At 64.0% G+C, this 54,443-nt stretch carries 51 protein-coding genes and 3 pseudogenes; 18 read left to right on the top strand and 36 right to left on the bottom strand.

Going from position 1 to position 54,443, the window contains the following annotated elements:
* Positions 1-277 precede the first annotated feature (277 nt).
* Positions 278-817: a hypothetical protein gene (locus ABLE43_RS18670; RefSeq protein WP_018250444.1), complete on the bottom strand. Its 540-nt coding sequence runs from the start codon at positions 815-817 to the stop codon at positions 278-280.
* 125 nt (positions 818-942) lie between these two features.
* On the opposite strand from ABLE43_RS18670, the gene ABLE43_RS18665 reads away from it, so the two are divergent.
* On the top strand, positions 943-1,236 hold the full coding sequence (locus ABLE43_RS18665) for a hypothetical protein (protein ID WP_097352038.1): 294 nt from the start codon (positions 943-945) through the stop codon (positions 1,234-1,236).
* Here ABLE43_RS18665 and ABLE43_RS18660 read toward each other — a convergent pair.
* From ABLE43_RS18660 to ABLE43_RS18585, 16 genes are all read right to left on the bottom strand, one after another.
* A complete protein-coding gene (locus ABLE43_RS18660) occupies positions 1,233-2,543 on the bottom strand; it encodes a hypothetical protein (protein WP_097352037.1) in 1,311 nt (436 codons plus the stop codon). The two genes, ABLE43_RS18665 and ABLE43_RS18660, sit on opposite strands and share 4 nt — an antisense overlap.
* Entirely contained in the window at positions 2,540-3,238 is a 699-nt protein-coding gene (locus ABLE43_RS18655) for a hypothetical protein (protein WP_018250447.1), read from the bottom strand. Before ABLE43_RS18655 ends, ABLE43_RS18660 begins: the two co-directional genes overlap by 4 nt.
* 52 nt (positions 3,239-3,290) lie before the next feature.
* Complete coding sequence (locus ABLE43_RS18650; RefSeq protein ID WP_018250448.1) at positions 3,291-3,794, bottom strand: hypothetical protein; 504 nt, start codon at positions 3,792-3,794, stop codon at positions 3,291-3,293.
* Between the two features lie 78 nt (positions 3,795-3,872).
* A complete protein-coding gene (locus ABLE43_RS18645) occupies positions 3,873-4,184 on the bottom strand; it encodes a hypothetical protein (RefSeq protein WP_018250449.1) in 312 nt (103 codons plus the stop codon).
* Positions 4,185-4,200: 16 nt separating this feature from the next.
* A complete protein-coding gene (locus ABLE43_RS18640) occupies positions 4,201-4,497 on the bottom strand; it encodes a hypothetical protein (RefSeq protein ID WP_018250450.1) in 297 nt (98 codons plus the stop codon).
* A gap of 13 nt (positions 4,498-4,510) precedes the next feature.
* Positions 4,511-5,152, bottom strand: a complete 642-nt coding sequence (locus tag ABLE43_RS18635; RefSeq protein WP_018250451.1) for a hypothetical protein — start codon at positions 5,150-5,152, stop codon at positions 4,511-4,513.
* 83 nt (positions 5,153-5,235) lie between these two features.
* A complete protein-coding gene (locus ABLE43_RS18630) occupies positions 5,236-5,535 on the bottom strand; it encodes a CCDC90 family protein (RefSeq protein WP_018250452.1) in 300 nt (99 codons plus the stop codon).
* Positions 5,536-5,594: 59 nt separating this feature from the next.
* The gene (locus ABLE43_RS18625; protein WP_018250453.1) at positions 5,595-6,074 is read right to left on the bottom strand and encodes a hypothetical protein; all 480 of its coding nucleotides are present in this window, start codon (positions 6,072-6,074) and stop codon (positions 5,595-5,597) included.
* A gap of 68 nt (positions 6,075-6,142) precedes the next feature.
* Entirely contained in the window at positions 6,143-6,787 is a 645-nt protein-coding gene (locus ABLE43_RS18620; protein WP_348979731.1) for a DUF7007 domain-containing protein, read from the bottom strand.
* Positions 6,788-6,893: 106 nt separating this feature from the next.
* Complete coding sequence (locus ABLE43_RS18615; protein ID WP_018250455.1) at positions 6,894-7,427, bottom strand: thermonuclease family protein; 534 nt, start codon at positions 7,425-7,427, stop codon at positions 6,894-6,896.
* The gene (locus tag ABLE43_RS18610) at positions 7,418-7,609 is read right to left on the bottom strand and encodes a hypothetical protein (protein WP_018250456.1); all 192 of its coding nucleotides are present in this window, start codon (positions 7,607-7,609) and stop codon (positions 7,418-7,420) included. Before ABLE43_RS18610 ends, ABLE43_RS18615 begins: the two co-directional genes overlap by 10 nt.
* Before the next feature lie 44 nt (positions 7,610-7,653).
* Entirely contained in the window at positions 7,654-8,265 is a 612-nt protein-coding gene (locus ABLE43_RS18605) for a DUF6927 domain-containing protein (RefSeq protein WP_020493463.1), read from the bottom strand.
* A 30-nt stretch (positions 8,266-8,295) separates the two neighbouring features.
* Complete coding sequence (locus ABLE43_RS18600; RefSeq protein WP_018250458.1) at positions 8,296-9,246, bottom strand: ArdC family protein; 951 nt, start codon at positions 9,244-9,246, stop codon at positions 8,296-8,298.
* A 141-nt stretch (positions 9,247-9,387) separates the two neighbouring features.
* Entirely contained in the window at positions 9,388-11,619 is a 2,232-nt protein-coding gene (locus ABLE43_RS18595; RefSeq protein WP_018250459.1) for a ParB/RepB/Spo0J family partition protein, read from the bottom strand.
* Positions 11,620-11,733: 114 nt separating this feature from the next.
* A complete protein-coding gene (locus ABLE43_RS18590) occupies positions 11,734-12,093 on the bottom strand; it encodes a hypothetical protein (protein WP_018250460.1) in 360 nt (119 codons plus the stop codon).
* 69 nt (positions 12,094-12,162) lie between these two features.
* On the bottom strand, positions 12,163-16,398 hold the full coding sequence (locus ABLE43_RS18585) for a strawberry notch family protein (protein WP_018250461.1): 4,236 nt from the start codon (positions 16,396-16,398) through the stop codon (positions 12,163-12,165).
* Between the two features lie 164 nt (positions 16,399-16,562).
* On the opposite strand from ABLE43_RS18585, the gene ABLE43_RS18580 reads away from it, so the two are divergent.
* From ABLE43_RS18580 to ABLE43_RS18570, 3 genes are all read left to right on the top strand, one after another.
* The gene (locus tag ABLE43_RS18580) at positions 16,563-16,745 is read left to right on the top strand and encodes a CsbD family protein (protein WP_018250462.1); all 183 of its coding nucleotides are present in this window, start codon (positions 16,563-16,565) and stop codon (positions 16,743-16,745) included.
* 475 nt (positions 16,746-17,220) lie between these two features.
* Positions 17,221-19,980, top strand: coding sequence for a PAS domain S-box protein (locus ABLE43_RS18575; RefSeq protein WP_018250463.1), 2,760 nt, complete (start codon positions 17,221-17,223; stop codon positions 19,978-19,980).
* Positions 19,980-20,351, top strand: coding sequence for a response regulator (locus tag ABLE43_RS18570; RefSeq protein WP_018250464.1), 372 nt, complete (start codon positions 19,980-19,982; stop codon positions 20,349-20,351). The genes ABLE43_RS18575 and ABLE43_RS18570 overlap by 1 nt, the downstream gene beginning before the upstream one ends.
* Positions 20,352-20,477: 126 nt before the next feature.
* Here the strand turns inward: ABLE43_RS18570 and ABLE43_RS18565 are convergent.
* The 4 genes and pseudogenes from ABLE43_RS18565 to ABLE43_RS18550 form a co-directional block, all read right to left on the bottom strand.
* Positions 20,478-21,143 (bottom strand): annotated as a pseudogene (locus ABLE43_RS18565) (IS3 family transposase); the annotation flags it as partial.
* Between the two features lie 204 nt (positions 21,144-21,347).
* Positions 21,348-22,376: an IS110 family RNA-guided transposase gene (locus ABLE43_RS18560; protein WP_020493465.1), complete on the bottom strand. Its 1,029-nt coding sequence runs from the start codon at positions 22,374-22,376 to the stop codon at positions 21,348-21,350.
* Between the two features lie 67 nt (positions 22,377-22,443).
* Positions 22,444-22,602 (bottom strand): annotated as a pseudogene (locus ABLE43_RS18555) (IS3 family transposase); the annotation flags it as partial.
* A gap of 120 nt (positions 22,603-22,722) precedes the next feature.
* Positions 22,723-22,848 (bottom strand): annotated as a pseudogene (locus ABLE43_RS18550) (hydroxyisourate hydrolase); the annotation flags it as partial.
* Between the two features lie 248 nt (positions 22,849-23,096).
* Between ABLE43_RS18550 and ABLE43_RS18545 the strand changes: the two are divergent.
* From ABLE43_RS18545 to ABLE43_RS18530, 4 genes are read left to right on the top strand one after another with little or no spacing between them, the layout of a single operon-like run.
* Positions 23,097-24,059, top strand: a complete 963-nt coding sequence (locus tag ABLE43_RS18545) for a glycosyltransferase family 2 protein (RefSeq protein WP_242417094.1) — start codon at positions 23,097-23,099, stop codon at positions 24,057-24,059.
* The gene (locus ABLE43_RS18540; RefSeq protein WP_010408761.1) at positions 24,056-25,042 is read left to right on the top strand and encodes an acyl-CoA dehydrogenase family protein; all 987 of its coding nucleotides are present in this window, start codon (positions 24,056-24,058) and stop codon (positions 25,040-25,042) included. The genes ABLE43_RS18545 and ABLE43_RS18540 overlap by 4 nt, the downstream gene beginning before the upstream one ends.
* Positions 25,039-25,692, top strand: coding sequence for a PIG-L deacetylase family protein (locus ABLE43_RS18535; protein ID WP_010408764.1), 654 nt, complete (start codon positions 25,039-25,041; stop codon positions 25,690-25,692). Before ABLE43_RS18540 ends, ABLE43_RS18535 begins: the two co-directional genes overlap by 4 nt.
* Entirely contained in the window at positions 25,689-26,285 is a 597-nt protein-coding gene (locus ABLE43_RS18530) for an SAM-dependent methyltransferase (RefSeq protein WP_010408767.1), read from the top strand. Before ABLE43_RS18535 ends, ABLE43_RS18530 begins: the two co-directional genes overlap by 4 nt.
* Positions 26,286-26,380: 95 nt before the next feature.
* Here ABLE43_RS18530 and ABLE43_RS18525 read toward each other — a convergent pair whose 3' ends face one another.
* Positions 26,381-28,549 (bottom strand): catalase, encoded by a 2,169-nt coding sequence (locus ABLE43_RS18525; protein ID WP_018250473.1) that lies wholly within the window; start codon positions 28,547-28,549, stop codon positions 26,381-26,383.
* A gap of 673 nt (positions 28,550-29,222) precedes the next feature.
* Between ABLE43_RS18525 and ABLE43_RS18520 the strand changes: the two genes are divergently transcribed.
* From ABLE43_RS18520 to ABLE43_RS18505, 4 genes are all read left to right on the top strand, one after another.
* The gene (locus ABLE43_RS18520; RefSeq protein WP_018250476.1) at positions 29,223-30,398 is read left to right on the top strand and encodes a zinc-dependent alcohol dehydrogenase; all 1,176 of its coding nucleotides are present in this window, start codon (positions 29,223-29,225) and stop codon (positions 30,396-30,398) included.
* 365 nt (positions 30,399-30,763) lie between these two features.
* Positions 30,764-31,438: a putative quinol monooxygenase gene (locus ABLE43_RS18515; protein ID WP_010408781.1), complete on the top strand. Its 675-nt coding sequence runs from the start codon at positions 30,764-30,766 to the stop codon at positions 31,436-31,438.
* Positions 31,438-31,584: a hypothetical protein gene (locus ABLE43_RS18510; RefSeq protein WP_018250478.1), complete on the top strand. Its 147-nt coding sequence runs from the start codon at positions 31,438-31,440 to the stop codon at positions 31,582-31,584. The genes ABLE43_RS18515 and ABLE43_RS18510 overlap by 1 nt, the downstream gene beginning before the upstream one ends.
* A 483-nt stretch (positions 31,585-32,067) precedes the next feature.
* The gene (locus ABLE43_RS18505) at positions 32,068-32,547 is read left to right on the top strand and encodes a hypothetical protein (protein WP_231376736.1); all 480 of its coding nucleotides are present in this window, start codon (positions 32,068-32,070) and stop codon (positions 32,545-32,547) included.
* 229 nt (positions 32,548-32,776) lie between these two features.
* Here ABLE43_RS18505 and ABLE43_RS18500 read toward each other — a convergent pair whose 3' ends face one another.
* The 12 genes from ABLE43_RS18500 to ABLE43_RS18445 all read right to left on the bottom strand — a co-directional run bounded on the left by ABLE43_RS18500 (position 32,777) and on the right by ABLE43_RS18445 (position 47,465).
* Complete coding sequence (locus ABLE43_RS18500) at positions 32,777-33,271, bottom strand: hypothetical protein (RefSeq protein WP_285161372.1); 495 nt, start codon at positions 33,269-33,271, stop codon at positions 32,777-32,779.
* 35 nt (positions 33,272-33,306) lie between these two features.
* Positions 33,307-33,888 carry a PRC-barrel domain-containing protein gene (locus ABLE43_RS18495; RefSeq protein ID WP_017980849.1) on the bottom strand — a complete coding sequence of 194 codons (582 nt, stop codon included), beginning with the start codon at positions 33,886-33,888 and terminating at the stop codon, positions 33,307-33,309.
* 52 nt (positions 33,889-33,940) lie between these two features.
* Positions 33,941-34,774: a family 1 encapsulin nanocompartment shell protein gene (locus ABLE43_RS18490; protein ID WP_348979730.1), complete on the bottom strand. Its 834-nt coding sequence runs from the start codon at positions 34,772-34,774 to the stop codon at positions 33,941-33,943.
* Positions 34,755-35,840 carry a Dyp-type peroxidase gene (locus ABLE43_RS18485; protein WP_026151879.1) on the bottom strand — a complete coding sequence of 362 codons (1,086 nt, stop codon included), beginning with the start codon at positions 35,838-35,840 and terminating at the stop codon, positions 34,755-34,757. The genes ABLE43_RS18490 and ABLE43_RS18485 overlap by 20 nt, the downstream gene beginning before the upstream one ends.
* A gap of 144 nt (positions 35,841-35,984) precedes the next feature.
* Positions 35,985-38,639: an excinuclease ABC subunit UvrA gene (locus ABLE43_RS18480; RefSeq protein ID WP_017980846.1), complete on the bottom strand. Its 2,655-nt coding sequence runs from the start codon at positions 38,637-38,639 to the stop codon at positions 35,985-35,987.
* A 22-nt stretch (positions 38,640-38,661) separates the two neighbouring features.
* Positions 38,662-40,638, bottom strand: a complete 1,977-nt coding sequence (gene uvrB, locus ABLE43_RS18475) for an excinuclease ABC subunit UvrB (protein WP_017980845.1) — start codon at positions 40,636-40,638, stop codon at positions 38,662-38,664.
* A 62-nt stretch (positions 40,639-40,700) separates the two neighbouring features.
* A complete protein-coding gene (locus tag ABLE43_RS18470) occupies positions 40,701-42,023 on the bottom strand; it encodes a DUF3422 family protein (RefSeq protein WP_021233328.1) in 1,323 nt (440 codons plus the stop codon).
* Positions 42,020-43,375: an NAD(P)/FAD-dependent oxidoreductase gene (locus tag ABLE43_RS18465; RefSeq protein ID WP_017980843.1), complete on the bottom strand. Its 1,356-nt coding sequence runs from the start codon at positions 43,373-43,375 to the stop codon at positions 42,020-42,022. Before ABLE43_RS18465 ends, ABLE43_RS18470 begins: the two co-directional genes overlap by 4 nt.
* On the bottom strand, positions 43,372-44,202 hold the full coding sequence (fghA, locus tag ABLE43_RS18460; RefSeq protein WP_017980842.1) for an S-formylglutathione hydrolase: 831 nt from the start codon (positions 44,200-44,202) through the stop codon (positions 43,372-43,374). Before fghA ends, ABLE43_RS18465 begins: the two co-directional genes overlap by 4 nt.
* Before the next feature lie 147 nt (positions 44,203-44,349).
* A complete protein-coding gene (locus ABLE43_RS18455; protein ID WP_017980841.1) occupies positions 44,350-44,748 on the bottom strand; it encodes a VOC family protein in 399 nt (132 codons plus the stop codon).
* Between the two features lie 51 nt (positions 44,749-44,799).
* The gene (locus ABLE43_RS18450) at positions 44,800-45,909 is read right to left on the bottom strand and encodes an S-(hydroxymethyl)glutathione dehydrogenase/class III alcohol dehydrogenase (RefSeq protein WP_017980840.1); all 1,110 of its coding nucleotides are present in this window, start codon (positions 45,907-45,909) and stop codon (positions 44,800-44,802) included.
* A 344-nt stretch (positions 45,910-46,253) separates the two neighbouring features.
* On the bottom strand, positions 46,254-47,465 hold the full coding sequence (locus ABLE43_RS18445; RefSeq protein WP_020486678.1) for a glutathione-independent formaldehyde dehydrogenase: 1,212 nt from the start codon (positions 47,463-47,465) through the stop codon (positions 46,254-46,256).
* A gap of 402 nt (positions 47,466-47,867) precedes the next feature.
* Between ABLE43_RS18445 and ABLE43_RS18440 the strand changes: the two genes are divergently transcribed.
* Positions 47,868-48,542, top strand: coding sequence for an SDR family NAD(P)-dependent oxidoreductase (locus tag ABLE43_RS18440; RefSeq protein WP_024310570.1), 675 nt, complete (start codon positions 47,868-47,870; stop codon positions 48,540-48,542).
* A gap of 44 nt (positions 48,543-48,586) precedes the next feature.
* Here the strand turns inward: ABLE43_RS18440 and ABLE43_RS18435 are convergent, their stop codons facing one another.
* Both ABLE43_RS18435 and ABLE43_RS18430 read right to left on the bottom strand, forming a co-directional pair.
* Positions 48,587-49,507, bottom strand: coding sequence for a LysR family transcriptional regulator (locus ABLE43_RS18435; RefSeq protein ID WP_017980837.1), 921 nt, complete (start codon positions 49,505-49,507; stop codon positions 48,587-48,589).
* 265 nt (positions 49,508-49,772) lie between these two features.
* Positions 49,773-50,090, bottom strand: coding sequence for a metal/formaldehyde-sensitive transcriptional repressor (locus tag ABLE43_RS18430; protein WP_018250480.1), 318 nt, complete (start codon positions 50,088-50,090; stop codon positions 49,773-49,775).
* Between the two features lie 297 nt (positions 50,091-50,387).
* Here ABLE43_RS18430 and ABLE43_RS18425 point away from each other — a divergent pair, with 297 nt between their 5' ends.
* The 5 genes from ABLE43_RS18425 to ABLE43_RS18405 all read left to right on the top strand — a co-directional run bounded on the left by ABLE43_RS18425 (position 50,388) and on the right by ABLE43_RS18405 (position 54,278).
* Complete coding sequence (locus ABLE43_RS18425; protein ID WP_169863546.1) at positions 50,388-51,800, top strand: cytochrome ubiquinol oxidase subunit I; 1,413 nt, start codon at positions 50,388-50,390, stop codon at positions 51,798-51,800.
* Entirely contained in the window at positions 51,797-52,807 is a 1,011-nt protein-coding gene (cydB, locus tag ABLE43_RS18420) for a cytochrome d ubiquinol oxidase subunit II (RefSeq protein ID WP_017980834.1), read from the top strand. The genes ABLE43_RS18425 and cydB overlap by 4 nt, the downstream gene beginning before the upstream one ends.
* A complete protein-coding gene (locus ABLE43_RS18415) occupies positions 52,807-52,923 on the top strand; it encodes a DUF2474 domain-containing protein (RefSeq protein ID WP_017980833.1) in 117 nt (38 codons plus the stop codon). Before cydB ends, ABLE43_RS18415 begins: the two co-directional genes overlap by 1 nt.
* A 67-nt stretch (positions 52,924-52,990) precedes the next feature.
* Positions 52,991-53,887 (top strand): bestrophin family protein, encoded by an 897-nt coding sequence (locus ABLE43_RS18410; protein ID WP_017980832.1) that lies wholly within the window; start codon positions 52,991-52,993, stop codon positions 53,885-53,887.
* Between the two features lie 127 nt (positions 53,888-54,014).
* Positions 54,015-54,278 carry a DksA/TraR family C4-type zinc finger protein gene (locus ABLE43_RS18405; protein ID WP_024310576.1) on the top strand — a complete coding sequence of 88 codons (264 nt, stop codon included), beginning with the start codon at positions 54,015-54,017 and terminating at the stop codon, positions 54,276-54,278.
* Positions 54,279-54,443 lie beyond the last annotated feature (165 nt).

The raw sequence follows: 54,443 nt of genomic DNA, 5'->3' as shown, positions 1-54,443 counted from the left end.
GTCCCGTTCTCCTTTCGAAGTTTCAGCCCGAGGGCACCGGTAAGCTCGGTGGGCAGATGCCATTGCCAACAAGCATCACGTCATCAGACGCACTCCTTTCTCGCGCCACAACGGCGCACACCAGCCCCCCTCTTCTGGACCTCCGTACTCGCGGTCGATTTCGTAGAAAGCGAGGATGCTGCGCATGGGACGGTGCTTTCGGGTTCGAGCGCACGGTCGATTCCATCCGCTCTCCCCTGCCCTCCCCCTCCGCTCCCCGTGCAGAAGGGGAGGCCGGTCATCGACGGCGCCGTGCGGCCTCGGCGGTCAGCGTGTCGACCAGATCACTGTGGTCGGCGAGTATGTTGTCATGGGGATCGGAGATGACGGTCGCTGCGCGGTCCAGCAGGTCGGCAAGGACACGGTCCTTGTTGGGAGCGCTCGTTCGGTTCGGACGCGACGGCTCGTCTCCCGCCTTGTCCATCAGGACGACGACGATCGAGGGCTTTTCGTCTTCGTCAAGCGGCCGGCTGTCGATGATGTGCCGTCCGCCGCGCGTGATCGCGAAGGCGTTGAAGGTGGGTGATACCCCGTTATCGGCGTTTGGGATGACGGTGCCGCGATCGTGGAACTGGATGTCGACGAAGCGCGCCGGGCCATCATAGCCCTTGCCCATGAACGAGAAGGTGATGCGGCGTCCCTCGCTCGTCTTCGCCGTGATCGTGAACGCGCCGTCGGGTATCTCGACGGGCTTGTGGGGCACGTCGTTGAACCCCGCGAAACCGATCGAGACGGCATCGTCGCGGGTCATGACGGGCAGGTCGGTGATGTCAGCCATGGGGATCCTTTCAGCTTGGGAAACACGAGCCAGCGGCGCGGCACTTGCGAGCCTCGTCCGGGCCTCGTTCGACCCGGACCGCGCAATCTGGTAGGAAGCCGGTCGACCAGAACGGGAGACCGAGCATGAAACTGGCAATTCTGAGCGTTATCGGCGCGATGGCGGCGACACCGGCCGCGGCGCAGGTATTTGACATGGGCGGGCTGACCGGCACGCTCTCGCAGGACGCGGTCACCCAATCCGAGGAACGGCGGGCGAACTCGAGGTCGGCGCATGCAAGGGAGATGCAGCGCAGCGCGAAATATGATGACGAACGCACGATCTGCACGCGCTCGTTGCCGATGGCACGCGCCGATCTGGGCGCCCGGAACCCCAGGGTCGCGCAGCTCGCCGCTGCCTGCCGGCGGGCCGGCTATTAAGCGGCCCGGCGCACCGCCTGCGCCATCAGCGGCGTCGCCGCGGCGAAGGTGCGCAACGTCGAGGCGATAGCCGGGCGAAGCTTTGCCTTGCTCGACACGGTGATCTCGGGTGCAAGCGGTGTCCCGTCGGGTGCGGCGTAGCCGGTCGCGGTCAGGTCGCCGGTCGTGACGCGGATCAGATGCCCCTTGTGCGGTGCGGGACCGACATGGCGCGCGGTGAACTCGCCAAGCCGCCCGGTCAGCCCGGTAATCGCCTTGCCCCAGCGGATATGCCCCGCTGCCATCGTTTCGTGGTCGCAGCGCCCGCGAGCCAGCCAGATGCGCAGGTGGCTGCGCTGCTGGAGCCGCGTGTTGCGGGTGCGTTCCATCGTGCGCGTCAGCGGCAGCGCGCCGGCGATTCCGTCGAGCAGGTCGAGGTCATGGCCCTGTAGCGTCACCAGCACGTCGTCATAGTCACGCTCGCCGACAAGCCCGGTGAGCTGCCGGTGCAGGTGTTCGCGATCGGCATGGATGTGCACGCCGCTATCGAGGCGATCCGCCGCGACGAACCCGCCCTCGGTAAGCACCACGATCGTCGCGGCCTCGGAGCCGGGATGGGCGTGGATCAGGTCGAGAAAGTCCCATGCCGGATCACCGCCGATATCGTTGGCCGACAGGACCACGAGACGGCGCGACCAGCGCGCGGGTCGCGGCTCGTCGCTCGGCTTGGGCCAGCTTCCTGGAAGCGGCCTGCCGGTCACCGTCGCGATCGGCGCGGGCGGCAGATTGTGGCGGCGCAGGTCGGCGGTGAAGGCGCGCCTCGCGGCATCGAACAGGTCGGTGCGGTCCCCGCCGCCATCGGTGAAGCCCCGGTCATAGGCGGCACGGCGTTCGCCGAGCGGTACGTCCGAGGGGATGCCGTCCGGGTAATGATGCGGCCAGCCCGCGTGTGCGGCATACCAGCCATCGGCATAGCGGCACGCACAATCCCAGACATAGCCATAGTCGTCGCGCCCCTGCAGGAGTGCGATGTCGCGATCGTCACCGCGTCCCTGCTCGACCTGGGCCTGCGTGAAGGCGAAGTTGGTCGCCTCGCGCTGTGCCCTGGTTTCGGCCGCGATCGCGTCGTTGACGACGCGCATCGCGGCGATCCTCTCGCGGCCGCGCGCCATGCGCGCTTCCACCGGCGCCTGTGCCGGCAGATCGGGGAAGTCGCGCCACGCGCGCGCGATGGCATCGGCATGGGCAGGCGTGCGGCCGCGTTCGAGCCAGCACGCAGGATCGGCCGGGTCGAACGGTGGTTCTACCGGCTGCGCTGCGGCGCTCATCCGTGGAAGGGCGCGGGCAGCGCCATCCATTGTGCCGCGTCGAACGCCGACAGATCGACCTCAGCCGCCTCGTCGCCCCGGCACACCGTGGCGCGGTCAAGCCCGACCAGACCGTCCGTCCGGTTCCAGAATGCGATCTCGCCCTCGGGACTGCGCACCGCGAGGACATGGCCGTCGATGCCGTCGTGGCGGTTTTCGGCACGCAGCAGCGCGTGCTCGAGAATCCCGGTCGTGCTGTGCCAGTCGATACCGTCAGCGGTGATGACGACGCACCCGCCTCCGAACTCGCCAGGATGAAGCCGGTCGCAGTCGCTCGACCACGCAAAGCCGCACGGCAGCGCGGAGGGACAGGCGATGCGGATCAGTTTGGCGACCGGCTCGACACCGAACTGGTCACCGGAGAACAGCGCCTGCACCAGGCCGTTCGCGTCGGGTTCGGACAGGTCGATCCGGCAGTCCAGGTAAGGGAAGCTCCAATCGTCGAACAGGTCGAGGAAGCTCTCGAACATGCTCGTTCCTTTCGGCGGGAACAGCGCATGGAAGGCGGTGCCGAGACTGTCGTAGCCGAGCGCGAGATCCTCGTCGGCGCCATTGGTGTCGAGGATGTCGACCGCGCGCTCGGCGAGCCGCAGCATGTTCGCCTCCCCGGCAGTGACGGTGAGCGCGAACGCGGCCTTGGTGTAGCTGTTGGCCATGGGGATTTCTCCATTTCGGATGGATCGGCGCCATGCGCCGTAAGTCTGCCGTTCAGGCGGATGCGGCGAGCCGTGCGCGGGCAGTCGCGGCCTCGGCGGGGAAGGCGGCGGCAAGGTTGGCATGAAGGACGGCGAAGTCGGCTACCGGGAAAGTGCCGTCGCAGGCAGGACGCGTCGTCATCAGCGCGCCGATGACGATGGCAGCGGTGTCGATATGATCGACGACCGGCACAGGTCCGGCGTAGCTGACCGGCGCGCGGAAACCCGCCTCGATCCAGGTGGCAAGCCCATCCTCAACGGCTTCGGCATAGGCTGACACCGCGGCGTCATCCTCATCGGTGATGCGCAACCCAAGCGTGCGGTAGCAGCCGAAGTCGTGGTGGTTGGCGATGGTCCTGAAGCGGCACCCTGCGGGCGGCGCGCCGTGGCGCGCGATCAGCGCGCAGCGATACGCCTCGATCTCGAGCGCATTCAGCGTGTCGAAGTCGGGCGACCGGCCGAGTTGCGCGCAATCTTCTTCGGCCGGACCGGCACCAAGGTCGATCGTGTAGGACATGGGGGGGGTTCTCCGTCGATCCAGTACCGGATCGACCATCCCTTCCCCCTCCCCTTCGCTACCCCGGGGCAGGCTGGATCAGCGGGTAATGAACCGCCTGGCAGCAAGCTGCGCTTCGCCATCCGATTGCCCGAGCGTCTTCAGCCGGTCGGTTTCGAGACGGATGGCAAGGTCGGATGGAAGGCTGGCCCAGCGCGACGCGATCGTCACCGCCTCGCGGGCGTTGGCAAGCTCGCCGATCGCGGTGCCGTGCCATGCCACGGTCTCTTCCTCGCCGGCGAGGTGGGGATGCGGACGCAGCACCTGTACGAAGAAGGTCTGCATCGGCCTGTCCCATCCGATGAAGACGGTGGACGCGCCATCGAGGCCGGGGAACTGGTGGCGGCTCATGGTGATAACCTCCTGGTCAGGCTGCAAGCGTGTTCCATTCAGGGTGCCACGGACGCGGCCTTGGCTCAAAGCGTAGGATGCCGGTGGCGAGGTGATGACCATCGGCCGCGCGTTTCTCCAGCCAGTCGCGGTAAAGGACGGCATCGGCAAGATCGCCGGCGAGCAGATCGTCGAGCATCGCGGACTGGCGGGCGATCTCGTCCGGGAGCGCGTGCCAGTCGAGCGCGTCGAGGAAGTCCTTGCGTCGCTCGAGGTAGCGGGTCAGCCGCGCGACCTCGGCACGCGCGGCGGCGATGGCGGGATCGATGTCCATGGGCGCTCTCCCGTCAGGCGGTCATCAGTGCCGGCAGCGCCACAGGCGCCGTCAGCTCGAGGTCGCGGCGGATGCGGCGCGCAAGCCGTTCGGGGTCGATGAGTTCGCGCATCGCGGCATAATGGTTGGGCGGACCCGCCGGATCGCGCGTCACGCCGGCACGGCGGTAGAGCAGTTCGCGACCTTCGCGCAGCCGCCCGATCGTCAGTTCGAGATGAAGATCGGACGTGCGCAGCACGATCTCACCCGCCATCGAGACCTCGCCGGGCAGCGAATGGATATCGAAGGCATCGGGCGCGACGTCGAGCGCGGCGGCAAGCCGGCGCAGCGCCTTTCGGCCATCGATATGGAAACGCTCCTTGGCGACCGCATCATAGGCAACGCCGCGGATCGCGAGCGACAGCAGCGGGGGGAAGCGTCGCAGTGCCGCCACGCGGTCGGCGCAGGTGCCGCGCAGCACGGTGTCGTCGGGGCGGGCGGCGCAGATGGCGGCGAGATGGCGGGCGAGCAGCACGATCGCGGGATCGCTGTTCGCATCGAGCCCGGCATGCCGGCAGTCCTCGATCGCCTTTTCGATCGCGTGGATCGTGGTCGGGATGGTGGTCAGCGCGCTGGGATCGAGCGCCTGCTGGTGGCGGAATGCGACGTCGAACATGGGGGGCGTCTCCGGGTCGGAAGCGCGACCATCGCGCTCGCCCTCCCGTCCCCTCTCCCCTCCGGTCGCCCTGCCGTTCGGCGTCAGCCGAAGGCGCGCATCAGGCTCATCATGCCGCCAAGTGCCGCGATCAGTACGACCTGGCTGCCGATGAGCCAACGGATCGTATCGTTCTTGGCCGACGCGATCTCGGTCCGCACCTTGGCCATCTCGGTATGCACCGTGGCGATCTCGGCCTTGAGATAATCCTTGGTGACCAGATCCTCGCGCGAGGTGACCATGGTGTCGCCAAGAATGGTCGCAATGGCGTCGGCGAGCGGCTTGGCCGCACCGGCGGTTTCGAGGTCGCGTGAAGCGCGGATGCTGTTGAACATGGTCGCCATCGTCGTCGATCTTTCTATCATATGGGTGAACGGTCGGGAATGCGCAAAGTCTCGCGTGCTCAGGCGGCCGGCACCCACTTTTCCATGTCGTCGCCCTGGCGCAGACAGACTTGGCAGGTGGTGGCATCATAGGTCGAGGCAAGCGACCAGGCCTGCGTCTCGCGGTCCCACACCGCGGCGGCATCCTTCACCAGGTCATCGCTGCCGCATTTGTCGCAGACCGGCGTCACGCATGGCGTACCGCGCGCGCGCAGCGGCTCGGCGCCGCAGATGCTCCAGTCACCATAAAGTGTACCGCCATGCGGCAGGCAGTCGCCGTCGAGCTGGATGGCGTGCTCACCATACCCGTCGTGGAAATGGATTTGGGCATCGGGAAAATGCTTTTCCATGACCTCGCGCGCGCCGCGCAGCTTCACGTCACTACCATAGGTGGTGTGGACGTAGCTGAGGGGGCCGATGGTGGGGCCTTCGCGGCCCCAGGTGTCGAGGTCCTGCTCGAGGGCATCGCGACCGTGGAAGAGGTGGAGATAGACGCTCATCGTCGGAATCCTTTCAGTCAGGGTAAAGCGCGACGGCACTGTCCGCTCGCGCGCAAGGCGACACGCGTTCAGGCGAGCGCGGCGACCTGCTTGGTGATGGGAGCCATGCTCTCGACCTGGACCGCGCCGAGGCTCTCGAAGGTTTCGACCTCGGTGCGCTCGGCATAGCGGGCCTTGTCGACCAGGCCGTAGCGTACCTCGCCGGTATAGTTGGCGAACCCCAGCGCATCGACGCCGGCAAGCTGGCGGAACACCACCCCGACCTTGCCCGTAGGCACCCAGTCGGCCCAATCGCCATAGGCGGCGGTCGAGACATAACCCCCGATGACGGCTTGATACGCGGCGCGCCGGCGCGAGACATTGCTGTCGCGCGGGGTCACCGCCTTGCCGGTGAAGGCACCATAGGCGTCAGGCAGCCAGTTACGCGCGATGTCGTGGGCGAGCGGCAGTTCGAGATCACGCAGCGGATCGCGGGTAGCGCGCCATTCAGGCTCGAAGGCGAGCATCACGCGGGTCCAGTCGACATCCTCCTCAGATGCGGCATCGTCACGCCGTAAAAGCGCGGGCATCGCCGATTGGCGCTCGTCGGAAAGCAGGAAACCGCCATGGCTGGCGGTGGTGACATGCCAGATGCCGGGAAGGCGCTGGTCGGCGGTCTGCAACGGTCCCCATGGGCTGTGGTCGGGACGTGGGGATGAAGCGAAGAGGGTCATGGCGGTCGGCTCCCTTGATCGGATACGCCCGTCTCCCCCCCCCTCCGCTCCCATGACCCGGTAATCGCGGTAATCGCGATGTTCGCCGTAATCGCGGTGTTCGCGGTTACCGCGAGGATCCGCGTGGCTCGCATGACAGGCGCTCGCCGCGCCGCCAGCGAGCCGGCTCGATGAAGCTGCCCTCGTGCGCGCCGATACGAGCCGCGACCGCGCGGTCATAGGCGGCGACGTAGCGGGCCGCGCGTGCGGGATCGGCCCTGAGATACCCGGTCACCGGCAGGGCAAGGCCCGCGGCGATCATCGTCTCGCCAAGGTCGCGGCCATCGACCGTAACCGTGCCGACCGGGCGACCGTAGCTGGCGCTCCCGGTCAGCCGGATCGTGGCCTCGCCCCCCTTGAGCATCCGGGCGGCACGGTCCTGCGCTGCCTTGCCGCATTGCCAGCAACCCGTGTTGCCTTGGCACCATTGCCGGCTCTCAAAGGCATCGGCGCCCGACAGGCGGATATCGATCGTGACGGTGTCGCCATCGAGCGCGCGGCCGCGTGCCGCGATGGTAGAGGCAGGCGATGCGGCATCGTTCGGGGCGGCTGCCGAACAGGCGGTGGCGAGCGCCAGCGCACCAAAGAGGGTCAGGCGCATCGGTCGAGCTTTCGCGGCTCAATGCCGGGATGGGCGACGTCGATGACCCGCCAGGGTTGCAACGGGTCGGACGTGGCGACGACGGCGACGTGCTCGCCGGCCTCGGTCAGGCGCACTGCGACGCGGACCGCGTTGGAACGGCAGCACAGCAGGCGGCGTAGCGGGGACAGGGCTTCGGACATGGCGGACCTCGTGATTTCGGTGCAGGTGTCGCATGACGGCGCGCTCACGCGAACAGCGTCTTGTGAACGCGGGTTTGCGGCAACGCCTGCCATGCCAGCGTGCGGACCCCTCGGATGTGGTAGAGGCCGAAGCCCTCGACCGGACGAAAGGCGATCCCGCGCCTGTGCTTCACCACGGTGAAGTCGGTGCCGTGATGGCCATCGGTAAAGGTAAGCGGTACGGCGAGGCGGATGCGCATGCCCTCGGTCAGCTTGCGGGCGCGCAGGCGCAGATTGGCAAGGCAGCGGCGTCGCCACTGGAGCGCGTTTTCATTATCGCTCGAAGTCAGCAGGCGCAGGATGCGTTCGGGGCAATCGTCCTCGCACGGCCCCATCGATTCCTCCATGTCCTTGTACCCGAAATGTTCTCCATCCTTGTTGCGCGGGTTCCAGCGTATCAGGCAGACGACCGCGAAGATCTCGCTACCCTTGCCGTCGGTCATGACCTGCGCCGCGGCGTAATAGGTGTTCATGCCGACGATCGCGCTGTCGAGGATGCGCAGCCCGGTGGCGGTGCCCTCGGGCTGTTCGCGCTCATAGGTGAATTGCGCGTCGAGATAGGCCTTGGGTGTCTCGTGTCCGCCCATCGCGTAGCGGCTCATGAACAACCATCCCATGACGGGTCTCCTTGTTGGGGGTGGAAAGGGTCAGGCCGCGATCGCGGCCGGTATTTCCGGTTCGCCTGCGGCGGGGGCTTTCTGCTCGCCTGCTGCGGGCGTCGAAAAGCCGCGCAGATAGGCGAACGCCTGTTCGGCCCTGGCAGCGGCGGTGAAGATCGCCGACGTGTCGGCGCGCATCACGGTCATCCAGTGCGAAACGTAGCTCGCGTGGCTGTCGTGGAGCGAGGTCGGCAGGCCGAGGTCGGCGCAGATCATGCTCGCGGTCAGTTCCGCGGTGAGTTCTTCCATCGCGTACGCACGGTCGCCGAAGCGTTTGCCGAAGGTGCGCGCGAGCCGCGCCGGAGCGCCCGACCAATGCGCCGTCTCATGGCCCCTGGTGGAGGCGTAGGCGTCGCCCGATGCAAAGCTGCCGGGATGCGGCAGCTGGATGCGGTCGGTGCCGGGGCAGTAATATGCTTCGTCCCCGCCGTGGCGTACCCTGGCCGGGATCGCGGTGAAGAAGGCATCGATCGCGTCCTGCCGCTGCGAGAGCAGGGCCGGCGTCGGGGGAACGTCACGCGGATAATACCAGGCCGGCAGGCCGTCGATCTCGTCTGCATTGTAGACGGCGTAGCTGCGCAGGAAGCGGATGAAGCGCGCCGCGCTCTCGCCGGTGAGCATGGGTTGGCCGGGCTTCCTGAATACCGAGGCGTAGATCGACATGGAGGGACAGGCGCCCGGACGGATGCACCCTCCCAATTCCCCGGCCTGGCGCGCGGTCATCCAGTAGCGGCTGCGATAGCCGCGCATGTCGGCAGTCGCCCACAACCAGAGCGTATTGATGCCCGAATACGGTGTGCCTTCGTGGCGCAGCGGCCGTCCGCCCTCGCCGGTCAGCGACCAGCTCCGCGCCCATGGCAAGATGCCGGCCTCGAGCCGGGCCAGGATCGTAGCGGTGACCTCGCCCGCGATGTCGCGGACGGACGGGATGCGGGACATGGGACAGGTCTCCGGTGGGTGCGGCAGGGCAGCGGTCCGGCTCGGGCCGAAATGACACCGCAAGGCGGGGGGCTGCGAAGGGCGCAGGTGTCGAAACAGCATCGCCGGCAGTTGCGCACTGCCGGCGATGCCGTGTGCCGGTCATTCGGCCGCGACGATCTCGATCTCGTCATTGGCGGCGTCGTTGATGTTCGCCGCGTCATCGTCGGGATCGTTGCCGATGAGGTCGGCGATATCGATGTCGTCCCCGATATCGTCACCGGCATCGTCATCGTCATCGATGCCGGGATCCTGCGACACGATCAGGTCGGCAAAGCCCGCATCGGCGTCGTCGTTGTTCCCGGTGTCAGCATCGTCGGCCTGGTCGAGGAAGCGCATCGCGTTCGGCACCCAGGCAAGCGCCGCAGCCTTCACCTCGGCCTCGACGATCGCTTCGCCGGCGAACAGCTTCTCGCAGCTTGCCGCGATCTCGGGCTTCTTCTGGCTGGCATGGCGAGCCGACAGCGCCGGTCCGCCAACCTCATCGAGCAGCGACAGGAGCACGCCCTTCGACACCCGGTCGAAGAAGTTCTCCGCCGTCGGCCGCCACCAGGTTGCCACATCGATGTCGAGGATCGTGGCAAGCCGGTTCTGCAGCGCGTTCTGCTTCGCCGTGTAGCCGTCCTTTGCCTCGAAGGATGCCGCCACGATCCACGCCAGCCACGCGGTCTTCGCCTCGTCGCCAAGTGCCCGGAACGCCTCGAACCGCCCGATCGTCGCTGCTCCGCTGCTCGACTTGTCGCAAGCCTCCGTCCACGACGCATCCAGCCCGTCATAGGCTTCAGCCAGATAGTCGCGCGCACGGGTCGCCGGCACGCTCTTTGCCAGCATCGGATCCTGCGGGTGGCTCGCCCGGATCGTGGTGCCGCTGTGCGAGAGCATGTTCACCCGCCCGTCGATCATCGCGAACAGCAGATAGTCGAGCGCCAGCGCGGGATTGGCGAGGATCGAGGCCGCCAGCACGTCGCGCCGCTGCACCGTGAGCTGGTCGTACAGTACCTGGCTGAGCGCCTTGCCACCGGGAGCCTCGGCCTCGGGCGCGACCGGCGCCGCGGCCGACCGCCCCGTCGTCACCGGACCCTCCTCGATGTGGAAACCCCGGGGTGCGCGTTCACCGCCATCCTCGCCGGCTTTGTCTTCATCGCCATCGGCGTCGGGCTCGATCGCGACGACCCGGATCGGGGTTTCGCTATAATAGGTCGTGTCGAGCGTGGTGGTGCCGTCGCGGCCGAGCAGCAGGAAGGTGCCGACCTTCTGCTTCAGTTCGTCGGGCAGGATCTGCGGGCGGTCGTGGATCTCCTGCGCCTCGTCCGAGAGCGTCTCATGCTCTTCCTCGAGCGCGGCATAGGTCGCCTCGTCCTCGTCACCCTCGACGCCCTGCATCGCGTCCTCGATTTCCTCGAGCCGCGTCGCGATCGTATCGAGCCGTTCGGCCTGCTCGAGCGTCAGCGGGAGCGTCGGGAGGTGGATGCGATGCAGGTCGCGCGCCGCTTCCCAGGTGCTGGTGCCGGCGATCGGGCGGACCCAGGCCAGCCCCTGTTCCTCGCCCAGGCGCAGCGCCTCGGCTTCCAGCTTCGCGGCCGCCAGTGTCTGCGCGATGCCGGGATCGACCCAGCGATCGCCGTCGTCGCTGAACAGATCGTTCTCGACCTTGCCCCCGGCCGCGACATAGGCAGCCTCGCCGACGTAGCGCGCAACAGGTTCGCTCGACTTCATCGTCTCGTTGGCGATAATCCGCCGGATCGAGTCCGCGCTCTGGTAGCTCTGGTTGCCATAGGCCTGCCACACCATCAGCTGGCGGTCCTGGCTCGCCGTCGAGGCATACGCCTTGGCGATATCGAGGCTGATCCGCCGTTCGGCGAGCGCGGTGAAGATCGGCTCGGCCAGATCGGCGAGGCGCAGCCGCCCTTCCACGAAGCGGCGCGTGATGCCGAAGCGCCTGGCCACGCCGTCGATATCCCCGCCCGTGCCCATGAAATGCTGAAACGCGCGGCATTCGTCGGCCGGGTTCATCGCCAGCTTCTGGAAGTTCTCGGCAAGCGAGGTTTCCGACAGCAAGGCATCGCTGCCCGACAACACCAGCACAGGCACGTCATAGGACGCGGCATCGATGTCGCCGCGTTGTGCCAGCAGTTCGAGCGCGCGCAGGCGCCGGCTGCCGGCGATGACCGCGAAGGTGCCGCGCGGCTTTTTCGCCGGCGTCACGATCAGGTTCTGGATGAGCCCGCGCGCCGCAATGTCAGCGGCCAGTTGCTCGATAAAATCCTCGCCCGCCTGGCGGACGTTGATCGGCGACAGCACCAGCTTCGCCAGCTTCACGCTCTGAATGGTCATGGAGGACACTCCTTCTCGCGCCCGGACCAAATCCCGGACACAAGAACTCCTCCCCCTTCCCTCCCTGATCCCGGGATTGACCCGGGAACCCGTGCATCAGGGCACCGGCTGTCGTCAGTCCTTTGCCAATGCGGCAGGCTTCTCCCCTCGACGATCGATCCACCATTTGGCATCCGTCATCATTGTCAGGCGCTCGATGCTGTCCGGCGATGCCGTGCGCAGCACGGCGAGCTTCTCGGCCCGGATGGTCGTCGCCCATGCCACTTGGCGTTGGCTGCCGATAAGATCGGGGAGACCAAGGTCGGCGACCCCTGCGAGGGCCGCCTCCGCCCTGGCGGCTGACACCTCCGTGTAGCATGCCTTGCATTTGCGGCGGGCAAGTTTGGTGGCCTCGCGTTCGGTGTCGAACGTCGATAGTCCATAGACCTGGTGTGTGGCGACGTGACCGCAGGCGTGTGTGATTTCCCGTTCCATGGCGGTGTCCTATCATAGCGGTCCAGGGCGAACACCCGCCTGCGCCCAGCACGACTCCGGCAGTGCCGCTCAAGCAACCTTGAGGATCCGGGCCAGCACGGTTTCGGCATCGTTGGCGGGCACGAACACGCGGGTCTTGTACGAGATGATCTCGGTGAAGCAGCCAAGCGACTTCAGCCAGGGAAGCTGGGTCGCCGGCGCATCCACGATCTCGACACGCGAATTGCCGTTCACGAGCGAGCGTTTGAGCGTCATCGCGAACGGGCGGGTCACCTCGACGCTGCGACCCGACAGCACCGAGCGCGCGATCGCATCGACCGGGAGGTCATCGGGGGTCACCAGTCCCAGCTTGGTATAGAGTTGTGCGACATGGGTGTCGAAGACGAGCCGGCCGAGCCAGCTATTGCCGGCATTATCGACGATGCGATTGACCGCCATATGGTCGGAGGGCAGCGCCGACCAGATCGGCAGCAGTAGCCCCGTTGCGAGCCGGATCGTCTCGATCTCAGGGGTAACCAGCGCCTCGGCGACTTCGATTTCCCAGAGCGTCGCGAACGTATCGTGGTCGATCACTTCCCATGCGGTTTCGCCAAGTTCGGCCTCGCGCAGATACTCGCGCCGGCACGGCCGCTGGAGTTCGAGCCGCGCGATCGGCAGCCCGTCATCGTCCATCCAGGCGCGTGCCTTGCTCATCAACGCGACGCGTTCGGACTTGGCGTTGCGCACGAAGCGGGCAGTGTCGTCCCAGCGGGCGAAGTCGAGAACGCGTTCGAGCGTGAGCGGGTTCTTCCTTCGCTCGGTTTCGATGGTGAGGAGGTGTGAGGTCGCGCCGCTGCGCGGATCGGTGCGCAGCACGACATCATCGATCAGCGCCGCGCGCTCGACCATGATCGTCTCGACGCCGACATCGAGCGTACCGGCCTGGCGGGCGGCGGCAACGCGGGTCTCGACCAGCGTCAGGAACTCCTCAAAGATCGCGTTCTGCAACGCGATCGGCAGCGCCAGCAGGCGGTTGAGCCACCGCGGGATCGGAGGAAGATCATCCTTGAGCACGCCGTCGCTGTCGTGAAGTTCGAGGCCCGTGCGGCGGGTGAAGTCGTCGAGCGAGATGCTGGTCAGCTTGCCGCGGTTCAGGAGGTGGAACCAGGTAACCAGCGCATCCTTGGCATAGTCGCTCTCGAGATTGTCGGCCGGATCGAACAGGTTCTGGCCACCTGTCTGCCGCTGACCGCGGGTGAGCGCGCCAAGGCTGTCGAGCCGCCGCGCTATCGTCGAGGTGAACCGCAGCTCGCCCTTGCAGTCGGTCGTGACGGGGCGGAACAGCGGGGTCGATGCCTGATGCGTGCGGTGGGTGCGTCCCAGCCCCTGGATCGCGCGATCGGCGCGCCAGCCCGGCTCCAGCAGGAAGTGGACGCGCTGCTCGCGGTTCACCGCGTCGAGACTTGCATGGTAGGAGCGGCCGGTGCCGCCGGCATCGGAGAAGATCAGGATGCGCTTGGCCCCGGCCATGAAGGCGGCGCTGTCCGCCTGCCCTGAGCGCGCGGTGCGGCTCTCGATCTTCTGGCGCCCGTCGGCGCCGGTCACGAGCCGTCGGGTCCGTCCGGTCACCTCGGCGACCGCATCGGTGCCGAAGCGGTCGATGACGGCATCGAGGCCCGACTGGATCGGGGGTAGCGCGCACAATTGCTCGATCAGGGCATCGCGCGCGGCTTCCGCATCTGGGTTGTGAACCGGATTGCCATGCTCGTCGCGCATCGGCCGCGACCGGACATTTCCGCTATCGTCGGAATAATTCTCCTGCTGCTGCGTCGGGAAAGCGCGCATCAGATAGTCGACGACATATTCGACCGGGCTGAGCGAGATGTCGAGGTCGGCGCGTTCTTCCGGCGTCAGGCTCGAGAGCCGGCGGTCGAGGATGGCTTCGGCCGTGGTGACCAGTTGGAGAACGACCGACTGACCGGCCTTCAGATGCTCCTCGACCGCGGCGATGACGGTCGGCAGCTTCATCGCGAGCAGCACCTGGCCGAAGAAGCGCTGCTTGGTCGATTCCAGACGGCTGCGTGCCGATGCCTTTGCGCCGCTGTTGAGGGTGGAGCCATCGAGACTGTCGACCACCCCGGTCAGCGCCAGCGCCTCTTCCATGTTCCGATGGATGATCTCCCAACCCTGAGCATATTGGTCGTAGATCGCAATCTGTTCGGGGGTGAGCGTATGGCGCAGCACGTCATATTCGACCCCGGCGAAGCTCAGCGCGCGGGCGATGTAGAGGCCGAGCGCCTTCAGGTCGCGCGCCACCAGTTCCATCGCGGCGATGCCGCCCTGTCGGATCTGGCTGATGAACGCGGTGCGGTCGGCAAAGGCGGTTTCGGGTCCCCACAGGCCGAGCCGCACCGCATAGGCGAGGTTGTTGACGTCGGACGCGCCCGTCGCCGAGGCGTACAGGACGCGGGCGAGCGGTAGGTGGTTCTGGAGCAGGACGCCGCAAATGCCCTGCTGCGACCCTTCGGTCTTGCCAAGCGCGCCTTCGCCGCCCGCGACACCGCCCATCTCATGTGCCTCGTCAAAGGCGATCACCCCGTCGAAGTCGGGACCGGCCCAATCGAGGATCTGCTGGAGGCGGGTGCTGTCGGCTCGAGCGGAGCGCAGCGTCGGATAGCTGACGAACAACACGCCCTCGTCGAGCGTGATGGGCTGATCGATCTTCCAGTTGGAGAGCGGCTGCACGTCGCCGGTGAGACCGCCAAGCGCGGTCCAGTCACGCCGCGCGTCATCGAGCAGCGGCTCGTTCTTACTGACCCAGATGTGGCGGCGTCTGCCCGACAGCCAATTGTCGAGGATGCACGCCGCGACCTGCCGCCCCTTGCCGGCGCCGGTGCCGTCGCCGAGGAAGAAGCCCTGCCGGTACTGGCGGCCGTCGTCGGTATCGAGCGCGAGGCCGACGCCTTCCTTGTCGGGGCGGAATCTGCCGGGCAGCATCCGGGTCCAGGCGTGGCCGGCATAGACGACGGTCTCGAGCTGGGAGGCCGATAGCAGCCGTTCGGTGACCGTGCGTTCGGGCAGGGACGGAACATGGGTCGGGACCGGCATCGGGATTGATCCCATCGCAACAGATTCAACCAGCGCGGTCGGATGCTCGCCGGCGGCCGTGAAGGCGATCCGGCTTGGGCGGTAGGGCAGATAGACGCCGGCCTGATCGCCAAGCGGTGCCGGTGTGTCCAGCGCGGCATAACCGACCGGCAGCACGTCGTTGCGCCGCGGAGCGTGGACCGGGCGTGGCGGCGCGGATCGGGTGACGCGCGCTGCGCCGAACATCGAGACGCCGGGGACCGGCGCGCGAAAGGTGAGTTTCGGGGTATCGGCGAGTGCGAGCCGTGGCGGCACGCTCAGCGCCGGCACCAGGTCGGCAACCGATGCGCGCTGGATGGTGACGGGAGGCGCGCCGCCTGCGGCCTTGTCGATGACGTAGAGCCGGACCGCGATATCGGTGCCGTGCTTCCTGTAGCAATGCTCGAGCCGGATCGAGGTGCGGACCGTCACGCCGGTCAGCACGGTATCGAACGCCTTTTGCATCCTGGCCGAGGGTGCGAACCAGTCAGGCATGATCGCGACGACGCGGCCGCCTTTGCGGACGCGGCGCAGCGCGGCCTGGAGGTGGCGCACTGCTGCGAGGTCGTCGACGCCCCGCCCGACGCTGCGGGAAAAGGGCGGGTTCATGACGATGACCGAGGGTTGGGGTAGATCCGCATGATGGCTGACCAGCGCGGCGCCGTCATGCCCGGTGATGGTGGCTGAAGGAAAGATGTCGGCAAGCCGCGCGCGGCGTCGCGGATCGATCTCATTGAGCTGCAACGCCGCGTAAGCCGGCATCTGCGCCGCGAGGAGGCCGTTGCCGGCGCTGGGTTCCAGCACGACGTCTTCGGCGTCGATCGCCGCCAGCAACACCACGATCGCAGCGATATCGGCCGGCGTCGAGAATTGCTGGAAGTCGATCTGTTCCTCGCTGCGGACGGTCTGGGTGGGCAGCCGCTCCATCAGCGCCGATGCGTGGGCGACATCGATCAGCGACGTCATCGACCAGGACGCCGCCGCAAGATGCAGCGCGACGGCATGTTCCAGCATCTCGAAGCTGTCGCGCTGGGTCCAGCACCCCTCGGCGTCGCTGCCGCCAAATGCGGCCGTCATCGCACTATTGAGGTCGCGGCGCGTAACGGGAGCATTGCCCGCGACGACGGGGAGCAGCCGGTGCGCGGCGACATGCGCAGGGATGACGGCAGGCCGTGCGGCCAGATCGAGAAGGTCGGTCATCGAGGAAACTCCGTCAGGATCGCTGCCCGTCCGGCAGCTCAGCCTCCCCCCTCTCGCTCCTCTCCATTGCACCCAGGGCCGTCCGGCAGCGCCGGTGGCTGAAACCGGAACCTGGCGACGCCTCTGCGCGATTGTCTGATGTTGTGTTGAAGAGGAGTCACACGATGGGCGAGTTCACTGACAAGGCGAAAGCGGCGGGCAACAAGCTCGTGGGCAGCGCCAAGGAAGCGATCGGCAACGCGACCGATAACGAGCAGCTGGCGGATGAGGGCGAGGCGCAGCAGACCAAGGGCACCGGGCAGGACGTCAAGGGCTCGGTGAAGGGCGCGCTCGGCGACGATATCTAGTTGTAGGCGCTTGCAATCGTAGCGGCGTCTGCTCGCAAACAGCCGGTTTTCTGCTCACGCTCTCTGCCACTGGCGGGTGGCATCCTGCTCGAATTATCTGCCAGCGTGCTCGCCATCATCCGGGGCTGCTCGCAATCGGACATGGCTGCTCACATTATCCGCTCCGGGCGGATGCTAAAGGCGGGTTCATTGCACGGGCGGGATCGTCCCATTTCTCCGTCTCCAACCGGCCATTTCGGGAAGGAGCAATCGGGAACATATTTTGGGAAAACGGCTATTTCCCTACCGTCCGGTGCGCCTTGCGACCGTCAGCCGTCTCCCTGAACCTTCCCAAACGAGACGGTGCCGTTTCGCTGGCTCCTCGCGCCAGCATTTCAATCTACAGAACTGGAGGTTGTTTCTATGATGTTCTCGATAGTGGCGAGGCGCCGATCTGGATGCTAGCGTGCCGCGGAAGGGCAAATCGTGGTAAACAATGACTGATCTTGGAGCGCGTGAGCAGCGGCGTTTGGCGGCGCTCGCAAAATTCGAGGTAATGGACACCCCGCGAGAGTCGGCTTTCGACGAGCTGGCCGAGCTGGTCGCCGCGATTTGCGAGGCGCCGATCGGGGTCGTGAATCTGATCGGGGAGTGCCGCCAGTTCTTTAAGGCAGAGGTGGGTCTGGGGGTTCGCGAAACGCCGCTGGATACGTCGTTCTGCGCGCACGCGCTTTTGGAGCAGGATTTCCTCCTTGTTCCCGACGCGACGGCCGATCCGCGGTTTGCGTGCAACCCCCTGGTTACCGGCGAGCCTCACATCCGCTTCTATGCCGGTGCACTGCTAAAGACGGACGACGGACTTCCAATCGGGACGCTGTGTGTGCTCGACTACCAGCCGAGGCAATTGTCGGACGTACAGATACGCTCGATCCGCGTCCTGGCTCGACAGGTCATGGCGCAACTCGAACAACGTCTTGCGGCACGGCAGGTCGCCGCATCCGAGGCGCGGCAGCGCGCCATCATGGACAGCGCTCAGGATTTCGCGATCGTCACGACCGATCTCGATGGCCATATCGTTGAATGGACTTCCGGCGCGAAGAACGTGCTTGGCTGGTCAAGGGACGAAGTGATTGGAAAGAGCGCTTCGATCCTGTTCACCGACGTAGATATCAGCGCCGGCAGGCTGGCATTGGATCTGGCGCAAGCTCACGACGAAGGCCGAGCGTCTGTTGAGCATTGGATGGTTCGCAAAGACGGGAGACGCATACTGGCCGTCGATGTGACGTCCCCATTGATGGACCAGCACGGCCAACATGTCGGCTATGTGAAGGTGCTGCGTGATCGCACCGAAGCGCATGCCGCGAGCGAAGCCCTGCGGGAGGTGGAAGCCCGCGCCACCGGCAGGTTGCAGGCCAATGAGGAGAAATGGCGCACCCTGTTCAAGACGCTCGAAGAGGGTTTCATCCTCGCCAGAGTCGTGCGCGATGCAGACGGCAGGATCTGCGACTGGCGGTATGAGGAAGTGAACGACGCCTGGTATAGCCTGGTGGGTATCGAGCGGGGCACGGCGATCGGAAAGACGATGCGCGACCTCTTCCCGGGAATTGAGGACGTATGGGTCAACGAGTTCGCCGAGGTTGTCGATACCGGCGAAGCCAAGCGCTTTACCCGTCAGTTCGGAGGGCTGGATCGTTGGTATGACGGGGTGTGCCAACCCATTGGGGAGGATCGGTTCACCGTCATTTTCCTCGAAGTGACGGATCGCATCCGCGCCGAGAAAAAGCGCGAGGCGCTCACCGACATCGGGCACGTTCTGTCGGAGTCATCCGATATGGAACATGCGATCGATCAGGCGACGGAGATCGTGGCCAAGACGCTCGGCGTGGTTCGGGCTGGGTACGGTACGCTGGATGCAGACGGGGAAATGATTACCGTGCCGGAGCACTGGACGGCGGATGGCTGTCCCCGGCTTGTCGGTCAGTACCGCGTCGATGATTATGGTGACTACGCTATCGACCTCCGGGCTGGTCGTCCCGTCGTCATTCCCGATGTGCGGTATGATCCACGAACATCGCCTCGAGCGGACATTTTCGAAAGCCTCGCCGTTCGAACGATGATCAATCTTCCGGTGGTGGGGAATGGTCGAACCGTCGCGATCTTCTTCGTGAACGATAACGTTCCGCGCCAATGGACGACGCAGCAGGTGGCATTCGTCGCAGAGGCGGCCAGTCGTATCCGGGTTGCGATTGAGCGCCGCCGGGCAGAACAGGACCTGCGCGAAAGCGAAAGCTTTATGCGCAGCGTTCTTGCTGCCTCGACCGATTGTATCAAGGTGCTCGACCTTAACGGCGATCTCACCTTCATGAGCGATGGCGGCATGAAGGTGATGGAGATCAGCGACTTCAACGCGGTCAAAGGCTGCTTCTGGCCGAGTTTTCTGAAGAATGACGGCGTTGGTCTGGGCAAAGAGGCGCTTGCAGCGGCAAGAGCGGGTCGATCGGCCCATTTCGAGATCGCAGCTGACACATTCCTGGGCACCCCGAAATTCTGGTCGGTGTCGGTTTCGCCCATCTTCGGCGAGAACGGCGAGGTGGTGCGCATCCTGTCCGTATCGCGTGATCACACGACTTTGCAGGAGGCGCGTGAGCAGCAGCTCCTGCTCAATGGCGAATTGAGCCATCGATTGAAAAACGTCTTGTCCATCATCCAGTCGATTGCCAACCAGACGCTGCGTGATGCGGTGACACTGGAGGATGCCTCTGCTGCCTTCTCATCACGTCTGGCATCCTTGGGCCGGGCGACGGATGTGCTGACCGCGACATCGTGGGAAGCGTCGGACCTTGATACGGTCTTGGAAGCCGGCTTGGCGGCCGTTGCCGATAAGCGGGACCGGATCGCGATCAATGGCCCCGCGGTGCGTCTCAATCCGCAGTCGGCACTCGCCCTCACGCTCGCAATCCACGAGCTGGTCACCAACGCGCTGAAATACGGTGCCCTGAGCAACCATACCGGCACCGTGACGTTGACGTGGGAGGTGAGTGGATATGACGCAAACCCAGAGTTCACCTTGCTATGGCAGGAGCGCGACGGTCCGACCGTCTCGCCCCCCACACGCAGGGGCTTTGGAACGCGGCTAATCGAACGTTCGCTGCGATCGTACTTCAGGGGCGAGACGGTGTTGAGCTACCCGCCTGAAGGTGTCGAATTTCGGATCAAAGCGCCGTTAGTCGGTGCAGGCGAATTGGTAACCGCGTAATGGGTCAGGCAATTCCGCCACGGGCAATCCTCATCGTTGAAGATGAGGTGTTTATACGTCACGATCTGATGGATTTTTTCAGCGACCGTGGTTTTATTGCGTTTGAAGCTGAGGACGGCGACGAAGCGATCAAGATCATAGCCGATCATCCCGAGATTGGAATTGTCCTGACAGACATCCAGATGAAGGGATCGATGGATGGTCTGCGACTTGCACGCTACGTTCGTGATAGGTACCCGCCAATGCTGATCGCGGTTGTCTCCGGTAACGTCCGTCCTTCACAAGCTGACCTGCCGGAACACTCTTTCTTCGTCGCCAAACCTTTTGACCCTCGATACGTGCTGTCAGAGATTGATCGGCTTAGTTCCTGATTTCCGCAGGCGAGGGGTACCTGGGAGAACGCTCCTATCCCGGAATACCATCGTTTGAGGGAAAGGGGGTGACCGCCGAGGAGTGGTGATTATGAGCAGCCCCCACCGGGTGGTCCGGGTTGATAGTTAGTGCATTGTCGTCTCCGCCGCCATTGCCGGTCGGAGGTGGAGCGAAGCGGAACCGGAGGCCGGCAATGGCGGTGTCGCCGCTTCCGGGGCGGGTGGTCGATAGCCGAGGCTGCTGTGCGGTCGGACAGTGTTGTAGTGACGCCGCCACGCCTCGATCAGCACCCTGGCTTCAGCGAGGGTGTAGAAGATCTCGCCGTTCAGCAGCTCATCCCGCAGCGAGCCGTTGAAGCTCTCGTTGTAGCCGTTCTCCCATGGCGAGCCCGGGGCGATGTAGAGCGTCTTCACGCCGATCTGCCTGAGCCAGGTCTGGACGGCGGCGGCGATGAACTCGCTGCCATTGTCCGACCTGATATGCGCGGGCGGACCACGCTCGATGAACAACTCGGCCAGCGCTGCCAGTACGTCTTCGTGTTTGAGCTGGCGCGCGACGACGAGTGCCAGGCACTCCCTGCTCGCCTCGTCGATAATGGTAAGGATGCGGAACTTGCGTCCGTCATGGGTGCGTTCCTCGACGAAGTCGTAAGCCCAGACATGCCCCGGATACTCCGGCCGCAACCGGATGCACGAGCCATCGTTCAGCCATAACCGGCCGCGTTTCGGCTGGCGCTGCGGCACCTTCAGCCCCTCGCGTCGCCAGATCCGTTCCACCCGTTTATCGTCTAATCGGTCAAGCCGTTTGCCAAGGTGCTCGTAGTCGATCTTCTTTTGCGCATCGTTGTCGTCTTCGAGGTCAGGACGGGTCCAGCCTCAGCATGGCGCCAGATCGCCGGCCTCTCGATGTGGTTCCCGTGTTCCAGATGGTCACGAAGCGGGTCACGAGATGGCCGTGGCCGCACCCTGGCGGGGCGGCAGCTCGGAAAGCAGATATCAGGCCATGGCAGTCACCTTTGGGTCAAAGCCTCGCCCGTCGATCCACATCCGGTGGAGGATCACCGCCAGCTTGCGGGCCAGCGCAACGCGCGCCTTCCAGAAGCCCGATCTCCGGCCGATGGCGGCAGCCCAGTCCTTCAGCGCCGACGCCTGCGAGGTCCGCGACAGCATGACATTGGCCGCTTCGAACAGCAGCTTGCGGGTGAGACGATCTCCGCACTTGGAGATGCGGCCGTTGATGTCGACCTCGCCCGACTGGTAGCGACGCGGAGTGAGACCGAGATAGGCGCCGACATCCTGCGAGCGTCGGAACCGGTGAGGATCCTCGATGGTGGTCATGAAGCTGACGGCCGTCAGCGGTCCGACGCCGGGCATCGTCATCATCAAGCGGCAGGCGCCGCTTTGCCGGGCAACCCGGGCGAGCTGCTTGGCAATGGCAAGCTGTTGCTCCCGCAATGTGCTCAGCATCGCCAGTAGGCTCTCGAACAGTGCGGCGACCACCGGATCGTCCGGCAGCGTTGCCCGGACCTGACGTTCGAAGGTGCCACCCTTCCCGGGTCCGACCAGAATGCCGAAAGTCTTCGCCAGGCCGCGTATCTTGTTGATGAGCGCGGTGCTCATGCCGACCAGCTGGTCTCGCGTGATCAGGAGCGCACGCAACCGGTGCGTATCCATCGAGCGAACAGCGACCGGCCGGTACCAGCCCGAGCGGACCAGCCGTGCCAACCCAAACGCGTCGTTGCGGTCCGTCTTGTTCATCTGCAGCTTCAGCGCTGCCGCAGCATGCCTGGCATGAAGACACACCACCGGCAGCTCTCGCTCGGTCAATGCGTGCCACAACCACACGGTCATCGGGCCCGTCTCGATACCGATCCTCACGGCTCCTGCGGCCCTCCGCGCCAGCACGGCCGCAATAGCGTCCGGGTCCGTTCGCGACTTACCGTCCCATATGCGATCGCCCGTTTCGTCCACGACGCAGATCGCGGTCTCCTTCATCGACACATCTAGGCCAACATAGCAGGTCATCTTCCGTCCTCCTCTTCAGGGGACGACAGGCTATCCCAACGAGCACCGCTCCTGATTACGCCATGTGGTTCACCGACCAACCCGCCGCATGCAGCAGCGCCGTCACCCGGCGATAGCCGTAGCGCCCGTACTGCCTGGCAAGGGCGATGATATCCTCGGTCAGCGCCTCTTCGTCATCTGCCCCGAACGGCACCTTGCGCTGCGTCGACCGGTGCTGACCCAGCATGATCTCAACCTCACGTAGCTTCCCGATAATCTCCTCGGGCTTGTGCTTCTTCGCAGGCATTCGTCGTCCCTTCCTTGGTCCAGACTGTAATAGTCGATGGACCACTCAGAAGGGGGCAGCTCAGACCGGCACATGGTAGTGCGCGGCAGGGTCGGTGACGCGGAACACGGGATCGATCTCGGGGAAGAATGGCACCGCCTTCGCATCCGGGTAGCCTGCCATGTCGAACAGCAGCTTGTAGGTGCGCGGCGCGAACTTCGACGGCTACCTACCCGACGCCGATATCTCGGTTGAAACCGGGCAAACCTATAGTCCTGCATGACGATCTGGCATCTTGCATCACCGCGAGCAGCTATCGAAACCGGCGTTTATCACCTACAGTCCTGCAAGGCAGGGTCGCCGGTCCTGCGAAACCGATGGTGGGGGTGCCGTTGCGACCTGTGTCAGCTGCGATCTGTGTTCCGGTCCGCAACGAGGAGACTGCGTTACCGAAGTTGCTGGAGGCGATCGAGCGACTGGACCTGGGCGACGTCGAGGCTGCCGTGTTCTTCCTCCTTGATAATTGCTCGGATGCGAGCGAGCAGGTAATACTCGAGCATGCTGGTCGCATGGCCCTTCCGTTCACGGTGGCTCAGGGAGACCCGTCCCCTGATGCCAATGCCGGTCGTGCACGCCGGGCCGCCATCGCCCTCGGCCTGCATCATGCGGCGAGCACGCCCCACGGTATTCTCCTGACGACCGACGCCGACAGCCAGCCCCGTGCCGATTGGGTCAGGGCGGCACTGCAGGGCCTGGCCTCGGCCGACCTTGTCGCCGGGCGAATCGTCCGGATCGCAGCGGAGCGGGATCCGGTGCAGGGGAGGGTCGAGCGCTACCTCGATCGGCTTCACGCCTACCGACGATCGGTCGACCCCGTTCCGTGGGACAGTCCGACCGGCTCCCACTGCTCGGGAGGCGCCAACATGGCCTTCCGACCCGGAGCCTATCAGGCGCTGGGTGGCTTCCAGCCGGTGCCATGCGGCGAGGACGCCGCCCTGCTCGACGATGCCGGGCGCGCCGGGTTTCGCGTGCGCCGCGATCCCGGCATGGTGGTTGCGACCTCCTCACGGAGGCTCGGCCGGGCGCCGGGCGGCATGGCGGCTGCGCTCACTGCCATCGACCATCACGGGGCACCCTCAATGCCGCATCCCCGAGGGGCGGCATGGCAATACCGACAGCAGGCGGAGGCGCGCCGCATTTGGGCCGGGCTCCCCGATTCCTTTGTCGCAGCTCGCTTCGGCGACCGTATCGGATTGACCGGTGACCATGTGATCGGCGTCGCGCGCGACTGCCCCAACGCAGAGGCGTTCGCCATGCGTGTCGTGCCGGCGCTGCCCGATATACCCGACGTCACCCTCGCCGAGGCCGAGCATGCCCTGGCAACGCTCGAGCACCAGCTTTGCGAGCAGGCGGTATGACGACGACCAAAGCTCTGCGCCATGCGATCGTCGCGGCAGGGTGGGTGACCGACCCCGCCGGCGATCCGACGACGCCCGAGGCATATCTGGACCTGCTCCGCCCTCTTTACGCTGCGGGACGCCGGGATCTCCCCATCGGGCGCCTGCTGGAGGGGCATGTCGATGCGGTGCAAATCGTGTTTCGATACGGCACGTCGTCCCAGGTCGCTGCGTTGCGGGCGCGGATCGCTGCGGGAGCGATGCTGGGTGTGTGGAATGCGGGCCTGCCGGGTGAGTCGCTGGTGCTTACCGGCGGACGGCTGACCGGCGGCAAGGGCTATGCATCGGGGGCGGGGATACTGACTCACGCGCTGGTAACCGCGGATAGCGAACGCGGGCCGCAGCTGCTCCTGCTCGACCTGGATGCCGATCCGCCTGCCATCGATCGGGAGTGGTGGCAGACGATCGGCATGCAGCGCTCGGAGACACATCTGGTGCGCTGGTCCGGCTCTGTGATCCGTGAAGACGGCCGTATCGGCGAGCCCGGCAGCTATGCGCGGGAGCCGTTCTTCAGCGGAGGCGCGCTGCGCTTCGCCGCGGTTCATGCCGGGGGCATCGCCGGCCTGCTCGATGCAGTGCGTGACCACCTGACCACCCACGAGCGCGCTTCCGATCCGTTCCAGGCATCGCGCCTCGCCGACCTGTTCCTGCTTGCCCAGGGTGCAGCGGCGAGCATCCGCGACACGGCGGGCGCCTGGTTCAGCGGGACGGATGCGGAACGCCTCGCCCGGGTGTCCGCTGCGCGGCTATCGATCGCCGGCTCTGCCGAGCGCGCCCTGACGATCGCGCAGGAGGCGGTGGGGCTGCAGGGATTGTTCCTATCGCATCCGCTGGCGGCAAAGATCGCCGATCTCATGGTGTACCTGCGCCAGCCTGCGCCCGACGCGCATCGCTTTCGCGTCGGCCAGGCTGTCGCCGAGCACATCCTCGACCCCATTCTGTGAGGATCCCGCTGCGAAACGTACGTGTCGCGCTGGTGATCGCCCCGCACCCGGATGACGAGGTCATCGGCGCGGCAGGCCTCATTGCGCGGCTTCGCCGCCATGGAGCTCGGGTCCGGGTTGCGGTCGTGACCGATGGTGCCGCGTCTCACCGGGGCAGCCGACAATGGCCGAGAGCGCGACTGGTCGCGGCGCGCCAGCGTGAGAGCCTTCATGCGCTACGTCGTCTCGGCATCGTTGCTGGCGACGTCTCGTTCCTCAATTTGCCCGATGGCCAGTTGCCCTCGATCCCGGGACGCTGTTATCGCGCGCTGCGCCGCCAGGTCGCACGATGCCGGGATCTCGATCTCATCGTCGGACCGGCCTGCGATGACGACCATCCCGATCACCGCGCCGTAGCAGCGGCCGTCGCCCGATGCCCGGGTGGCGCCGGTCGGCTGACCTACCGCGTGTGGCCGCCTCGCCCGGACAGGTCCGGACCGGCATGGCGCATCGCTGTGCCCGGAGGAGTTCCGGTTAAGCGGTCGCTGATCCGCGTCTACCGGACGCAGCTCGGCGCCGTTTCCGATGATCCAGCAGGCTTCACGATCGCGAGACACGAGCTTGCGGCCTTTGCTCGTCCGGTCGAGCGCTACCGGCCGGGTTCGAAGTGACGAGCCCGATCGATCTTGCCGGGTTCGCCGCCAAGTTCGCCGGCGACGACGATCCCTGGCGCACCTTCACCGCCCGTGACGAGGCGGTGAAGCGTGCCGCGATCCTGCACGCGATAGGTCACCGACCGGTCGGACGGGTGCTGGAGCTGGCCAGCGGCAACGGATCCAACAGTGCCGCGATCGCGAGGATGGCGTTGTGCCTCGATGCGACCGAGGGCACGAGGGAGGGGGTCGACCTGACGGCACGCGCCGTCGCGGCCTGGCCTCGTGCGTGCGCATCGCTGCTCGTGCTCCCCGGTCGACCGCCACGTCTCGTCTATGACGTGATCGTGATCGCCGAGATCCTGTATTACCTCTCAGCGCGAGAGATGGCCCGGGTTGCGCGTGAGATGGCCGCTCGCCTGCGGGGAGACGGCACCATCGTGCTCGCGCACCACAGGATCGACTACTACGACTTCGCCCAGCACGCGGCAGGAATCCACGCCCGGTTCCTCGCAGAGACCGGGCGTCGTTGGACGGTTCGCACCGTGCGCCGCACCCGCCGCTGGGTCGTCACCGCGGCCCGCGCCGACGGTGTGCCCCGATCCCCTTGAACGCGAGCGAGGCAGCACGTCCCACGTCCGTGCGATATGAGGCTTGCCGTTAAGTGGAGCGGCAGGACGTCCACCTGCCGCTCCCGCCAGGGTCGTCAGGCCGCCGCGTCGAGATCGACCTTCATCTCCCGAGCCCAGAACCTGAGGTCACGACAGGTCGTGACGAACGCCTTGACGTCCTTGCTCTTGCTTAGGGCTACGAAGCCATCGTCAAGCTCCGGCACCCGAGAAGCGTCGAACAACGTGGCGGCTGCATCGGTGTAGCCGATGAACTTGCAGTGGCCGAACGCGTCCGCCACGAAGTCCTTGGAGGCCGCATCCTTGGCGAGCATCGCAACCCCCTCCTCGGACGGGAGCACCGCGACGGCATCGAACAGGACCGAAGGTCCGCCGTCGATCTTCTGCTTGGCCGCGACCTTGGTGCCGTCGTCGAGCGTGACCCCGCCGATCTTCGGCGCGACCACCTCCCAGACCGCGCCTTCGGCTTCCAGCGCCTTCGTCAGCGCATTGAACAGCTCGGCGCTCGACCCATCGGTCAGCAGCAGGCCCATCTTTCGCCCGGCGAAATTCGCCGGGCCGTTGGCGACGATCGAGAGCGCCGACGATGTCGGCAGGTCTAGCGTCGGCTTGGCCGCCTTGGCGGCGTCCGGCAGGTCAAGGCCGAGCCCGTCCGCGACGGTAGCGGCGAGATCCTCGTCGATGTTGCGCAGGTGGCTGACCGCCCGGGCCCGGATGTCGACACGATCTACCTTCGACAGCTCGAACACCAGCGCGTCGCCGATGTGCTTCTGCTCGATCGGCTGCTGGCTGAGATAGAACTGCCGCGCCTGGCTGTAATGATCGGCAAAGGTTTCGGACCGAACCCGCTGCTTAGTCCCCTGAACCTCGGCGGGGAAGCTGGTGAAGCCGATCTCCGCGTTCTCGCGCGGACCGCCTTCCGCGCCCCAGCTGTTCGGCTCATAGTTCACGCGCCCCTTCGGATTGCGCATCGCCATGTGGCCGTCCTGCTGGAAGTTCATCACCGGACAGCGCGGGGCATTGATCGGCAGGTGGGTGAAGTTCGGGCTGCCGAGCCGCTTCAGCTGGGTATCGAGATAGGAGAAGTTGCGGCCGTGCAGCAGCGGGTCGTCACTGAAGTCGATGCCCGGCACGATGTTCTGCGTGCAGTAGGCGACCTGCTCGGTTTCGGCGAAGAAGTTGTCGACGTTGCGATTAAGCGTGAGCGTACCGACGATGCGGACCGGCACGTCCTCCTCGGGGATGAGCTTGGTCGAGTCGAGATGGTCGAAGGGAAGCTTGTCGGCGGTTTCCTGATCGAACAGCTGGACGCCGAGATCCCATTGCGGGAAGTCACCGCTCTCGATCGCCTCCCAGAGATCGCGGCGATGATAGTCGGGATCGGCGCCGCTGATCTTGACCGCTTCGTTCCACAGCACCGACTGGAGCCCCTGGCGCGGCTTCCAGTGGAACTTGACGAAGGTCGACCTGCCTTCCGCGTTCACCAGGCGGAAGCTGTGGACGCCGAAGCCCTCCATCGTGCGGAAGGAGCGGGGGATCGTGCGATCGGACATGATCCACATGATCATGTGCCAGGCTTCCGGGGTGAGGCTGGCGAAATCCCAGAAATTGTCGTGTGCGGTTTGCGCCTGGGGGAACGCCCGGTCGGGCTCCTGCTTAGCCGCATGGACCAGATCGGGGAACTTGATGGCATCCTGGATGAAGAACACCGGGATGTTGTTGCCGACGATGTCCCAGTTGCCCTGCTTCGTGTACATCTTGACGGCGAAGCCGCGCACGTCGCGCGCCAGATCGCGCGAGCCCTTGTTGCCCGCTACCGTTGAGAAGCGGACGAACACCTCCGTCTGCTGCCCGACCGTGCTCAGCACGTCGGCGCGGGTGTAGTCGGCCAGACTGTCGGTCAGCTCGAACACGCCGTGCGCGCCATAGCCGCGTGCGTGGACGACGCGCTCCGGGATGCGCTCGTGATCGAAATGGAAGATCTTTTCGCGGAGGATGAAGTCCTCGAGCAGCGTGGGGCCCCGCAGACCCGCCTTGAGACTGTTCTGGGCGTCCGCGATCGGGATGCCCTGCTGCGTGGTCATGGTAAGTGCCGCGTCCGAGGTCGTCTGGCGGGTTTCGCCGCCATGGCCCTGCTGCTCGGCATAGTTCGTCGGCTGGTCGGCACCCGCCGGCAGCGGCGGTGCCTTCTTGGCCGTCTCGCCCTTGAGTTTCACCGCGTCGCTTTTGATGCTCTTGCGTGCCATGGACGTAATCCTCCGATCATGCCCTTAATGCCACCAGCGCCACGGCGATGCGAGGCATAAATCTTTGTAGCGACTGGGAACCGACCCGGAGGACCGAAATCAAGTTATGTCAGTCGAGCATGGTCGCCGGTTCGGACGACAGGCGCGGGCTCGGCAACGTAAGTGTTCATGGCTGCGCGGAACCCGACTGCGGCTTCCTTGGTCCTGGATCACAGCCAGGGAAAGCCGATATGAGCCGGTTGGAGATGTCTTAACGCCTTGCCGTTAGCCGAGCATGATGTACTCCCAGGTCGTACAGGTTTTCGACTGCGTCCGGCACGACCACGATCTGTGGTTGGTGCTGCTCGCCGGCCTGGTTTGCCTCTGCGGAATCTATGCGTCCTTTGCCCTGGCCGACCATGCCATACGCTCAGGGCGGAAGACGCGCAGCCTGTGAGAACCTATCACCATCGTGTCGGCCGGCTGCACGGCCTGGGCGACCCACTTCATTATCTTGCTGGCTTTCAAGCCGGGCATGCCGTCTGCGTTCAACCCGCTGGCCGTACGGCCGTTTTACGGCCGCTCGTTGATGTAAACGAATCAAATGGACAGGGACCCATGCCGCGGCTCAAGGCGTTGAGCGTCATAGACATGGCCCTGACGACAGGGACATGCACTCAGATGAGGAAACGACATGCGCGCACTATGCTGGCACGGTAAAGGCGATGTCCGCGTCGACACCGTTGCGGATCCCGAGATCAAGCACCCGCGCGATGCGATCATCAAAGTAACCGCCTGCGCGATCTGCGGGTCGGACCTTCACCTGCTGGATGGCTACCAGCCCACCATGGAGGCCGGCGACATCCTCGGCCACGAGAACATGGGCGAGGTCGTGGCGCTCGGGTCCGAGGTCACCAACCTCAAGATCGGGGACCGGGTGGTGGTGCCGTTCACGATCAGCTGCGGCGATTGCTGGTTCTGCAAGAAGGGTCTGTTTGCGGCCTGCGATCGGACCAATCCGAACGCCGAGATGGCCGCCAAGGCGATGGGCCATTCGCCCGCCGGGCTGTTCGGCTTCAGCCACATGCTGGGCGGCTACTGCGGCGGTCAGGCGGAGTATCTCCGCGTGCCGATGGCGGATGTCGGTCCGATCAAGATTCCCGACAACGTTACCGACGAGCAGGCCCTCTTCCTATCGGATATCTTCCCGACCGGCTACATGGCCGCCGAGAATGCGCAGATCGAGCATGGCGACACCGTCGCGATCTGGGGCTGCGGTCCGGTCGGCCAGTTCGCCATCCGCTCCGCGCTGATGATGGGCGCCGGCCGCGTGATCGCGATCGACGAGGTGCCCGAGCGACTCGCCATGGCGGAGGCCGGTGGCGCTGAGACGATTAACTTCGCCGAAACCGATGTCTACGACGAGCTGCAGGCGCGAACCAAGGGCCGGGGCCCCGACAGCTGCATCGATGCTGTCGGCTGCGAGGCGGCCGCGCACGGGGCGGCGAACGCGGTCATGGACAAGGTGAAGGCAAGCATGATGCTCGCCACTGATCGCGTCCACGTCCTGCGGCAGGCGATCATGAGCTGCCGCAAGGGCGGCACGGTCTCCGTGCCCGGCGTCTACGTCGGGATGGGTGACAAGCTTCCGATCGGTGCAGCGATGAACAAAGGACTAACGATCAAGCTCGGCCAAACCCACGTGCAGCGCTATACTAGACCGTTGCTGGAAAAAATCGTCGCGGGCGCGATCGACCCCAGCTTCGTGATCACCCACCCGGCCAGTCTTGAAGACGCGCCAGAAATGTACGCTAAATTCCGCGACAAGGAAGAAGGTGTGATCAAGGTTGTTATGCGCCCGCACGGTTGATTGGCGGAATAACCGGGAACAGGACGCTTATCGATGCCGATCGACACCGCCGCTTTGGAGCACGTGTAGCGGCGGTGTCGATCAGCTTGCGACCAAGTATGTCGGCAGACCTAGGGTCAGGACTCGTTGACCATAGCGAACAGCGATGGCCGACGCACCAGGAAGCGAAGCGCCACTTGGCGTGCGGTCGTGCCGTGGCTGGCCGCGATCTCCTCCAGCACGCGCCCGCCAGGGGTGCGCGGGCCGGGGAAGTCGCCCTGGCCGAACGGGCTGTCGGCGCCCGGCCGCGCGAACTTCCCATGATTTAGGCCCAGGACGCCTTCCGTGGAGCTCGAGGCGCTACCATCGGAACAAGGAGAGAAAAGATGCACAAGGCACTGTTCGTAGGCATTGAAGCCGGGCCGACCCACCAGGAAGATGCCGCTGAATTCCTCCGGGGTGCGCTGGAGCCGGTCGAGCATGAGCAGGACACGCGGCACTGGTACGCGCTGCGCTTTGGCCCCGCCGACTTCGCCATCTTCGATACCTTCCCCGGCAATGCCGGCCGGCTGAAGCATCTGTTCGGCACGGTCGGCCGGGCGCTGGTCGTGAAGACCTTCACCATCCTCAACGGATTGCCGGAGATCGAGCCGGCCGACATCCTCGCCCTCAAGGTGCCGGCGGCGGACGCCCTGCCGCGCTTGGCCCTGCATGTTCCGCTTGAAGCACGGGACGGTGCGGAGGAAGAGGTTGCCCGCTTCCTCCAAGGAGCCCGATCGGCCGTGGAGCGGGAGCCTGGCACCCTGTCGTGGTACGCTCTGCGTCTCGGAAAGACTCGGTTCGCCATCCTCGATACCTTCGCCGACGAGGCAGGGCGCGAGACGCATCTGTCGGGCGAAATCGGCACGGCGCTATCCGGAAGCGCTGCTTCGCTGTTCGCCGAGCCTCCCCAGATCCACCGCGCACAAATCTTGGCGTTCAAGATTGCATCCGCTGGTGATGAGGAGAGGACGAGCAGGAACACGTCGGTCGCGCGGCCCCTTGAGAGAGGGACAGTCTGATGGACACGAAGCAGAAGGTGCTCGTTGGAGCGGCCGTCGCCAGCACCGCGGCAGCCGGGGCCGCGTTCGCGTTCAAGTCCGCGGGCACGGATTCGAAGCTCACCAAGGTCGCGTGTCCGCCGTCAGCACCAATGGCACAGATTTGAGGTTGTGATTTAAGGAGGATCTGGGCTTCGTCGTAGTGACGAAGGAACGAAGATGAAGCCCAGATCCTCCAATGTAAAATCGCCCGCCAAGGCCTCAGCAGAGCGGGTAGTGAACCGTGGATTTGAGGGATGCACAGCTCCCTGGGGTCGATTGTCGTTAGCGGCAAACCATTGAACATCGGGTATGGTCAGTTCCGTCCGCTCACGGACGTGCTGATCGGAAAAGCGCTCTCTACCGCCACAAGCGGTGTAGAGGGCGACTAGGTGCTTGGTCGCAAGATCCTTCTCCAAGCTGCGGGCACCCGCAATTTGGGCGAAGCTCGATCGCCCCAATAGGGAGCCGTAGCGCTCAGGGCTGACGCGCTTCAGAAGCCAACAACACGGCGTGCGTCATGCACTATAGTCAGCCGGCGGGCGTGGTGCGTCGCACCCCGTGCTCGACGGAGACGACAGCGCTTCGCAACGCCTACGGAGTGCGGTGATATGAGGGTCGCGGTGTGGTCGGTAGCGGGATTGCTGCTAGTGTCCTGCTCGCCGAACGCACCGCAACCCGAGGTCCCGGCCGGCTGGAAGTCGGTCGGGATCCCTTCGTGCTGCACGGTCGCCATTCCATCAGATGCGACTCTGAAGGCGGGAAAGGACCCGGTAGACGATCCGGTGTTCCTGCTGCGCGGGCCGGGCTACGAAGGCATGTTCACAGTGACAGGCCGAGGATCGGCGCTGCCGATCGCGAGCTCCGGGACCAACTACAAAGCGGATCAGCTCACGCTCGACGGCCGCCCCGCAGGCGTAGCTTCCTACCGTGTCGCCGACCCGAACTATCCCGAGCGCCGCAGCCTTCTGTGGACGTTTGCTGGGCGGAACGACGGATCGGGGAAGAACCTGGTGCTTGATCTTTCCTGCAAGGAAACGGGTTGTGCCGTATTCCTGCCTATGATCGGCTCCCTCGACGCAAAACCATGAATACTCGCTGCCTTATGGGTCAATGCCGACCGGGAAGCCGATCCGGCTTGTCGGCCGGCTGGAGCGTTCGTTATGGGGCGACGACGACTTTGGCCGGTTCCAGCTAGACGACGCCGCGGTCATCGCAGTCGACGGGCCACGTTGAGGCGGGCCCGGCTGGGCCGAAGGTCGAGCCCACGGGTTGGGTAGGCGGGATAACGACGCAGCCGCTACGATCGGGGCGGTTCCTTTATACCGGCTGGGGCATGAAGAGAATCCTATCCCGACCATTGATCCCAAACGGGACGATCGCGGCCAGCGCAGTTCGACGGGTTCGGTCATAAACGTATATCTGTGCCCATTCTATGCGCCGTCCTCTGTTCGCGAAAACCTTCCTTTCTGACGACCTTGCCGGCGGGCCATGACCGCAACGCATTTCTGCGGCCTGCTGCTTGTCAAAACTGTTCTGAAAACCTTCTTCGCAAAAGCGGCTGCCGGCGACGGGTTTGGAGAACCCATTGGCAGGAAGCGTGAGCACGACGCCCCGTTTGCAAGCAGCGCCGGATGATGGCGAGCACATTGGCAGATAATTCGAGCAGGATGCCACCTGCCAGTGGCAGAGAGCGTGAGCAGAAAAACCGGCTGTTTGCGAGCAGACGCCGCTACGATTGCAAGCGCCTACATCTACCGGCCAGAAGCCCACCGTATCCTGATCCTGCGCTTTCTTGGCCCCGGTCAAGATCATGATCGCGCGCTCCAATTGGTGTGAGCGATCGCTTGCTAGGGATTGATCGGAGCGAAGGCGGGCCAGTCACGACTTTTGAGGCCGGGCTGTGACAGGAAGCTCGGGCCGTCCAGCAACAGCGTCATGCGCGTGTAGCCGATCCTGAGGGATTCGAGCGGCACCGCTCGCAATGTCTCTTCAAGACCGGCATATCGCTCGTCCGAGATCACCACATAGTTTATCCTGCCGGTCGAACATTCGATAAGGGCCTCGACAACCCGGCCCAGATTCATCCCGCTCTTGTCATCAACCGCCATGCCGATCAGGCCGGTCGCGGTGAACAGGTTCGGCGTATCGGATCTTTGGCTGGCTGTTTCGGCCGATCGGCCGCCATCCTCATATTTGGTCTGCTGCCCCAACCATCGCCAGATACCAACTAGGTTCGTCAGCATCAGGAATCCATTGGTGGCAACCAAGGCTGTCTGTCCTGTGGCGTAGCCCAATGTGGTCCAGCAAACCGAGCTGATGCTGAACACCACGAAGCCCCAGCCCGTCACGCGCGCGCCCAGGTTGGAAGCCGTCATCATCGCCGCGATCATCGTCGCGATCGTGGCGATCCAACCGACGAGACTTATCATTGTCCCACCCCTCGCTGCGGCCCGCGTGCGGGCGGCGCAACCGGCAACGCCTTCACGCCGGCTGCGCCGACGCTTCCGTTGTCGGGAGCGAAACAGCCGCCTCGCTCGTCAACAGCCGGAAGGTGAAGCTCTCTTGCAGGTACAGCTCGACCGCCTCGGCGGTGTGGCTGAGATAGCCGATCGACAAATCCTGTCCGAGATCGAGTTCGAAATCGCCGCCCCGCGTTGTCAGGACGACGCCGCCCATGATGCCCGGCGCCCAGATGATATCGCCGTCCACCAGACGATTGATGTGCTGGAGCACCGGATAGCCCTCCTCGCTGCCGCCGCTGATCGCGGTGAACGGATCATCGCCCAGCACCAGTCGATAAGGCCCCTCGACCCCGGCAAGGCGCAACCGATCGACGGCTTGGGCGACGATGGCGGGATATCCGGCGACGGCCGTGGGCAGCGGCACCGGCTCGTTGCTCGCGCCGGGACGGATGCCGCCGATATCGGCAGCGGCATAGCCATCAAAGATCGCGCGATTTTCGGCAAAGGCGATCGTGCGGGCGGCTTCCTTGAGCGGTTGCCAGTCCGAATCCTCGGAGCCGCGCTCCACATCGTCGATCGCCGCGCGGGTCAGCGTGAAGGGCACGCGCAGTTCGACCACGGCGTTGACCGCACGCCGCACGGCTTGGACGCCATCGCTGGGCGCATCGATCGGCTTGGTGTGGCCCGTTCCCACGGCCGCGAGCGTGGCCCCCTTCGGTTCCGGCACGTCCACGACGCGGCGCGCGGCCAGATAGCGCTTGAGAGTTCGGGTCGCTTCTTGGTCGATTTGCGCCCAAGCGGCGTCGGAGATGGGGGCGAGTTCGCGATGGAGGTTATTCATGTCCTGCCTCATCTTTGAGTGATCCAATGCGCAGCGATCCATCCGATGCTGACGAGGGCTCCGGTGCCGGCGCCGTGGATGCGGGCGCCTCGGCTACCGCCTCATCGCCATCGGCCGTGGCTGGCTCCGGCGTTACCTCGTCCAGAAAATCAGCCGACGGCACGAAATAAAGCGAGCCGGTCACGGCCCGGCTAACATCGAGCAAGCGATCGTAATTGCCGGGTGGCAAACCGATGAACATATTGTCGAGCATCCGCTCGATGCGGGTCGGCGAGCGGGCGTAACCGATGAAATAGGTGCCGAACTCGCCCTTACCAACATCGCCGAACGGCATGTTATCGCGCAGGATCTGGAGTTGCTCGCCGTCCTCCTCGATGTTGGTGAGCACGTTATGCGCGAAGCTCGGCTTGGCCGCCTCGTCCAGCTCGATGTCCGACAGCTTCTCGCGCCCTACGATCTTCTCCTGCTGCTCCACGGGAATCGCGTTCCACTTGTCGAGGTCGTGGAGGTATTTCTGGACGATCACATAGCTGCCGCCAGCGAAGACCGGATCGTCCGCCGCCCCGATCACCGTGGCATCTCTGGCTCCCTGCTCGACGGGGTTTTCCGTCCCGTCGACAAATCCCAGCAGGTCGCGATCGTCGAAGTAGCGGAAGCCATGCACCTCGTCCGTCACCGAGGCGAAGCCGGCGAGACGCTTCACGATCTGCGCCGCCATCTCGAAACACAAATCCTGACGCGCGGCGCGAATGTGAAACAGCAGGTCGCCGGGCGTCGAAGGCGCATGATGGACGCCGCGGATTTCCCGGAACGGATGCAGTTCCTTCGGCCGCGGCGCTCCGAATAGCCGGTCCCAAGCATCGGAGCCGATCCCCATGATGCAGGAAAGTCCGCCGTCTGCCGCCCGGAAGCCCACGCCACGAACCAGCGACGACAGGATGGCGCAAAGACCCCGCACCCCCGCTTCCGGCTTCTCCCCGGCGCCCATCGAGACGACCAGAAAGATCGCAGCGCGGGTAAGCCGGGCATCGACGGCCTGGGAACGAGCGGTAACATCTTGAGAGACGGTAGAAGGCACGTTCAACTCCCTGAATGGTCGGGCAGGACCATCGCTATCACATCCCAGCAAGACATGGCCGGTGCTCGATCATCGGGATCGCCACACCCCAATCGACAAGACTCACCATAGTCCCACTCCCCCCTGTCGCCGGCGTCCAAGCGGCTAAAGCGCCGCCTTTAGATAAGGCGCGGTCAGGCTGCCTTGCGCTTCGGCAACATCGTGAGGGACGCCGCTCGCGATGATCCGGCCACCATCTTCGCCAGCGCCAGGCCCCAGATCGATCACCCAATCCACCTGTGAAATAGCTCGCATGTCATGCTCGACGACGACGACCGTATTGCCGACATCGACAAGGCCCTGCAGGTGCCGCATCAGCCGATCAGCGTCGGAAGGGTGAAGCCCCGAAGTCGGCTCGTCGAGGATGTAGATGGTGTTGCCACGCTGGGCGCGTTGCAGCTCGGTCGCGAGCTTGATGCGCTGGGCCTCGCCGCCCGACAGTTCCGTCGCCGGCTGTCCAAGCCTCAGATAGCCGAGGCCAATCTCCCGCAGCACATCGAGCGAGCGCATGACGGACGGTTCGCTCGCGAAGAAGTCGCACGCCTCGTCCACCGTCAGCTCAAGCACCTGGGCGATGTTGCGGCCGTTCCATTCGACTTCGAGCGTCTGCGGATTGTAGCGGCTGCCATGGCAGGTCGAGCAGGGCGCATAGACGCTGGGCAGGAACAACAGCTCCACCATGACGAAGCCCTCACCCTCGCACACCGGGCAGCGGCCCTGTGCGACGTTGAAGGAGAACCTGCCCGGGCTGTAGTGGCGCCGGCGCGCCAGTGGGGTGTTCGCGAAGATCTTGCGCACATGATCGAACAGGCCGCTGTAGGTGGAGAGGTTCGAGCGTGGAGTGCGGCCGATCGGCTTCTGATCGACCCGCACCAGCCTGCGCACATGCTCCATGCCCGCAACGATGCGGCCTTCGGTCTCTTCCCGCGCAACATCGAGCAGCGGATCGGTATCCTCCTCCTCGGCAGCCGGCGTGCCGCCGAGTTGTTCCGTCACAAGCTCCGGAAGTGCCTGGCTGACAAGACTGGACTTGCCCGATCCTGAAACCCCGGTGACGGCGGTGAAGCAGCCAATCGGTAGCGCGACGTCGAGCCCGTGAAGATTGTTGCGGGTCACACCTTCAAGACGGAGCCATGCTTTTGCTTCGCGCGGGGTCCGGTCATGGGCGTCAGGTTCTGCGAACAGATAGCGACGGGTGATCGACGCCTCGACGCCGGCAAGCCCTGCGATCGGGCCGCTGTAGAGCACTTCGCCGCCCTTTTCGCCGGCACCTGGCCCCACATCGACCAGCCATTCGGCATGGCGGATCACGTCAAGATCATGCTCGACAACGAACAGCGAGTTGCCCGCCGCCTTCAGCCGCTCAAGGATGGTCAGCAACGCTTCGCCGTCTGCCGGGTGCAGCCCCGCCGATGGCTCGTCCAGCACATAGACCACGCCGAAAAGCTGTGACGACAATTGAGTGGCAAGGCGCAGGCGTTGCAGCTCGCCGGAGGAAAGCGTCGGCGTGCTGCGGTCGAGCGAGATGTAGCCAAGGCCAAGGTCGATCAGCGGGCCTAGCCGTTCGAGCAGCTCGGATGCGAGACGCTGCGCGGCGACCCGCTTCTCATCGGAAAGATTGGGCGTGCGGCGCACGTCAGGCGCTGCCTTGTGTGCCGAGCCTCCCGCCGCGACCCTACGTTCAACCGCCGCATCGCGGGCCGCCTTGCCGAGAACATGGCCCTTCAGGGTCGTCGAGGCGCTACCATACTCGCCATGGGCGACGGGCGTGAGCAAGTCCCGGAGCTTCAGCACCGTCAGGTCGCCAAACTCGGCGATGTCCAGGCCGGCAAACTTCACCGACAGGGCCTCGCGCTTCAGGCGCTTGCCGTCGCAGGTCGGGCAATCGCGGCCGATGATATATTGCGAGACACGCTTCTTCATCAGCGCGCTTTTGGTGTTGGCGAAGGTCTCCAGCACGTAGCGACGGGCGCCGGTGAAGGTGCCCTGATAGCTCGGCTCCATACGACGCTTGAGGGCAACGCGCGTCTGTTCGGGCGTCAGACCCGCATAGACCGGCACCGTCGGCGTCTCGTCGGTGAAGAGTATCCAGTCACGATCCTTCTTCGGAAGATCGCGCCATGGCGTGTCGACATCATAGCCGAGCGACACAAGGATATCGCGCAGGTTCTGGCCGTGCCACGCCGGCGGCCATGCCGCGATCGCCCGATCGCGAATGGTGAGACTGTCGTCGGGCACCATCGTCTCTTCGGTCGCGTCATAGACGCGCCCGATGCCGTGGCAGGTCGGGCAGGCCCCGGCCACGGTGTTGGGGGAGAAGTCCTCCGCATAGAGCATCGGCTGATTGCGCGGATATTCTCCGACGCGCGAATAGAGCATCCGCACCAGGCTGGAGAGCGTCGTCACGCTGCCAACCGAAGACCGCGCATTGGCCGAGCCGCGCTGCTGCTGCAACGCGACCGCGGGCGGCAACCCGTCGATGGCGTCAACCTCCGGCACGCCGGCCTGATCGATCAGGCGGCGGGCGTAGGGCGCGACCGATTCCAGATAGCGGCGCTGTGCCTCGGCATAGAGGGTGCCGAAGGCGAGGCTCGACTTGCCCGATCCCGATATGCCGGTGAACACCACGAAGGCATCGCGCGGAACGTCCACATCAACATTCTTGAGGTTGTTCTGCCGCGCGCCGCGCACTTGTACGAAGCCGGATCGCGGCGCGCGTTCCTTGCCGGGGGTGGTTTGAGGCTCCTGATCCTTGCTCATTCGGTCACTTTCACCCGGCGCGTCACAGATAAATGAACTGACGGTAGAGGCCGTCCAGCTCGCCCCGGATCGTCTCGGCCCGATCCTCTTGGCCGTGATCCACCGCCGCGAGCAGCGCCTGTTCCTTCTCCGTGATCCGGTCGCAAAGCTCGTACAGGTTCTCGCAGAAGGCTTCCGAATGGACCGACGGCTCTTGCCCGTAGGGCTGCGCCGACGCCAGGCCGCGAACCGACGAGAGCGGTGTGACGTCGTTCTCCTCGTTGAAGGCGATCTGGCGCTGTCGCCGGCTCTCGGTCTCATCGATCGCGGCCCGCATCGCCGGCGTCACCATATCGGCGTAGAGGACAGCGGTGCCGTTCACATTGCGCGCGACGCGGCCGATCATCTGGATCAGCGCCTGGGCCGAGCGCAGGAAGCCCGCGCGGTCTGCATCGAAGATCGCAATCAGCGACGCTTCTGGGATGTCGAGCCCTTCGCGCAGCAAACTGATCCCGATCAGCACGTCGAACTCGCCCACGCGCAGGCCCTCGATGATCGCGACCCTATCCTCGACCTTGATGTCAGAGTGCATGTAACGCGCGCGAATGCCTTCGCTTTCGAGGAAAGCGTGCAGCTCCTCGGTCGCAACCTTGGTCAGCGTCGTAACCAGCACGCGCTCATCGCGCTGCGTGCGCTGCGCGATCTCGCGTAGCAAATCGTCACGCGCGCCTTGGGACGGGCGGACTTCCACCTTCGGATCGAGCAGGCCGGTCGGCCGCACGATCTGTTCAACCACCCTGCCTTGCGAGGCCTTTACCTCATAAGCGCCGGGGGTGGCGGACACGAAGATCGTCTGCGGCTTGACCTGTTCGAACTCGTGGAAGCTCAGGGGGTGGCTGTCCTTCGAAGACGGCAGGCGGAAGCCATAATCGATCAGCGTATCCTTGCGGGCCTGGTCGCCCCGGAACATCGCCGAGATCTGTGGGATCATCACATGCGATTCGTCGACGAACAGCAGCCCGTCCTTGGGCAGATAGTCGAGCAGGGTTATGGGCGGGAGCGCAGGGTCACGACCGCTCAGATAGCAGGCGTAATTTTCCATGCCCGAGCAATATCCGACCTCGCGCAACATCTCGGCATCGTTGGTGATGCGATCATAGAGGCGCGCCGCTTCCGTCAGGCGGTTTTCGCTGGTCAGCCGTTCGACCTGCGTTTCCAACTCTTCGAGGATCGCCGTGGCGGCCTTGCGGGCCTGATCTGCGGTCGCCGCCAGAACAGTCTTGGGCGAGACAAGATAGTGATCGGCGCTTTCCATCGGCTTGCCGGTCGCCGCATCGAACCATTGGAGCGACGCGATCACGCCGTTTGCCAAACCGACGCGCAGCGCCTTATATTCCGAATCCGCCGGGTAAATCTCAACAGCGTCGCCATCAGCGCGATAAGTGCCGCGCTTCAGCTTATGCTCGGCCCGATCATATTGCAGGCGCGCCAGGCTGCGGAAAAGCTCTTCCTGTCCCAACCGCGCGCCCTCGGTCAGCGGAACCTGGAGCGCGCGATAATTGTCGGGATCGCCCATGCCGTAGATCGACGATACCGAGGCGACGACGATCGTATCGCGGCGCTCGATCAGCGATTTTGTCGTCGACAGGCGCAACCGTTCCAGATGCTCGTTGATCGAGGAATCCTTCGGAATGAACTCATCGCGGCCCGGCAGATACACTTCCGGTTGGAAATAGTCGTAATAGGAGACGAAATACTCCACGGCGTTTTCAGGGAAAAATCGCCGCATCTCGTCATAGAGCTGCGATGTCAGCGTCTTGTTGGGGGCAAGGATCAAGGTGGGGCGCTTCAGACGATGGATGATGTTCGCCATCGTGAAGGTCTTGCCCGAGCCCGTGATGCCCTTGAGGGTCTGGTGATGTGCCCCCTCTTCGACGCCGGCGATCAGGCGCGCGATCGCTTCGGGCTGATCGCCTGCCGGCGTGTATTGCGAGTGCAGTATGAAAACATCGGTCGACACTGGAAATCCTCCTGCCGGTTTCGCCCCCGGCGCGCGCTAGACGCACGGAGGCGATAAAGGGATCATATCTGCTTTTTTGCGGGCGGCGGTCCATGGTCGCTGTGCGCGTTCCTGATCTGTCGAACGGTCCACCAGACACCAAGGACGGCAAGGGGAACCAGAGCGGCGATCACCAGCTCGGGCGCCACCATGTCGTGAATCCCCGGTATGCCCTTGATGAGATAGGAGAGCAGGCCGATCACATAATAGGAGATCGCCGCGACAGACAGGCCTTCCACGGTCTGTTGAAGCTGCAATTGCAGCTTCGCCCGATTGTCCATCGAGGCCAGCAGATCGCTGTTCTGGCGTTCGAGTTGCACATCGATCCACGACCGCAGCAGCGTGGTCGCGCGCGCCAGCTTGTCGGAGAGATTGGCTTGCCGTTCCTCGATCACGCGACAGGTCCGCATGGCGGGCGCGATCCTGCGATGGAGGAAGTTGCGCCAGCGATAGCAGCCCGGGACGAAGGTTTCGCCGAGCGCTGCAAGCCGCTCCTCGACGATTTCATAATAGGCACGGCTCGCACCGAAGCGGTAGAGGCTGGACGCCGTGTCCGCCTCCAGCTCGGCCGAAAGGTCGGTCAGCCGGGAAAGTAGCCCCTCGCTGTCGCGGCGTGCAGATTTGCGCATCTCGTTGGTGATGGCGGCAAGGCGCTTCTCTATGCTGCGCAGATGCGGCCCCAGCGATTGGGTCAGTGGGATGCCGAGCAGGGCCAGCGTCCGATAGGTCTCGATTTCGAGGAGCCGCTGTGCCAGCGCGCCAAGCCGGATCGGCGTCAAACCGCGATCGAGGATGAGGATGCGGGTTAGCCCATCGGCGTCCTGACGGAAATCGGTGACGATATCGGCCATGCCATCCTCGACGAGCGAATGACACCGGCTGATCGGGTCGAAGCGATCGATATAGGTCGCGGTCTCTTCGGTCCACGTAACAACGTCCAGGCGGACGCCGCAAATGACCGGCCCGGGCGGCGTAAAGCCGTGCTTGAACGGATCTTCACCCGCCAGCTCCCCGGTGCCCGGATCGAGGGGCGCACTCCACAAGTAGGTCGAGAACTCGGTGTGCTTCTCACAGTGCAATTTACCCTGATCCCAGGTCAGGCCATGAAGAGGTGTGTCCTGATCCGGCAGCGGGGCGCCCATCCGGCTCGATATTTCCGCGAGGGTCGCCTTGTCCTTCGTCAGATTGCCCTCGTTCATGAAGGCGAGCTGCACCAGGGCACGCGGCGCATCTATCAGCAAATAAGGGCGCGCATGAACCTCGTCGATGGCAACCCGCCTATTCTCATAGGTGGGCATTCCATAGACAGTTGAACCGCTGTTCTCGGCGCTGCCCTCTTCACTCAATCGCCTTCCCTCCCCTTGTCATGGTCCTGCCCGGCATCGTGCTGAGCGAGATCGCTGTAAGTAATCAGACGCGAGCCACGATATCCTATGCCGTGGGTCCACATCCAGCTTAGTGCAACACTCATCCGATTTTGCGTCCCGATCAGGAAGTAGATGTGGATCAGTTTCCACATCCACCACGCCAGAACACCGCGCAATTTGAACCCGCCCATATCGACGACCGCAAGGCTGCGGCCGATCGTCGCCAGATTGCCTTGATGCCGGTAACGGAACGGTTCCGAAGCATTCTGCCCCTTAAAGCGCTGGCGGATCAGCCGGGCCACATATTGTCCGGCCTGCTTTGCAGCCGGCGCGAGACCGGGCACCGGCTTGCCGTCATACCCGTTCGAGGCTGCGGTATCGCCGATCACGAAAATGTCGGGGTGTCCTGGCACTGTCAGGTCCGGCCCGACGACCACGCGGCCCGCGCGATCGGCTTCAGCGTTCAGCCAGCGCGCGGCGGGCGAGGCCTGAACGCCTGCTGCCCACAAAATCGTTTCAGCGGGAATAGGCACACCGTCGACCACGACCCCATGCTCGGAACATTCCGTGACCGGCTTGCCGAGCTTGATTTCGACACCGAGCTTTTCAAGCGCCTGAGCGGTATAGGCCGACAGATCTTCCGGGAAGACCTGCAGGAGCCGCTGCCCGGCTTCGACCAGCACCACCCGCGTCGCGCGCGGATCGATCGACCGGAAATCGCGCACCAGTGTCAGACGGGCAAGCTCCGCGATCGTGCCGGCCAGTTCGACGCCGGTAGGCCCGCCGCCGATGATAACGAAGGTCTGCAAGGCCGCACGGCGCGCGGGATCGCTCTCGCGCTCGGCTTCTTCGAACGCGACGAGAAGGCGCCGGCGAATGGTGGTCGCATCTTCGAGCGATTTGAGGCCCGGAGCATAAGGCTCCCATTGGTCATGCCCGAAATAGGAATGCCGCGCGCCCGTCGCGATGACGAGTGTGTCATAGCCAAGCGTCGAGCCGTCTTCGAGAACGACGCGCCGGTTGCCCGTGTCCACGCCTTCGACCTCACCGAGCAGAGTCCGAACGTCCTTGCGCTTGGCGAAGAGCGAGCGGATCGGCCAGGCGATCTCCGATGGCGACAGCGACGCGCCCGCGACCTGATAGAGCAGCGGCTGAAAAAGATGGTGGTTGCGGCGATCGACAAGGGTGATGTCAACGCCGCTCCCCGCGAGCCGCTGGACGGTTTCGAGGCCGCCGAAGCCCGCGCCCACGACCACCACGCGATGGCGACCGGAGGCGGGGTCATTGCTGGACGCGATTTCGCGCATGGCCGAGGATGCCGCCGCGCTCATTGGAACAGCGCCTTGGCATGATGGCCGATATGCTCGCCGATGAAGCTAGCGATGAAATAATAGCTGTGATCGTAGCCGGGTCGCAGGTTGAGGATCAGCGGGTGCCCCGCAGCCTCGCAGGCCGCCTTCAGCAGATCCGGGCGCAGCTCGCGATCCAGAAACTCATCATCCATGCCCTGATCGACGAGCAACGGCAGGCGCTCGCTGGCGGACTTGATGAGTTCGATGGTGTCGTAATGCTTCCACCCGGCGCGATCGTCTCCGAGATAGGCCGTCAGAGCGCGCTCGCCCCAAGGCACCTGGCTCGGCGCGACGATCGGCGAAAAGGCCGATACGCTGCGATAGCGCCCCGGATTGCGCAGAGCGGCAACGAGTGCGCCGTGCCCGCCCATCGAATGACCGGCAATCGCCCGGCGATCATCGGCCGGAAATGTGGCTTCGATCAGCGCCGGCAATTCCTCGACGACATAATCGTACATGCGGTAGTGGGCAGCCCAAGGTTCCTCAGTCGCGTTGACGTAGAAGCCGGCGCCCTGTCCCAGATCATAGCTGGGATCGTCGGCCACGCCTTCGCCTCGCGGGCTCGTGTCCGGCGCGACGAGGATGATCCCGTGCTCGGCAGCGAAACGCTGCGCGACAGCCTTCGTAATGAAATTCTGTTCGGTGCAAGTCAGGCCGGACAGCCAATACAGCACCGGCACGCGACCGTCCTTCACCTGGGGAGGCAGATAGACGCCGACCTTCATCGGGCAACCCAGGCTGATCGAGTCATGCTGATAGACGTCCTGCCAACCGCCGAAGCTGGCGTGATGTTCGACACGTTCCATTTTTGTTTCCTTGCTTCGACGGTTGGTGGACGGTGTGGTGATAGGCGCCCTTTTCCTGGCTGTGGTGCGGGGGGAAGCGCCGGCGCCTGTTCCAGCGCCGGCGACAGCCAGTCATAGGGTTGCCGGTATCGCCCTCACCTTCCGGCTTTAGATGAAGGTGTACGAGCAGACCTTGTTGCCCGCCGGATCGCGCAGATAGGCCGCATAGGCACCCGGCAGGTGGCCCCGCGGGCCGGGCTGGCCCTCGTCGGTGCCACCAGCGGCGAGGCCGGCCGCGTGGAAAGCGTCCACTTCGGCGGGCGTCGCGGCGGCGAAGCCGACCGTCACGCCGTTGCTGGAGGGCGCTTCGCCATTGCCGGGACGGGCAATGATGAAAGCAGGCTTTTCGCGGCCGTAGAGCACCCAACCATTGCCGAAGGGGCCGAGGTTCTTGACGCCCAGGGCGCCCAGAGCGGCGTCGTAGAACGCTGCCGACTGCTCGACATCGGCCGCGCCGATGAAGACGTGCGAGAACACGCCGTTGCCGGAGATAACGGGATCAGCCATGATATTCTTCCTTGAGGTTAACTATTGAAATTGAAGGTTAGAGTTGAGGGATCAGTAGTGGATCACGGTGCGGATCGACTTGCCTTCGTGCATCAGATCGAAGGCTTCGTTGATCTCATCGAGACCCATGGTGTGGGTGACGAAGGGCGCCAGATCGATTTCACCCTTCATGGCGTCCTCGACCATGCCGGGAAGCTGGGTCCGTCCCTTGACACCGCCAAAGGCCGACCCCTTCCAGACCCGGCCCGTGACGAGCTGGAACGGACGGGTGGAGATTTCCTGGCCCGCGCCAGCGACGCCGATGACGATCGACTGGCCCCAGCCACGATGCGCGGATTCCAGCGCGGCCCGCATGACATGGACGTTACCGATGCACTCGAACGTGTGGTCGATGCCCCACCCGGTCATCTCGATCAGCACTTGCTGGATCGGCTTGTCATAGTCCTTGGGGTTGATGCAGTCGGTCGCGCCGAACTGACGCGCCAGCTCGAACTTCGTCGGGTTGGTGTCGATCGCGATGATGCGTCCTGCCTTGGCCTGACGCGCGCCCTGGATCGCGGCGAGACCGATGCCGCCCAGACCGAACACGGCAACCGAGTCACCCGGCTGCACCTTGGCGGTGTTGTGGACCGCGCCGATGCCGGTGGTGACGCCGCAGCCCAGAAGGCAGACATGCTCGGGGTTCGCTTCGGGGTTGATCTTGGCGAGCGAGACTTCGGCGACGACGGTGTATTCGCTGAACGTCGAGCAGCCCATATAGTGATAGAGGGGCTGGCCGTTGTAGGAGAAGCGCGTGGTGCCGTCGGGCATCAGGCCCTTGCCCTGCGTTTCGCGAACCGCGACGCACAGGTTGGTCTTGCCGGACAGGCAGAACTCGCACTTGCCGCACTCGGCGGTGTAGAGCGGAATGACGTGATCGCCCGGCTTGACGCTGGTGACGCCCTCGCCGACCTCGACGACGATGCCCGCGCCCTCATGGCCGAGAACGACCGGGAAAATGCCCTCCGGATCGTTGCCGGACAGCGTGAAAGCGTCGGTGTGGCATACCCCGGTATGCGTGACTTTGATGAGCACTTCACCTTTCTGGGGCGGTGCGACATCGATCTCGACGATTTCGAGCGGCTTGCCTGCCTCGAAGGCTACGGCGGCGCGAGATTTCATGTTTGGATCTCCCTCTTTTCTAGAACCGGACCGCCGGTTGCGAGTCCCCGTTTCGATATCTCGATTCGGAGCCAAGCATACTGGCTGGGAGTATGTATAAGATACTCCTAGCCAGTATGCAAGAGGGATAATGTCTGAGGGTGGTGAAAGCGCCCGACAGGGCGTTACGGCTTCGGAAAAGCGCAGCGCCATGGCTGATGCTGCGTTCCAGAAGGGGGCGGCTTGCCGATCCGGGGGGGTGTTAGATCGACAAGCCGGAAGGGGGTGTGCGTGCGGCAAGCAGTCCGCCCCCAACGGCTCAGAATGCCCCCCGACATGACCGGGGGGCATTCCGGGTTAGATGGTCAGGCCGCCACAGAGCCGTGCGGATCGATGACGTACTTGAACGCCGATCCGTCATCGAACTCCTTGTAGGCCGCCGGCGCGTCCTCCAGCTTGATGATCTTCGTGTTCATCATCGGAGTCAGATAGGGCATCCGATCGTTCAGGATGGCCCGCATGAGGGCGTGGTTGTAATTGGCCGTCGGCGACTGGCCTGCCGACATCCGCGGCGACTTGATCCAGCCACTGGCCCAATCGACTTCCATGCTGCCCTTCTTGTTGTCCCGATTCTTGGAGATCGGATTGGGGCAATATACGCCGACCGTGCTGGTCATCCCGCCGAAGCGGACATATTTCAGCAGGGCGTTGGTGACGGCGTTCTCGACGATCTGGTCGGACTCCGCCCCGAACCCGCGACAGTCGAGGCCCACATAGTCGATGACGCGATCGGCCTCGCGCTTGCCGGTGATCCGCTCCAGATGATCTTCGATCGGAATGCCGTCCGACAGGTTGATGGTCTCGACGCCGTGCGGCTTGAGCAGATCGAGCCGCTCCTGAATGAAGTCGGCGACGATGATGGCGCCGGCACCGAGGAGCTTCGCACAGGCGGCGCCCGCGCGGCCGACAGGCCCCGCGCCGAAGATCAGCACATTCTCGCCGACGATATAGGCCGGTTGCGCCGGCCAGTCGGGAGCGGCGAACCCGTGGAACGCGGTCGGCAACACGTCCGAAAGGAGCGTCAGATCACGGATCTTCGCCATGGCCGCGTCCTTGTCGGGGAAAGCCAGCAGATTGAAGTCTGCATAGGGCACGAACAGGTAATCCCCCTGCCCCCCGGTCCATCCACCCAGGTTAAAGCCATAGGCGCCGCAGTCGACTTCGGGGTTGGTGTGCTCGCACACGTCCGAGCGCATGTGCTTGCAGTTGTAGCAGCGTCCGCAGCCGACGTTAAAGGGAACGGACACGATATCGCCGACCTTGATATATTCGACGTCGGAGCCGACCTCGATCACCTCGCCGGTCATTTCGTGGCCCATCGTCATCCCCTTGGGGACTTCAAACGAACCTCGGTAGATGTGAAGGTCGCTGCCGCAGATGTTCGTGGTGACGATCTTGAGAATGGCGCCGTGGGGAGCTTTTTTGCCCTGTGGAGTAATCAGCTCCGGGAATTTGAAGGTGTTGACCTTCATTTCCATCGGTTTCTCGAAGGTTACGATCCGGTTGCCTGTAGCCATCAGATATCTCCTGCGTTTTTTCACGCCCCCCCAAGTATTGACGAGAGTAGGACTTGACACGGATCAACATGCCGCACCGAATTAATTCAGCGCAGCATAGTAGTGTCGTTGCCAGTCTCATCATTACCGTCTTGGCAGAATGGCGGCGCTTCTCCTTCGGAGCAAACTCGAAGATTCTATCCCAAGATCGGAAATTCCTATGACCAAGCTACAGGAGAATGACTGCCGCAATGCAACAAGATGATATATCATATTCCATTGCAGCAAGCATAATGTTTCTGGAAGACAAGGCGCAGTTGAAGTCTATCAGGGTGACGCCCTATGCGCCCGTTCTCTGGACTTGAGTTGTGTTGGCGCAATGGTGCCGGTCTCTCTATCATCCTCTGACAGAAAGGAGTTCTTATGAAACGCGCTATTGTAACAGGAGGATCGGGGCTAATCGGTCAGGCTATATGTTCCGCCTTATTGGATGAAGGTTGGGAGGTGGCATCCTTCGATTTGAAGGAAGGAGCGATCGGTCAACAGATCCATTGCGATCTTGCCAGCGAAGAGTCCGTAGCCGAGGCTTTTCGTGCCCTTGGCTGGGATCGACTGGACTTGCTCGTCAACAATGGTGGGCTTGTTTACGACACATTCATGCAGCTCGGTGACACCTCGCTCGACCAGTGGAACAGCACCATTGGCAGCCATCTGACCGGGGCCTTTCTGATGTCGCGAGCGGCATTGCCCCTGCTCACCGATGGCAGTTCGATTGTCATGATGGCTTCCACCCGCGCGTTGATGTCCCAAGGCATCGACTTTGCCTATGCCGCTGCGAAAGGTGGCATGGTGGCACTCGCGCAGGCGCTGGCGGTGCAACTTGGCGCCAAAATCCGGGTCAATACAATCGCACCTGGTTGGATCACCAATGACACGAATCTGCGCGCCGAGGACGAGGCGCAGCATCCGGTTGGCCGGGTCGGTCGCCCCCAGGACATTGCCGAGGCCGTGCTATATCTGGCGTCCGCCGGCTTTGTTACCGGGCAAACGCTTGTGGTCGACGGCGGGATGACCAAGAAAATGATCTACGTCGAATAGTGGGTCGCGCGACCGTTCATGCTGCGATAGCACGGCATGAACGGTCAGCCCCCTTCGGGTTGGAACTGGCGGTACAGGTCCAGAGCGGCCTCTATCGAGGCCATTGTCTCGGGTGCGCGGACTATTTCGAACAGCGCGGCTGTGGGTGTCGATTTCACCCCATTTCTGGGCATGGCCAATCCAACAGCGGCATCTGCGCCCTCACCTGCGACTTCAACCGCCCGAATGTCGGAAATCCGAGCAAAATAGGTTGCGAGAGATTGCGGAAGGACGGTGGCATATCGCCCACTTGCGATATGGGCAGCGAGAACATCGACATTGTTGGTCCTGATCGACTTTGCGGCACGGTGCCCGAGTCTAGAACGCGCGGCTTTGGGTAGCGCGCAGTCCAAGATGCACAAAGGCAGCTCGGCGACATGATCCCATGAAACCTGTCGCGGGAGCGGGTCGCCGGATGCCTGGAAAACGACGATCCGCTCCCGGTAGAGAAGGTGCGTGTCAAAGTCCTCCTCAGATATGTCTTCGAGATAGACCAGCGCCATGTCCATTTCATGCGTCAGCAAGGCTTTGGTCAGCGACGAGGTTTGCGCTGTGCAAATGCACTGTTCGAGGAGCGGCATCCTTTCAGCGAGGGCAAGGCTGAGGATCGATGCCATGATCGACGTGGCCGACAGCACGCCCAGGCGAATTTGACCTTCCAGCCCACGTTTCTGGGCCGAAAGGTCGCGCTCCAGCCCCTCGCAGTTGCTCTCGATCTTCTTCGCCCAGGCCAGCACAGTCTCACCTTCCGATGTGAGTCCGTCATAACGCCGGCCATGCCGCACGATCTCCACACCCAAGTCCTGTTCGAGCTGCTTGATGCCGGCGGAAAGCGTGGGCTGCGACACGTTGCAGCTCTTGGCTGCCCTACCGAAATGGCCTTCCTGATCGAGCGCAATCAGATATCCGAAATTCTTGACGATCATAACGTGTTCTCATCCAGTTGCGATTTTCCAGTGGAACCACAAATTGCAGTCCCGCAATCAAGTTATGATGCCGGTGGCACGCGAAGCTGAATGAAAATACCAAAGCATGGAACTGGAAAAATGTAGATACGCCGCTTAGGGCGATCTATGAAAATACCAACCCATAAGTCGTACCACGCGAAAATTGGGCGCACCGTCATTATATTGCCGATCGGTAAAAAATTGTTCTTATAAATCTATATACAGGTACTGCGGTTTCTAAGACCTACTTAAGATAGGTTCGCAATATCCGCATTATACCCTCCATGTCGTCGTCGAATGGGCTGGCTCCATTTTCCCCATGCGCGCCGTTGGCGGGGCCGAAGGTCTCACGGAGATGGCCTTCCATCACTTCTGCCATCAACCCGTTGGTGGCGCCCCGCATCGCCACAATCTGTTGGAGCAAAGGGGCGCAATCCGTTCCGGCCTCGATCGCGCGTTCAAGCGCTTCCGCCTGCCCCTTGATGCGACGCAGGCGTGTTATGGCCCGCTTCTTCTCTTCTGGTGAATGTGGCATCGCGCTTTCCTGACTGTTGATATGCACATACTATACAGGGGGGGAGTTTCAACCCTATCCTGTGCCTTGCGCCGCGCTGACACCTCAAATTTCGGCCGAAGCGAGCCTGAACCTTCCCCTACGCCTCCAGAAACATCGAACGCCAGACCTGGGTTCCTACCCCCTTGATACTGGTGGGGAGTATGATATATTGCCGGCCCGATCGGATCGCTGCACCAAAGGAAATGGCGCGCGTCCGGCCCCCAAGCCCTGTGTTCGAATCGCAAAGCCTCTGCAGAGGACAATCGGACGAACATCGGCGGGACAAAACAGGGAGGAATGTTGGTGATTGAGAATCTCGATCCGGTAATCCTGGCCCGGGCGCAATTCGCGTTCACGGTCTCATTCCACTTCATCTTCCCGGCCTTCTCCATCGGCACGGCAAGCTATCTCATGGTGCTTGAAGGGTTGTGGTTGAAGACCGGCAGCGGTGTGTATGCGAACCTCTATCGCTACTGGCTCAAGATCTTCGCCGTCGCGTTCGGCATGGGTGTGGTCTCGGGCGTGGTGATGTCCTACCAGTTCGGGACGAACTGGTCGGTATTTTCGGCCAAGGCCGGTCCGGTCATCGGCCCGCTCATGGCCTATGAGGTTCTGACCGCGTTCTTCCTTGAAGCCGGTTTCCTTGGCGTGATGCTGTTCGGCATCAACAAGGTAGGCAGGGGCCCGCATTTTTTCGCGACCTGCATGGTCGCCGTCGGGACGCTCATCTCGGCGACCTGGATCATTTCCGTGAATAGCTGGATGCAGACGCCGGCAGGCTATGCGATCAATGCCAAGGGCCAGTTCGTGCCCGCAGGTTCGTGGCTTCCGATCATCTTCAACGCGAGCTTTCCCTATCGCCTCGTCCATACCGTCATCGGCGCCTACCTGACCACGGCAATGGTCGTCGGGGCCGTAGGAGCATGGCACCTTCTGCGCGACCGCGCGAATCCCGGCGCGCGCAAGATGTTCTCCATGGCGATGTGGATGGCGGCGCTTGTGGCGCCGATCCAGATTCTCGCGGGCGATCAGCACGGCCTCAACACGCTTGAGCATCAGCCGACAAAAGTTCTCGCGATGGAAGGTCATTATGAGGCCAGCCCCGAGGGCGCTTCGCTCATCCTTTTCGGCCTCCCGAGCAACAAGGATGCGGTGGTCCACGGCAAGATCGAAATCCCCTATCTGGGATCGCTGATCCTCAAGCACGATCCCAAAGCGCCCCTCCCCGGCCTCAACGACTTCCCGCGCGATCGCTGGCCGCCCACGCCGATCGTCTTCTGGTCGTTTCGGATCATGGTGGCGATGGGCCTCGCCATGCTTGGGTTGGGCCTCTGGAGCCTGCTCGCCCGCTGGCGCGGCAAGCTCTATGACTGGCGCTGGCTGCACCGCGCCGCTCTCGCGCTTGGTCCGTCAGGCTTTGTCGCGGTCATAGCAGGATGGGTGACGACGGAAGTAGGCCGACAGCCCTTCACCGTATACGGCCTGCTGCGAACCGCGGAGTCCCACTCCCCCCTGGCCGCTCCGGCTGTCGCGGCGTCCCTCGTCGCTTTCATCCTCGTCTATTTCGGCGCGTTCGGGGCCGGCACCTATTATTTGCTCCGGATGATGGCAAAGCCGCCCGCAGCCGGTGAACCGGAACCGTCCAAGGTGCCGCAACGCGCGGCGGGCATCACGCCGGCAAGCGGCGTCGTGGCATCAACCGGACGGGAGGCATGAACGTGGAGCACCTCGATCTCACCATAATCTGGGCCGGTATCATCGGCTTTGCTGTCTTCGCCTATGTCGTGATGGACGGGTTCGATCTGGGGATCGGCATCCTCTTTCCGAACCTTTCGGTCGGAGGAGAGCGCGATCAGGCAATGAACTCGATCGCGCCGGTCTGGGATGGCAATGAAACATGGCTCGTGCTGGGCGGAGGCGGTCTCTTCGCGGCCTTTCCTCTTGCCTACGCCATCATCCTTCCCGCGACCTACCCGCTCATCATCGCGATGTTGCTCGGTCTCGTGTTTCGCGGGGTCGCATTCGAGTTTCGCTGGCGAGATCCGCGCCATCGTCCCTTCTGGGATGTCGCCTTCAGCTTTGGGTCCGTTCTCGCGGCGTTCTCGCAGGGGATCACGCTGGGCGCGATCCTGCAAGGCGTGCGGGTCGAGGCCGATGCCTATGCAGGGGGATGGCTGGATTGGTTGAGCGCGTTCAGCCTCTTGACCGGCGCGGCAGTCGTGATCGGATATGCGCTTCTAGGCGCGGCCTGGCTGGTCTGGAAAACCGAAGGGCCGGGCCAGGAACGCGCCCGTCGACTGGCATTTTGGCTCGGCGGGGCGACGCTACTCGCGCTTTTCGCCGTCAGTGCGGCGACGCCGTTCCTGACCTATGACTATTGGCGACGCTGGTTTGCGATGCCCGGCGTGCTTCTCACCGCGCAGGTTCCTCTGCTGGTGGCGATCTGCGCTGCAACCTTCTTCTGGAGCCTGAAGCGCGGCGCGGAGCGCCTGCCCTTCATTATGGCGCTTGGCCTGTTCTTTCTCGGTTTCGTTGGGCTGGGGATCAGTATCTACCCCTATGTTGTTCCCCGCGCCGTCACGATCTGGGATGCAGCCGCTCCCCCGCAAAGCCAGCTCTTCATGCTGGCGGGTGCGGCCGTCATCATTCCGATCATTCTCGGCTATACCGCGTGGGCCTATTGGGTGTTCCGCGGTAAGGTCGGCACGCATGGGTATCATTGATGGACGAGCCTAAACCTCTCGGTCGACGGCTCGCCTGGATGGTCTTAATCTGGGCGGCCAGCGTTTTGGCGCTGGGGGCTGTCGCGCAGGTCATTCGCTTCATCCTCAAACCCTGACGGCAGCTCGTTTCGACGAGCTGCCGATGGAAATGCTGGCAAACAGGCGAAGGACATTCCACGGAATATGATCGTTCGATCGCAACCGAGCTTCCAAGATATCATTTTCACCGTGCATGGCTCGATCCTGCCGCGCATCGCACGGAGGCTGGCGGCGATCGCGGTCGTCAGTGTGATCGCCATCCTGGCCGCCCAAGCCCATCCCGGCATTTTCGCGCGGATTTCGACGATCCCTTTCACCCTGATCGGTATCGCGCTCTCGATCTTCATGAGCTTCCGCAACAATGCCTGCTATGCGCGATGGTGGGAGGGGCGGCAGCTTTGGGGCGAGCTAATTATCTCGGCCCGTTCGTTCGCGCGCGAGACATCGCTTCTCCCTGACGAGGATCGGCGCGCGTTGCTCCATAGCATATGTGGCTTTGCCTGCGGCCTCACCGCACGCCTTCGCGGCGAGGATGAAATCGCCGCCATTGCGCCGTGGGTCGATATCGGCCCGGCGACAAAGAGCCCGAACGTCACGAACCTCGTGCTCGATCGTATGGGGCGCAGGCTGCTCGAGCTAAAGCAGACTGGCGTCATTACGCCGATTCACTATGCCGTCGTGGCAGAAGACATGCGATCCTTCGGCAAGGTTCAGGGCGCTTGTGAGCGGATATCCACGACGCCCGTGCCGTTCGCCTATTCTCTGCTGCTCCATCGCACCGCACTTATCTTTTGCGTGATGCTTCCCTTCGCGCTCGCAGGATCACTCGACTGGTGGACGCTCCTGCCGGTGCTCCTCACCGCCTATACCTTTTTCGGCCTCGATGCGCTGGGTCACGAGCTGGAAGACCCGTTCGGCGTCGAGCCAAACTGTCTGCCGCTGTATGCGATGAAGCGGACAATCGAGCGGGATATGTTGTCGCTGCTTGGCGAAGAGGATCTACCCCCGCCACTGGAACCCCATAAATCTGTCCTGAGCTAAATTTGCACACTCCTTGATACTGGTAGGGAGTACCCTATATTCGGGTGCTGTGCTGGATAGTCGCGTGCTTGGCCCATGCGCCCCCGACTATCTGACCCCCAAGGTCAAAATCGAGGAGCTTGTGGCGATGGCAAATGGATGGGCACCCGATAGTGCGGTGCAGGACCAGATTGATGCAACGATCATGGACGCGGTTTTCGCCGCCCGATCGCGTCTGCCTTCCGGCGAGGGTAGCACCGACTGCGAGGTGTGCGGCGACGAAATCCCGGCGAAACGCCGCACGGCCATACCCGGCGTAAGAACCTGTGTCGCCTGTCAAAGCGAACGCGATAAGCGCCCGACCTTCACCGGCATCAATCGCCGGGGCAGCAAGGACAGCCAGTTGCGCTAATTGCGCTAGGGGGCGGCCAACCACGTTATTCGAGCGCCGCTTTAGGGAGCACCTCAAGGTTTGTGACACGGACAGCGGTAAGCTGAACAGGTAGCGAACAGGGCGGCTCAGGCCACCTTGGCTCCGGGTCCGCCGGCGATGTTGAGTGCGCGGTAGCCGTCTTGA

Origin of the sequence: Sphingomonas silueang (assembly GCF_040049155.1) — a bacterium.
GTDB lineage: Bacteria > Pseudomonadota > Alphaproteobacteria > Sphingomonadales > Sphingomonadaceae > Sphingomonas > Sphingomonas silueang.
Note: the sequence above shows the minus strand (reverse complement) of the source record. Positions and strands in the feature narration are given on the sequence as shown.

Coding starts and splice junctions, on each gene's coding strand:
- ABLE43_RS18670 (WP_018250444.1), bottom strand. CDS start 817: ATGGCTGACATCACCGACCTGCCCGTCATGACCCGCGACGATGCCGTC.
- ABLE43_RS18665 (WP_097352038.1), top strand. CDS start 943: ATGAAACTGGCAATTCTGAGCGTTATCGGCGCGATGGCGGCGACACCG.
- ABLE43_RS18660 (WP_097352037.1), bottom strand. CDS start 2,543: ATGAGCGCCGCAGCGCAGCCGGTAGAACCACCGTTCGACCCGGCCGAT.
- ABLE43_RS18655 (WP_018250447.1), bottom strand. CDS start 3,238: ATGGCCAACAGCTACACCAAGGCCGCGTTCGCGCTCACCGTCACTGCC.
- ABLE43_RS18650 (WP_018250448.1), bottom strand. CDS start 3,794: ATGTCCTACACGATCGACCTTGGTGCCGGTCCGGCCGAAGAAGATTGC.
- ABLE43_RS18645 (WP_018250449.1), bottom strand. CDS start 4,184: ATGAGCCGCCACCAGTTCCCCGGCCTCGATGGCGCGTCCACCGTCTTC.
- ABLE43_RS18640 (WP_018250450.1), bottom strand. CDS start 4,497: ATGGACATCGATCCCGCCATCGCCGCCGCGCGTGCCGAGGTCGCGCGG.
- ABLE43_RS18635 (WP_018250451.1), bottom strand. CDS start 5,152: ATGTTCGACGTCGCATTCCGCCACCAGCAGGCGCTCGATCCCAGCGCG.
- ABLE43_RS18630 (WP_018250452.1), bottom strand. CDS start 5,535: ATGGCGACCATGTTCAACAGCATCCGCGCTTCACGCGACCTCGAAACC.
- ABLE43_RS18625 (WP_018250453.1), bottom strand. CDS start 6,074: ATGAGCGTCTATCTCCACCTCTTCCACGGTCGCGATGCCCTCGAGCAG.
- ABLE43_RS18620 (WP_348979731.1), bottom strand. CDS start 6,787: ATGACCCTCTTCGCTTCATCCCCACGTCCCGACCACAGCCCATGGGGA.
- ABLE43_RS18615 (WP_018250455.1), bottom strand. CDS start 7,427: ATGCGCCTGACCCTCTTTGGTGCGCTGGCGCTCGCCACCGCCTGTTCG.
- ABLE43_RS18610 (WP_018250456.1), bottom strand. CDS start 7,609: ATGTCCGAAGCCCTGTCCCCGCTACGCCGCCTGCTGTGCTGCCGTTCC.
- ABLE43_RS18605 (WP_020493463.1), bottom strand. CDS start 8,265: ATGGGATGGTTGTTCATGAGCCGCTACGCGATGGGCGGACACGAGACA.
- ABLE43_RS18600 (WP_018250458.1), bottom strand. CDS start 9,246: ATGTCCCGCATCCCGTCCGTCCGCGACATCGCGGGCGAGGTCACCGCT.
- ABLE43_RS18595 (WP_018250459.1), bottom strand. CDS start 11,619: ATGACCATTCAGAGCGTGAAGCTGGCGAAGCTGGTGCTGTCGCCGATC.
- ABLE43_RS18590 (WP_018250460.1), bottom strand. CDS start 12,093: ATGGAACGGGAAATCACACACGCCTGCGGTCACGTCGCCACACACCAG.
- ABLE43_RS18585 (WP_018250461.1), bottom strand. CDS start 16,398: ATGACCGACCTTCTCGATCTGGCCGCACGGCCTGCCGTCATCCCTGCG.
- ABLE43_RS18580 (WP_018250462.1), top strand. CDS start 16,563: ATGGGCGAGTTCACTGACAAGGCGAAAGCGGCGGGCAACAAGCTCGTG.
- ABLE43_RS18575 (WP_018250463.1), top strand. CDS start 17,221: ATGACTGATCTTGGAGCGCGTGAGCAGCGGCGTTTGGCGGCGCTCGCA.
- ABLE43_RS18570 (WP_018250464.1), top strand. CDS start 19,980: ATGGGTCAGGCAATTCCGCCACGGGCAATCCTCATCGTTGAAGATGAG.
- ABLE43_RS18560 (WP_020493465.1), bottom strand. CDS start 22,376: ATGACCTGCTATGTTGGCCTAGATGTGTCGATGAAGGAGACCGCGATC.
- ABLE43_RS18540 (WP_010408761.1), top strand. CDS start 24,056: ATGACGACGACCAAAGCTCTGCGCCATGCGATCGTCGCGGCAGGGTGG.
- ABLE43_RS18525 (WP_018250473.1), bottom strand. CDS start 28,549: ATGGCACGCAAGAGCATCAAAAGCGACGCGGTGAAACTCAAGGGCGAG.
- ABLE43_RS18520 (WP_018250476.1), top strand. CDS start 29,223: ATGCGCGCACTATGCTGGCACGGTAAAGGCGATGTCCGCGTCGACACC.
- ABLE43_RS18515 (WP_010408781.1), top strand. CDS start 30,764: ATGCACAAGGCACTGTTCGTAGGCATTGAAGCCGGGCCGACCCACCAG.
- ABLE43_RS18510 (WP_018250478.1), top strand. CDS start 31,438: ATGGACACGAAGCAGAAGGTGCTCGTTGGAGCGGCCGTCGCCAGCACC.
- ABLE43_RS18505 (WP_231376736.1), top strand. CDS start 32,068: ATGAGGGTCGCGGTGTGGTCGGTAGCGGGATTGCTGCTAGTGTCCTGC.
- ABLE43_RS18500 (WP_285161372.1), bottom strand. CDS start 33,271: ATGATCTTGACCGGGGCCAAGAAAGCGCAGGATCAGGATACGGTGGGC.
- ABLE43_RS18495 (WP_017980849.1), bottom strand. CDS start 33,888: ATGATAAGTCTCGTCGGTTGGATCGCCACGATCGCGACGATGATCGCG.
- ABLE43_RS18490 (WP_348979730.1), bottom strand. CDS start 34,774: ATGAGGCAGGACATGAATAACCTCCATCGCGAACTCGCCCCCATCTCC.
- ABLE43_RS18480 (WP_017980846.1), bottom strand. CDS start 38,639: ATGAGCAAGGATCAGGAGCCTCAAACCACCCCCGGCAAGGAACGCGCG.
- ABLE43_RS18465 (WP_017980843.1), bottom strand. CDS start 43,375: ATGAGCGCGGCGGCATCCTCGGCCATGCGCGAAATCGCGTCCAGCAAT.
- fghA (WP_017980842.1), bottom strand. CDS start 44,202: ATGGAACGTGTCGAACATCACGCCAGCTTCGGCGGTTGGCAGGACGTC.
- ABLE43_RS18455 (WP_017980841.1), bottom strand. CDS start 44,748: ATGGCTGATCCCGTTATCTCCGGCAACGGCGTGTTCTCGCACGTCTTC.
- ABLE43_RS18450 (WP_017980840.1), bottom strand. CDS start 45,909: ATGAAATCTCGCGCCGCCGTAGCCTTCGAGGCAGGCAAGCCGCTCGAA.
- ABLE43_RS18445 (WP_020486678.1), bottom strand. CDS start 47,465: ATGGCTACAGGCAACCGGATCGTAACCTTCGAGAAACCGATGGAAATG.
- ABLE43_RS18440 (WP_024310570.1), top strand. CDS start 47,868: ATGAAACGCGCTATTGTAACAGGAGGATCGGGGCTAATCGGTCAGGCT.
- ABLE43_RS18435 (WP_017980837.1), bottom strand. CDS start 49,507: ATGATCGTCAAGAATTTCGGATATCTGATTGCGCTCGATCAGGAAGGC.
- cydB (WP_017980834.1), top strand. CDS start 51,797: ATGAACGTGGAGCACCTCGATCTCACCATAATCTGGGCCGGTATCATC.
- ABLE43_RS18415 (WP_017980833.1), top strand. CDS start 52,807: ATGGACGAGCCTAAACCTCTCGGTCGACGGCTCGCCTGGATGGTCTTA.
- ABLE43_RS18410 (WP_017980832.1), top strand. CDS start 52,991: ATGATCGTTCGATCGCAACCGAGCTTCCAAGATATCATTTTCACCGTG.
- ABLE43_RS18405 (WP_024310576.1), top strand. CDS start 54,015: ATGGCAAATGGATGGGCACCCGATAGTGCGGTGCAGGACCAGATTGAT.